This is a genomic window from uncultured Gemmiger sp., assembly GCF_934561205.1.
Lineage (GTDB): Bacteria > Bacillota > Clostridia > Oscillospirales > Ruminococcaceae > Gemmiger.
The window spans coordinates 1-57427 of record NZ_CAKTFU010000008.1 but is presented as its reverse complement, the minus strand read 5'-3'; the positions used below and the strand labels follow the sequence as shown (position 1 = coordinate 57427).

The window sequence follows — 57427 nt, the reverse complement described above, 5'->3', positions numbered from 1 at the left end:
CCTTGACAACGGCACCCTGACCGAGTCCGAGGCACAGGAGCTGATCGACCATCTGGTCATGAAATTCCGCATGGTCAAGTTCGCCCGTATCCCCAGCTACAACCAGCTGTTCAGCGGCGACCCCGTCTGGGCGACCCTCGAAGTCGGCGGCATCGGCATGGACGGTCGCTCCATGGTCACCAAGACCGACTTCCGTTTCCTGCACACGCTGGAAAATATGGGTCCCGCACCCGAGCCGAATATGACCGTGCTGTACTCCAGCGCGCTGCCCAAGACCTTCAAGGATTATGCGTCCAAGATCTCCATCGACACCTCCTCGGTGCAGTATGAGAACGACGACGTTATGAAGCCCGTCTGGGGCGATGACTACTCCATCTGCTGCTGCGTGTCTGCCACCCAGACCGGCAAGGAGATGCAGTTCTTTGGCGCCCGCGCCAACCTCGCCAAGTGCCTGCTGTACGCCATCAACGGCGGCGTGGACGAAAAGCTGGGCGAGCAGGTCGGCCCCGCCTATGCCCCCATCACCGCCGAGTACCTTGACTACAACGAGGTCATGGCCAAGTACGATGTCATGATGGACTGGCTGGCAGGGCTGTATGTCAACATCCTGAACCTGATCCAGTATATGCACGACAAGTACTACTACGAGGCTGCCGAGATGGCGCTGATCGACACCGACGTGCGCCGCACCTTTGCCACCGGTATTGCGGGCTTCAGCCATGTGGTCGACTCCCTGAGCGCCATCAAGTACGCCAAGGTCAAGTGCATCCGCAACGAGCAGGGTCTGGTCACCGACTACGAGATCGAGGGCGATTTCCCCAAGTACGGCAACGATGATGACCGCGCCGACGACATCGCCGTCGAACTGCTGCGCAGCTTCCTGGAGAAGATCAAGCGCCGCCACACCTACCGCAACTCCGAGCCGACGACCTCCATCCTGACCATCACCTCCAACGTCGTGTACGGCAAGGCGACCGGCGCCATGCCCGACGGCCGCAAGGCATACACTCCGTTTGCCCCCGGCGGAAACCCCTCCTACGGTGCCGAAACTCACGGTCTGCTGGCATCGCTGAACTCCGTTGCCAAGCTGCCCTACCACTGGGCGCTGGACGGCATCTCCAACACCCAGACCATCAACCCCGATGCGCTGGGTCACAGCGAGGGCGAGCGCGTCAACAACCTGGTGCAGGTGCTGGACGGCTACTTTGACCAGGGCGCCCACCACCTGAACGTCAACGTCTTTGGCGTGGAAAAGCTGCTGGACGCGATGGAGCATCCCGAAAAAGAGGAGTACGCCAACTTCACCATCCGTGTTTCCGGCTACGCGGTCAAGTTCATCGACCTGACCAAGGAACAGCAGATGGACGTTATCTCCCGTACCTGCCACAAGACGATGTAATATGCCCTGAACGGCGATTCTTACAGAAAAAGGTGCATCTATGTCAGATTCCACAATCGGTTACGTCCATTCGGTCGAAACCTTCGGCCTGGTGGACGGACCGGGCGTGCGGTATGTCCTGTTTTTGCAGGGCTGCGCCATGCGCTGCCAATACTGCCACAACCCCGAAACCTGGGCGTTCACGCGCGACAACGCCAAGACCCCGCAGCAGGCGTTCGATGCCGCGTACCGCTACCGCAACTACTGGCGCAGCAACGGCGGGCTGACCGTCAGCGGCGGCGAACCGCTGCTGCAGCTGGATTTCGTCAGCGAGCTATTCCGCCTGGCCAAGGCCAAGGGCGTACACACGGCGCTGGATACCTCCGGCCAGCCGTTCAACCCCGATGACCCCGCGTGGATGGCACGGTTCGACACCCTTTTGCAGAACACCGACCTGCTGATTCTGGACTTAAAAGAGATCGACCCCGTGCGCCACAGGGCACTGACAGGGCACGATAACGCCAATATTCTGGCGTTGGCACGTTATGCCGCGCAAAAGGGCGTGCCGCTCTGGGTGCGCCATGTGCTGGTGCCGGGGCTGACCGACGACGCCGACGGGCTGCGCGCGCTGGATGCGTTTATCCGCACGCTGCCCACCGTGCGCCGGGTCGAGATCTTGCCCTACCACACGCTGGGGCTGTTCAAGTGGCAGAACCTCGGCATCGACTACCCGCTGCAGGACGCCCGTGTCCCCACGGCCGAGGAGGTCGCCGCCGCCGAAGCGCTGCTGCACGTCAGCGAGTACCCCGACGCCCCGCAAAAGTAACCCGACCCGTATCCGAGCCGCATCGTCCCCAGACGGGGGCGGTGCGGTTTTTGGTTGGTTCGGGCAAAAAAAAGATTGACAAAATGCCGTTTTACGGCTATTATAAAGGTGTTCGCATCTTCTTCGGGGGACAAGGCTATGCAAAAAATCAGTGAGGAACTGCTGGCGCAGGCGCGCAGCGGGGACGAGACCGCCAACGCGGCTGTCATCGCCCACATGATGCCCGCCATACAAAAGGGTGCCTCGCTGTATCAGGCACCGGGTCTTGACCGTGAGGATATCGTGCAGGAAGGGCTGATCGGCCTGTTTTCGGCCGTGCGCAGCTACCGCCCCGCCGCTGGGGTGCCGTTTGCCGCCTTTGCCGCCGCCTGCATCCGCAACGCCCAGCAGGACGCCTGCAAGATGGCCCTGCGCAAAAAGCATGCGCCGCTGAATTTCAGCGTTCCGCTGCCCGACGTTGACGGCACCGATACCCGCCCCGGCCCCGAGGAACAGGCCATCGCCAGCGAGGCCTGCGCCGACGCCCTGCACAAGGTCCACACCGAGCTTTCGGCCACCGAGCGCAAGGTGCTGCTGGCCAGCGTCAACGGGCTTTCGCCCGCGCAGACGGCCAAGACCCTCGGCACAAGCCCCAAAAGCGTTGCGAACGCCTTGGCACGCGCCCGCCGCAAACTGCGCGGTACGCAGAGCTGAGCCTTTCTATTTTGGATTCAGGCGTTTTGCCTGGTCATATACAACCTGCCCCCAGTAGCGCCTAAAATCAGTTCGTTGGTCCATTCCATATGCGTTGGTTTAGATTCTTCCGCGGGCAAATACAAACACAGAGGAGATACCCACTATGTTCGAAGACAAGACTTTGGTATGCAAGGATTGCGGCAAAGAGTTCGTTTGGACCGCCGGCGAGCAGGAGTTCTACGCCAGCCGTGGTTTCGAGAACCAGCCCCAGCGCTGCAAGCCCTGCCGCGATGCCCGCAAGAACGCCACCCGCGGTGAGCGCCAGATGTTCGACGCCGTTTGCGCCAGCTGCGGCAAGACCTGCAAGGTGCCCTTCCAGCCCCGCGAAGATCGCCCCGTTTACTGCAGCGAGTGCTTCGCTAAGATGAAGGAGAACGGCTGATTTACCACGCTTTCGTGATATAAGCTAAACCTTATCTGCCGCGCTTTACGGTTTTTGCCGTAAGGCGCGGTTTTTTGTTGCACTTTTTCCCCGTTTGGGGTATAATAACAATGTATCGCCGTTTGCGGCACATACGCTATAAAAACATCAAGAGAGGATTCTTTTTATGATCGTCACGAAAGATACCATCATTGCCGAAATTCTTCAGAATGACCCCACGCAGGGCTGTGTGCCTATTTTCCTGGCCACCGGTATGCACTGCCTGGGCTGCATGGCCGCCCACGGCGAAACGCTGGAGCAGGCCTGTGCCGTGCACGGCGTGGACGCCGACGCCCTGGCTGCCGAGCTGAACGATTACTTTGGCAACAAGTAATGTGCCGCGGCTGGATGCCCGCCTCGGTGCTGCCTTTGCCTATGTCAGGCCTGGGCACACGGCGGCGGATATCGGCTGCGACCACGGCAAATTAAGCGCCGCACTGGCGGGCAGCGGACGCTGCCCGCTTGTTTTGGCTTGCGATCTGCGCCCCGACCCGCTGCAAAAAGCACGGCTGGCCTGCGCACAGTACGGCGATGCGGTGCAGTTTCGGCTGGGCAGCGGGCTTTCGGTGCTGCAGCCCGGCGAGGCGGACGACATCATCATAGCGGGCATGGGGGCGGAGACCATCATCGAAATTCTGGCGGCAGCGCCGTGGGTGTTCGATGCGCGCTACAACCTGGTGCTGGTGCCCGCCACCAAGCACAGTGTGCTGCGCCGCTGGCTGGCGCAAAACGGCTTTGCCACCCTGGGCGAGACCCTGTGCGAGGCTGCCGGACGGTGGTATACCGTCCTGAATGTACGCTACAACGGTGAAAAACGCGAGCCGACGGGGCTGGAATGTCTGTGCGGCAAAATTCCCGGCCAGCCGGGGGACAGGGCGTACTTTGCCCAGCAAAACGCCAAGCTGAAAAAATACCGTCTGGGCCTTGCCCCCGGCGCCGAGGCCGACGCGGTGGATGCCCTGATACAGCAGATGGAGGAACGGATATGCCCGTAGCCGTGCAGGAAATTTACGATACATTGCAAAAAATCGCCCCGACGGAGCTGGCCTGCAGCTGGGATAACGTGGGGCTTCTGGTCCACGCGGGCACACCCGTGACAGGCATTTTGACCGCGCTGGACATCACGCCCGCCGTGGTGCGGGAGGCAGTCGAGAACGACTGCGAGCTGATCGTCAGCCATCACCCCGTCATTTTTGACCCGCTGCGCCGTCTGGACAAGAACGATGTGCCCGCCATGCTCATGCAAAACGGCATTTCGGCCATCTGTATGCACACCAATCTGGACGCGGCGGCGGGCGGCGTCAACGATATGCTGTCCGACGTGCTGGGAATCCGGCGCGAGGGGCGCGAGTCCTTTGCCGACGGCTGCGGCCGCATCGGCACCACGATGCCCACCACTACGGCGGCGCTGGCACAGTTCTGCGCCAAGACCCTGCACAGCGGCGTAAAATTTGTGGACAGCGCCCGCCCCGTCACTCGTCTGGCGGAGGTCAGCGGCGGGGGCGGCAGCTATCTGCAGGCTGCCATCGATCTGGGCGCGGACTGCTTTGTCACGGGCGAGGCTGCCCACCACATCGCCCTGCTGGCCAAGCAGAAGGGGATAGGGCTGGTGGTGGCAGGGCACTGGGGCACCGAAAACGCCATTGCCGACGTGCTGGCGCAGACCCTGCGCGAGCATTTCCCCGCCCTGGACATCGCCCACGCTGAGAGCGACACCGACCCGTATCGGTATCTGTAAGGGACACAGGGTGCTTGTACTTTCTTTGGACGCCCAAAGAAAGTACCAAAGAAAGGCGCCGCTACTTCCGAGGCGCGGGGCACCGCCGAAAAATTCACCACCCGGTAGGGGCGGGGCATGCCCCGCCCGCAACATAACGGCAACGCGAACATTACGGGTAAGCCTGTATAAAAACGTGTCCGCACGGCGGACACACCAAATTTATTATCTATTATCTATTATCTTTTATCTATAAAAATCTCTCCCACCACGCGAGGAAACACTGTATGTCATTAGATGCCGCAACTCTTGCCCTTGTGGCAGAGGAACTGAAAACCACCCTGCTGGACGCCAAAATCGACAAAATTTTCGAGCCGACCCGCGACGAGGTGCTCATCACCCTGCGCACACGCACCGATACCCACCGCCTGCTGCTCTCGGCACGCAGCGGCTCGGCGCGCGTCTGCCTGACGCGCGAAACCTTTGAAAACCCCATGACGCCCCCCGGCTTTTGTATGCTGCTGCGCAAGCATCTGACCGGCGGGCGGCTGGTCGATTTGCGCCGCGAGGCGGGCGACCGCATTGTGTATTTTGATTTCCGCTGCACCAACGAGATGGGCGATCTTGTCACCAACACCATGGCCGTCGAGCTGATGGGCCGCTACTCCAACCTGGTTCTGGTGCAAAACGGACGCATCATCGACGCTTTGAAACGCGTTGACTTTGAGGACAGCGAGGTGCGCCAGCTTTTGCCGGGCCTTGCCTACACGCTGCCGCCCAAGCCCGCCCGCCCCGACTTTTTGCAGGTGAGCGCCGCCGCCATGGTGGCCGCCGCCTGCGAAAAAGACCTGCCTGTGGCCGCTGCACTGGGCAAATCGGTGGCGGGTGTCGGCCCCGTTGTCATGCGGGAGGCCGTCTGCCGCGCCTTGGGCGAAACGCCCGCGCTGGCGTGTGACTTGACCGCAGCCGAAAAAACAAAGCTCGCCGCCGCGCTGGACGAATTGAAGGCCGAGCACGCCGCCGGCGGCACCCCCACGGCGGTGCGCATCGCCCAGGGGGACGAGCCGCCGCGCCCGGTGGAGTTCAGCTTTTTTGTGCCGCAGCAGTACGGCACCGCCGCGCATCTGACGCAGTACGCGACCTACAGCGAAATGCTGGAGGACTACTACGCCACCAAGGACCGCGCCGAGCGTCTGCGCCAGAAAAGCCGCGAGCTGTATAAGGCGGTGCACAACATGCACGACCGCGCAGTGCGCAAGCAGGCAGCCCGACGCGAGGAGATGGCCCAGTCCGCCAAGGCGGACACCCTGCGCCTGTACGGCGAATTGCTGCAAGCCAACCTGTGGGCGATGCACAAGGGCGACCGTCAGGTCACGGTGCAGAACTACTATACCGGCGAGGATGTGACCATCAAGCTGGACCCGCGGCTTTCGCCCAACGACAACGCCCAGAAATATTTTAAGGACTACAAGAAAAAGCAGACCGCCCACGCCATGCTGCAAAAGCTGCTGGTCGAGGGCGAGGCCGAGATCGAATATCTGGCCACCGTGCTGTATGAGGTCGAGTCCGCCCCCGGCGAGGCCGCACTGAACGAGATTCGCGCCGAGCTGAAAAATCAGGGCTACTTAAAATACTACAAGCAGCGTGACCGCAAGCAGAAGCCTGCGGATTTTCTGCGGTATATGTCGGGCGACGGGTTTGAAATTCTGGTCGGCCGCAACAACCTGCAAAACGACAAGCTGACCCTGCACACCGCGCGCGGCAAGGATCTGTGGTTCCATGTGCAAAAAGCGCCCGGCAGCCACTGCGTGGTGATGAGCCGCGGCCTGGATATCCCCGATTCCACCAAGCAGGAGGCAGCCGAGCTGGCGGTCATCCATTCCAGCCAGAACGGCGGCGTCAAGGTCGCGGTGGACACCACCGAGGTCAAAAATATCTGGAAAGCCAACGGCGCCAAGCCCGGTATGGTTCTGTACGAGGTGTACACCACCGTCTATGTCACGCCCCGCGCCGGTCTGGAAGAACAGCTGAAAAAGTAAACGCCATACAAAAACAGCCGCGCCGCCCCAAAAGGGCGGCGCGGCACGGTTTTACGGCTTTGTTTTGTCGGGCGGGAACTCGCCCTGCGCCTCGGCCTCCAGTCGGCTCAGGCGCGCCTCCAGCTGGCTGATGCGCTGGTTTACGATATCCGGCAGGTCCTGCTGGTCCAGATCGTCCGCGGGGCAGCACTTGATGTTGCCCACCCGCACGACTTCGGCGGGCACGCCCACGGCGGTGGCGTTGGCGGGCAGGTTTTTCAGCACCACGCTGCCCGCGCCCACGCGCACGTTGTCCCCGATGTACACAGGGCCTAACACCTTGGCCCCTGCGCCGATCAGCACGTTGTTGCCCAGGGTCGGGTGGCGCTTGCCGGTATCCTTGCCGGTGCCGCCCAGCGTCACGCCGTGGTAGATGGTGCAGTTGTCGCCGATTTCGGCAGTTTCGCCGAACACGATGCCCATGCCGTGGTCGATAAACAGCTTGCGGCCGATCGTGGCACCGGGGTGGATCTCAATGCCCGTCAGGTGCCGCGCCAGCTGGCTGACCAGCCGCGCCAAGAAAAAACAGCGATGTTTGTACAAAAAATGCGCGATCTTGTGCGTGACCAGCACATGAAAACCGGGGTACAAAATGATGACCTCCGCCACATTGCGGGCGGCGGGGTCCTTGTCCCGAATGTTTTTTGCGTCCTCCCACAGACCCATTACAAATCCCTCTTCCTATAAATCAGCCTCTATACACTACCTTTAATAGTAGCACACTTTTTGCCAAATGGCAACCGTTTGAAAAATTGTCAAAATGTCCAAAAGTTTGGAAAAATTTCTGTAAAATCCCTAACTCGACACGCCCCGACATTCATTGACAGCGTGCCCTGTAACGTGGTACAATATAAAAAACTGTGTACGAGAGGAGCCACACCCTATGTCGTTGTTTACCATCGGTCATAAAATCAACCGTGGGGCGTTCTTTTCTCTGTGCGCTGCACAAGGTATTTCTTTTTGACTTTTCCCGTTTTTGGGAAAAGTCTTTTTTTGTAAAACCCGCAAAAAGGAGTAAACTATGCTGATCCGCAACGCAAAAGACTGTAACGGAAAGCCGCTGGAAGTCTGGGTGAAGGACGGTAAGATCGCCGCCATCGGTCTGGGGCTGCCCCTGCCCGAAGGCGAGGACGTGCTGGACGCCAAGGGCCGCACACTGCTGCCTTCTTTTATTGACACCCACTGCCACTGGCGCACCCCCGGCTTTGAATATAAAGAGGATATCACCACCGGCTCCGCCGCCGCCGCTGCGGGCGGGTACACCTTTGTGAACCTGATGCCCAACACCAAGCCGGTCTGCTCCAGCGCCGAGATCGCCCGCGCCGTTGAGGCCGAGGCCGCCCGCGTCGGCCTGTGCGACGCCAACCAGACGGTGTCCATCACCAAAAACTTTGACGGCGTAAGCATCGACCACCTGCTCACCCTGCCCGAGGACGTCAAATTCATCACCGAGGACGGCAACGGCGTCATGAACAACGCCGTTATGGCGCGGGTCTTTGCCATTGCCACCGACCGCGGCCTGACCGTGATGTCCCACGCCGAGGATCGCGAGATCAGCCCCTGGGATTACCGCCTTGCCGAAAACATCGAAACCGTGCGCAACTGCCACCTGGCCGAATACTACGGCACCCGGCTGCACATGTGCCACGTTTCCACCAAGGAGGCCGTCGATGCCATCCGCATGAGCCGCCTGCGCGGCGCGCGGGTCAGCTGTGAGGTCACCCCGCACCACCTCTGGTTTGACGACAGCCGCCTGCAATACAAGGTCAACCCGCCCATCCGCAAGGCAGACGACGTGACCGCCCTCATTGATGCCATCAAGGACGGAACCGTCACCTGCATCGGCACCGACCACGCCCCCCACACCGCCGAGGAAAAGCAGAACGGCGCAGCCGGTATGGTCGGGCTGGAAACCGCCTTCGGCGTCTGCTACACCAAGCTCTGCCGCGAACAGCGCCTGCCGCTGGAGCTGCTCAGCTTTTTGATGAGCGCCGGTCCCGCCGCCGTGATGGGTCTGGCAGACCGCAAGGGTCTGATCGCCCCCGGCTACGACGCCGACCTGGTGCTGGTCGATCTTGACCATATGTACGAGGTCAGCGCCGACGAGCTGCACAGCAAGAGCAAAAACTGCCCCTACGATGGTGCGCTGCTCTACGGCAAGGTGGTCACCACCATCAAGGGCGGCAAGGTCACCTTTCAGATCGAAGAATAAAGCATTATAAATACGGGAGGATATAAAGATGATTACCAGCATGGACAAACTGTACGAGAGCGTTGCCGCCAACGGCCCTGTCTGCGTGGGTCTGGATACCGAGATCGGCTATCTGCCCGCCACCGATGCCGCCAAGACGGCAGGGGAGAACGTGGTGGACTTCAACCGCGCCCTGATCGACGCCACCAAGGGCGTGGCGGGCTGCTACAAGGTGCAGATCGCCTACTATGAATCCTTAGGTCTGGACGGTATGCGCGCCTATGCCGAAACCCTCAAGCTGGCACGCGCCACCGGGCTGCCCGTCATTGCGGACATCAAGCGCGGCGACATCGCCAAGACTGCCGAAATGTACGCCAAGGCGCACTTTACCGGCGATTTTGAGGCCGACCTCATCACGCTGGCACCCTATATGGGGCTTGACTCCATCAGCCCGTATCTGCCGTACTGCGCCGAGCAGGGCAAGGGCGTGTTTGTGCTGTGCCGCACCTCCAACCCCGGTGCCAAGGACTTTGAGTACAAAAAGCTGGACGACGGACGCCATATCTACGACCTCGTCGGCGACAGCCTGACCGAGCTGGGCAAGGACTATATGGGCGAACACGGCTACTCCAGCGTGGGTCTGGTCATCGGCGGCACCCACACCGAGGAGGCCACCGCCATCCGCAATGCCTACAAGAACACCTTCTTCCTGATTCCCGGCTACGGCGCACAGGGCGGCAAGGCGGCGGACATTGCCCGCTATATGAACGCAGGCAACGGCGGCGTGGTCAACTCCAGCCGCGGCATCCTGCTGGCCTACAAGAAACAACCCGGCGTAGCCTTTGACGAGGCAGCCTACAACGAATGTGTGCGTATGCGGGAGGATATTCAGGGTGAGTGCAGCAAGCTTCTCGGCTAAGGTAGCCGCCAAACAGAACCTCGCGGCGGACATCTGCCGCATTGACGTGGCGCTGAACGGGCAGGACGCCGCCCACCGCCCCCACGCCGGGCAGTTTTATATGCTGCGGTGCTGGGGCGCGGGCGAAACACCGGTGCTTTCCCGCCCCATCAGTGTCCACGCTTACGATAAAAACAGCGATACGCTGACCTTTTTGTTCCAAATCAAGGGCGAAGGCACCCAAAAGCTGGCAGCGCTTGAGCCCGGCAACACGCTGACGGTCACAGGCCCCTGCGGCAACGGCTTTGACGCGGCGGCGCTGGCGGCAGAAAACAAAAAAATCGCCGTCGTGGGCGGCGGCATCGGCACCGCGCCGCTGCTGCAGCTGTGCGCAGAATTGGCCGAAAACGGCGTAAAGCCGCAGCTGTTCGTGGGCTTCCGCGATGCAAGCTACGGGCTGGACGCCTTTGCCCCCTACTGCGAAACCATCGCTGTGGCGACGGATTCCGGCAACGAGGGGCATCACGGCCTGGTCACCGACCTGCTGGACGCAGCCGCGTATGACATTGTGCTGACCTGCGGCCCCATGGTCATGATGCGCGGCGTTGCCAAGCTGTGCGCCGCCGCCGGCACGCCCTGCCTTGCCAGCTTGGAAAAGAAGATGGCGTGTGGTCTGGGTGCCTGCCTGGGCTGCACCTGCCACAGCAAGATCGGCCCGGTCACCGTCTGCAAGGACGGCCCGGTGTTCCCCGCACAGGAGGTGTTTGACTGATGGCAGACCTGCATGTAGACTTTTTGGGCAAGCGTCTGGCCGGCCCTGTGGTGGCCGCGTCCGGCACCTTCGGCTTTGGTCCCGAGTACGCCGATATTGAGGATCTGCGCCTGCTGGGCGGCATTTCCGGCAAGGGGCTGACCCTGCACGGGCAGCCCGGCAACGAGGGCGAGCGCCTGTACGAAACCCCGTCGGGGCTGATGAACTCCATCGGCCTGCAAAACCCCGGTGTGCAGCATTTTATCGACTGCGAGCTGCCCGCCATGCGCCGCTGCGGCACCACCGTGTGGGCAAACCTCGGCGGACATACCATTGAAGAAAATGTCGAAGGTGTGCAGAAACTCTGCGCCGCCGGTGTGGATATTCTGGAGCTGAACATCAGCTGCCCCAACGTCAAGCAGGGCGGCCTTGCCTTCGGCATCCGCGCCAAGGATGCCGAGGAGGTCGTCAGCGCCGTGCGCAAGGTCTGCACGGTGCCGCTGGTCGTCAAGCTCAGCCCGCAGGCGGAAAGCATCCCCGAGATGTGCAAGGCGGTGGAGGCAGCGGGTGCCGACGGCATCAGCCTGTGCAATACCTTCCAGGCCTGCGCGGTGGATCTGGAAAAGCGCCGCCCCGTGTTCAACAACGTCTTTGCGGGGCTGTCCGGCCCGGCGGTGCGCCCCATTGCGCTGCGCATGGTCTGGCAGGCAGTCGGCGCGGTCAATATCCCCGTGGTCGGCTTAGGCGGCATTTTGACCGGGCGCGATGCGCTGGAATTTATTATGGCGGGCGCGGCCTGCGTGCAGGTGGGCACCGCGAACTTCCTTGACCCCAAGGCCTGCACCCGCATCACCGCCGAGATCGGCGACTGGATGGACGCCCACGGCGTCAAGACGCTGGACGAGATCCGCGGCTGCGCCAGAGATTAAAAATACAAAACACTTGCATTTATATGCAAAATATGCTAGTATAAGATGAATAATATACAGGAGGGCTACACTATGGCACGCGAAGCGATTGAAGTATTGAAGGAATGTGAAGCATTTTTGGAGGGGCATTTCCTGCTTTCCTCGGGCCGCCACTCCGGCGCATACTGCCAGATGGCGTTTTTGCAGCAGTACCCCGACAAGTGCGCCGAGGTCATGGCACCCGTTGCCGAAAAGCTGAAGGAGCTGAACATTGACGTCGTCGTCGGCCCCGCCATGGGCGGCATCGTCTACGCCTACGAGCTGGGCCGCCAGATGGGCAAGCGCGCCATCTTTACCGAGCGCGTGGATAACGTTATGACCCTGAAGCGCTTCAAAATTCACCCCGGCGAGCGCTGCGTCATTGCCGAGGACGTTGTCACCACCGGCGTTTCCAGCCTGGAAACCAAGCGTGTTATCGAAGAAAACGGCGGCATCTGCGTGGGCATTGCCTGCGTGGTGGACCGCACCCGCGCCGAGGCACCGTCCCCGATCCCCATCGTGGCAAGCGCCCTCAAGCTGGACCTGCCCAACTACGCCCCCGAGGAGTGCCCCATCTGCAAGGAGGGCAAGCTGCCTTTGGTGCATCTGGGCAGCCGCAAGATGAAGGAAGCGGCCAAGCAGACGCTGTGATACAAGGTTGAGAGTTAAGAGTTAAGAGTTAAGAGTTAAGATGCGGTGTGTGCGCACGCGCACACTTGATCTTGGCATACGGAATGTGTAGGGGCGACCATCGGTCGCCCGGCAATTTGGCGCGGTATCGCGTTTTCCGGGGCGGTTTTCTTGCAAGGCAAACGGGCGCGGGCGAGCAATGCTCGCCCCTACAAACCCGGCGGAAATTCGCAATCGTCCCATTAGGTTTATTGACACTCTGCACTCTAAACTCTTCACTCTAAACACAACAGGTAGGAGATAACTATGCAGTCATATCTGATTTTGGCAAACGGTCAGGTGTTCCGCGGGCAAAGCATCGGCTGCCCCGGTACCACCATCGGTGAGGTCGTGTTTGCCACCGGTATGGTCGGCTTTGAAGAAACGCTGACCGACCCCAGCTATTACGGTCAAATCATCACCCAGACCTACCCGCTGATCGGCAACTACGGTATGAATTCCGAGGACGTCGAAAGCGGCAAGATCTGGGCCAAGGGCTACATTGTGCGCGAGGCGTGCAAGACCCCCTCCAACTTCCGCAGCGAGGAAACGCTGGATGCCTTCTTAAAAAAGAACGGCATCATCGGCATTGAGGGCGTTGACACCCGCAGCCTGACCCGCACCCTGCGCGAAAGCGGCGTTATGAACGGCGCCATCACCACCGAGTTCGACCCCGATGCCGAGCTGGAGAAAAAGGCAGCCCTGATGCCCGCCATCACCGCCTATGCCGTCACCGAGGCTGTGGCAACGGTGACCTGCACTGCACCTAAGACTTTTGAGCCGACCACCAACGTCATCGACGGGCGCGAGGTCGAGACCCCGCTGCACGTCGCGCTGCTGGATCTCGGCTGCAAAAATAACATCGTGCGCTGCCTGCAAAAGCGCGGCTGCCGTGTCACGGTCTTGCCCGGCACCGCCACCGCCGCCGAGCTGGCAGCTCTCAACCCCGATGGGCTGATGCTCTCCAACGGTCCCGGCGACCCGGCGGAAAACGTCGGCATCATCGCCAACATCAAAGAGATGCTGGACACCGGCATCCCCACCTTCGGCATCTGCCTGGGCCATCAGCTCACCGCGCTGGCTGCCGGCGCCAAGACCTGCAAGCTCAAATACGGGCATCGCGGCGCCAATCAGCCCGTCACCAGCCCTGCCAAGCAGCGCACCTTTATCACCAGCCAGAACCACGGCTACGCGGTTATGGCGGACACCCTGCCCGAAACCGTCGGCAAGATGAGTTATTTCAACGCCAACGACGGCACCTGCGAGGGTATGGATTATTTCAAGTGGAACTGCTTTACCGTGCAGTTCCACCCCGAAGCTAACGGCGGCCCCAAGGATACCGAGTTCCTGTTTGACGAGTTCGTCAAGCGTATGCTCGCAGCAAAAGGAGTGATCAACGATGCCTAAAGACCCGCGTATCAAAAAGGTGCTGGTGATCGGTTCCGGCCCCATTATCATCGGCCAGGCGGCGGAGTTTGACTACTCCGGCACACAGGCCTGCCGCGCATTGAAATCCGAGGGTGTGGAAACGGTTCTCGTCAACTCCAACCCCGCTACCATTATGACCGACCCCGATATTGCCGACCATGTCTACATCGAGCCGCTGACGGCCGAGGTCGTCGAGCGCATCATCGAAAAAGAAAAGCCCGATGCCATCCTGCCCAACCTCGGCGGTCAGACGGGTTTGAACCTCTCGATGGAACTGGCCCGCAGCGGCTTTTTGGATCGCAGCGGCGTGCGCCTGCTCGCCTGCAAGCCCGACACCATTGACCGTGCCGAGGATCGCCAGCTGTTCAAGGACACGATGGAAAAGCTGCACCAGCCTATCATCCCCTCCAAGGTCGTGGAAGATCTGGACGATGCGCTGAATTTTGCCGAGGTCATCGGTTACCCCGTCATCGTGCGCCCCGCCTTTACCATGGGCGGCACCGGCGGCGGCATCTGCGAGGACCGCGACAAGCTGCACGAGATCGCCACCAACGGTCTGCGGCTTTCCCCCATCCACCAGATTCTGGTGGAAAAGTGCATCTCCGGCTGGAAGGAAATTGAATACGAGGTCATGCGCGACTCCAAGGGCAACGTCATCACCGTCTGCAATATGGAAAACCTGGACCCCGTCGGCATCCACACCGGCGACTCCATCGTCGTGGCGCCCAGCCAGACCCTGTCCGATAAAGAGTACCAGATGCTGCGCACCGCCGCGCTGGATATCATCACCGAGCTGGGCATCGAGGGCGGCTGCAACTGCCAGTTTGCCTTAAAGCCCGACTCCTTCGAGTACGCGGTCATCGAGGTCAACCCCCGTGTGTCGCGCTCCTCCGCGCTGGCGTCCAAGGCGACGGGCTATCCCATCGCCAAGGTTGCCACAAAGATCGCCCTCGGCTACACGCTGGACGAGATCACCAACGATGTCACCGGCGAAACCTGCGCCTGCTTTGAGCCTGCGCTGGACTACGTCGTCGTAAAATACCCCAAATGGCCGTTTGACAAGTTCGTCTACGCCGACAAGTCGCTGGGCACCCAGATGATGGCGACCGGCGAGGTCATGGCAATCGGCAACAGCTTTGAACACGCCATGATGAAGGCTGTTTCCTCCACCGAGCTGGGTCTGGACACGATGACCCTGCCCGACTTTGAAAAGCTTTCCACCGAGGAGATCATCGAGCATCTGCATGTGCAGGACTCCGAGCGCGCCTTCTGCGTGTACGAAGCCCTCAAGCGCGGCGTGCCGCACGACACCATCTACGACATCACCAAGATCGACTGGTGGTTCCTGGACAAGCTGCAGCACCTCGCCGATATGGAAATAGCGCTGCAAAACGGCGCCCTGACCGAGGAAAAGTACCTCGCCGCCAAAAAGCTGGGCTTTTTGGACAAGACCATCCGGCGCCTGTCCGGCGCCGAAACGCTGCCCGCCCACCCCGGTGCAGCCTTCAAAATGGTCGATACCTGCGCCGCAGAATTTGCCGCTAAGACGCCGTATTTCTACTCCACCTGCGATGCCGACAACGAGGCGGCGCAGTTCATTGCCGAGCGCAGCGACCCCAACAAGAAAAAGGTGCTGGTATTCGGCTCCGGCCCTATCCGCATCGGTCAGGGCATCGAGTTTGACTACTGCTCTGTTCACGCGGTCTGGACGCTGAAAAAGCACGGCTGCGAGGCGGTGCTGGTCAACAACAACCCCGAAACCGTTTCCACCGACTTTGACACCGGCGACCGCCTGTACTTTGACCCGCTGAACCCCGAGAGCGTGGATCAGATCATCGCCACCGAAAAGCCCGACGGCTGCCTGGTGCAGTTCGGCGGTCAGACCGCCATCAAGCTGGCCAAGCATATGGACGACATCGGCCTGCCCATTCTGGGCACCCCGGCCGACGCCATCGACGAGGCCGAGGACCGCGAGCGCTTTGACGAGCTGCTGGAGCGCTGCGGCATTCCCCGCCCCGAGGGCCGCACCGTCTACACGCTGGAGGAAGCCCTGCAGGCGGCGCAGGAGGTCGGCTACCCCGTGCTGATGCGCCCGTCCTACGTTTTGGGCGGCCAGAACATGATCGTGGCGTACAACTCTGCCGACGTCACCGAGTACATGGGCGTTATCACCAAGCATGTTGACATGAGCCACCCCGTGCTGATGGACAAGTACATCCTTGGCACCGAGTGCGAGGTCGACGCCATCTGCGACGGCACCGATTATCTGGTGCCCGGCATCATGCAGCAGGTCGAGCGCACCGGCGTACACTCCGGCGACTCCATCTGCGTTTACCCGCCGTACACCTTCAGCCAGAAGGTCATCGACACGCTGGTCGATTACACCGGACGTTTTGCCCGCGAGCTGAAGGTCGTGGGTCTGGTCAACGTGCAGTACGCGGTGCAGAACGACCGCGTCTATGTCATTGAGGTCAACCCCCGTTCCTCCCGTACCGTGCCCTACATCTCCAAGGTTACCGGCGTACCCATGGTCGATCTGGCCGTGCGCTGCACCCTGGGCGAAAAGCTCAAGGATATGGGCTACGGCACCGGCCTGTGGCGCAACGGGCAAAGCCCCTACACTGCCATCAAGGTGCCTGTGTACAGCTTCCTGAAGCTGCACGGCGTGGACACCATGCTGGGACCCGAGATGAAATCCACCGGCGAGGTACTGGGCATTGCGCCCAACTTCCACGAGGCGATGATGAAGGGCCTTGTGGCTGCCGGTTACCAGTTCAAGACCCCCGGCCCCGGCTCCTGCGTGATCATCTCGGTCAAGGACAGCGACAAGCCCGAGGCTGCCGAGCTGGCCTGGAAGCTGCACGACTACGGCTACAAGATCTACGGCACCCCCGGCACCGCCAAGTTCCTCAACGGCCAGATGGTGCCCTGCAGCGTCGTGCGCCAGATGAGCGAGGCGCGCCCCAACGTGCTGGACCTGCTGGAAAGCGGCCTGGTGGACTACATTATTTCCACCAGCCCGCACGGCCGCGACCCGCACCGTGATTCCGTTAAGTTCCGCCGCAAGGCGACCGAGCTGTCCATCCCGACCATCACGGCCATGGACACCGCCCGCGTGCTGGTAGACGCCTTGCGCGGCGACCATGACATCAGCGAAATGGAGCTGGTGGACGTGGCAGCCCTGCACCGCGACGCCGCTGCCGGCAAATAAACACAGCCATGTGCCCGCGCCCGCAAGGGCGCGGGCTTTTGCGTCAAAAAAGCACGATGTATCGGTTTGAAATATTTCAATCCACCAAGTGACGAATTTTTCAACAAAATTTACCATGTTTTTTATGGCATTTGACGATTTTGTGTGGAATTGGTAAAAAACGCTTGATTCTGCGCACAATTTTCTCTATAATATGGAACGTAACAATTCTGGGCAATATGCCTAAGTGATAGGGAGTTAATGATATTATGACCAGATCTCAGTTGATTACTAAAGTGGCAAACGAAACCAACCTGTCCTGCAATGAAGTAGAAAAGGTTATGGACGGCATCTTCGGCACCATCGGTGATGTGCTGAAGAGCGGCGACAAGGTCACCATCGCCGGCTTTGGCCGCTTCGAGATGCGCGAGCGCCAGACCAAGAACTTCACCAACCCCAAGACCAAGGTCACCAGCAAGCTGGAGCCGACTGCCATCCCCGGCTTCAAAGCCAGCGGCCGCCTGAAGGACAAAGTTGCCAAGTAATCACAAGACCGAAGTTGTTAAGGGCCTTTCCCGAACAGGGAAAGGCCCTTTTAGTTTTGTGCGCAAAAAAAACGGTGCGCCCGCCTGGCGGACACACCGTTTTTGAACTCTGAAATCTGTGCGCTGCACGCGCAGCGCTGACGTAAAATTTTGCTTATACCTGCAGCTGCTGCGGGGGAATGATGGTGCGCCAATCCAAGTCGCCGCGGCCAAGACCCAGCACCAGCATTTCAGCGGTGGCGATGTTGGTGGCAGCAGGCACGTTGTGCACATCACAGACACGCAGCAACTGCATTTCAAACGGCTCGTTGGGCTTTGCACTGATGGGGTCGCGCAAAAACAGCAGCATATCCACCTCGTTGCAGGCGATGCGGGTCATGATCTGCTGGTCGCCGCCCAGGCTGCCGGACATAAACTTCTGCACGGGCAGCCCGGCCTTTTCCTCCACCAGATGCCCGGTCGTGCCGGTTGCAATCAGGGTGTGCTGGGAAAGGATATGCTTATACGCGCGGCAAAAATCCGCCATAAGCTCTTTTTTGGAATCATGCGCAATCAGTGCGATCGTCATAAAAAGCCACCATCCTTGTCGGCCAAACTGCCGTATATTTTAATAAGTAAGCGGGACCCTTTGCCCGCAAAGTCTTTTTGCCATAGCCTGCCCGGCAATCACCGCCGGGTCTGCGGCGGGGGGCACGCTGCCGTTGGCACCCGCCAGCTGCAAGGGCTTGCTTTCGGGTATCACGGCCAAAAGCTGGGCGCCCACGGTGTCAATGCACTCGTCCAAATCGGCCACGGCCGCGCGCTTGCCGAAGCTGTCGCGCGTGACGCGGTTCATGACCAGGCGCACGGCGTCCTGCTCGCGCGTGGAGGCAAGCAGCCGATCCGCCACGATCTTTCCGTCGCGCAGGGCCACGGGGTCGGGTGTCAGAACCAAAAGTGCCTTGTCCGCAATGCGGTCGGCGGCCGTAAACGGCGCACCCATACCGGCGGCGGTGTCCAGCAGGATAAAATCGAAATAGGGGCGCATGGCACTTACCAGTTTGCCCAAGGGCGCGGCAAGAACCTCGCCGCCCTCGTAGGGGGCGCTTATGACCGAAAGCCCCGTGTACAGGGGGCTGGGCACAATGGCCTTGCCGCCCTCGCATCGGCCGCACAGGACGTCCTCTATATCATAGACGGTGCGCCCGTACACGCCGGCAATAATGTCCACACTGCGCAGGCCGGAATCCAGCTCGATCAGCAGTACCTTGCGGCCCAGCCGTGCCAAGCTTGCCCCCAAAAGCACCGAAACTGTGCTTTTGCCGGTGCCGCCCTTGCCGGAACATAACATGATACATTGTGCGTTCACGGCAAGCCCTCCATGTGTCCTTGTAACAAACACTTGTACGACCTTATTCTAACACAAAATCCGGAACATAGCAACAGGTGTGTGCGTAAAAAATCAAGGATATTTTTTGAACAATTTAACGATGCGCCGCCCGAAACCGCAAGGTTGGCACCAAATGCGCAATTTTTGCAAAGCGCAGCGGGGTCTGGCGCGGCGTTATCCGCCGAAGTACAGGTTAAACACGTCCCGCATGATCGGTGCCGCGTTAAATCCGCCGCCGCCGTATTCCAGTACCACGGCCAGCGCAATTTCGGGCGCCTGTGCGGGGGCGTAGCCGATCAGCACCGAGTTGACATAGTGCCCGCCGCCCGCCATTTGCGTCGGCAGCTGGGGGCTGCCGGTCTTGGCCGCGCAGGGGACAACGATCTGCCGCAAAACGCTGCTGCCCTGCGCCATGCGCACCATGCCGTCCCGAATGGGTTCGAACACCGCCTCGCCGCCTGCAGCCTCGACAAATTGCGGCGTATATTGCCAGACGGTTGCCCCGTCGGCGTCCACGGCGTGGTCGGCAAAATGCAGCAGGGGACGCCGCCCGCCGTTGGCCAGCGCCGCCGCGTAGGCCGCCAGCTGCACGGGCGTCAGCGCCGTGTTGCCCTGCCCGATGGCGGCCATCAGGGTCAGCCCGGCCTGGTAATTTTCGTCGCCCGACCAGGTCAGCCGTCCGGCTGCGGCAGGGGTCTCCACGCCGACATCGACGGCCAGCCCCAGCTGCTGCGCCGTTTGGCTGAAAACATCCACCCCCAGCCGCCGCCCGACATCGTAAAAAAAGATGTTGCAGCTGTATTGCAGGGCGGTGCGAAGATCCACCGCGCCGCTGTGGCGGTCCTGCAGGCATCGCGGCTGATAGCCGCTGTAATAGAGGTACCGCCCTGTGCAGTTGACCGTGTCATAGGGCGAAATGCCCTGCTGCAGGGCAGCGGCGGCCACGGCGGGCTTAAAGGCAGAGCCTGGGGCGTACAGCCCCTGGCAGCAGCGGTCCAGCAGCGGGGCGCGGGTGTCGGCGCAAAGGTCGGCGTAGTCGCGGCGGTAGGTGTTCAGATCGTAGTTTGGGTAGTTGGCGGCGGCCAGAATGCCGCCGCTGCGCACGTCCACCAGAACGGCGGCCCCTGCGCAGGCTTTGTGCTGCGCATTGCCCGCGGCGGCGCGCAGGGTTTCGATGCGGTTTGCCAGCGCGTCCTGCAGCGCCTGCTGCAAGGCAGCGTCCACTGTCAAAACCAAATCGGCGCCCGGCTGTGCGGCAGACAAAACCCGCCGTGCGGTCACGGTGCCGCTGCGGTCTACGCTTACGACGGTGCGCCCGCTCTGCCCGCGCAACAGTGTGTCGTAGGCCTGCTCCAACCCGCTTTGGCCCAGGCGCTCGTCCATGGCAAGCCCCTGTGCCTTGGCGCTCTGCCATTGCTCGGCGGTGATGGCCCCGGTAAACCCCAGCGCGTGGGGCAAAAGGCTGCCCTGCGGCCACACCCGCACGCCCCGCGCCGCCAGCCGCACGGCACCGCTTTGCACCAGCCCCGCACGGTACAGCGCCGCAACGGTCTCGGCGTCGGCGTTTTGCAAAACGGGCAGCTCGCCCGCCGATGCGGTACAACAAAAGGCGGCAAGTTGTGTTTCCACATCCTTGCCGCCTGTCAGGGCGCTGAGCTGTTGTACGGTTTGGGGTAGCGATGTCCCGTCGGGGGCGGGCACACGCAAAAGTACGTCAAAGGCGGTGTCGTCCTGCGCCAGGACAACGCCGTTTCGGTCCAGGATACTGCCCCGCGCGGCCTGTTCGGTCACGGTGTACCGCGTGGTGGAAAGTTCTGCGACCTTTTGGGCGTAGTGGTCGGCCATGGCAAACTGCATCCAGGCCAGCCGCGCCAAAAACAGCGCAAACACGGCCGCGCACAGTACTGCCAGCACCACAACACGCCGACCGCGTCGGCGGCGCGGGGAATCGGGCTGTTTCACGCGGAACACACCTTTCTGATAACAAACTACTTATATTGATTATAGAAAAAAATCCGAAAAAAAGCAAGCACTCAGCCGCAGATGAAATAGATTTCATCCCAAAAATCGGCGGTGTCCCGCAGCATGACCTGCCGTGTCAGCCCGGCGGATTCCGGCTGCGGGACGTCAGCGAACACACCCAGCCAAAACCCGTCCGGCGTGGCAGCCACCGTGCCCGCGCCGTCGCGGCAGTGCAGCGGCAGCCCAACCAGCCGCCAGCCATTTTGGGTCTGCAGCAGACCGCCGCAGTCTGCGGCCAGCCCCGCCGTGGGGCAGTGCCCGCTGCCGGCCCACGCCATCACGCAGCGGTCGGTGCCGCTTTGGACAATGCGCCCCGCAAACCGTCCGCAGCTGTCGGTCACGGCGCTTCCGACTTCCCCGCGCCCCGCCAGCACCAGCGACTCCGGCAGCCGCGCCAGCACGCGGGCGGGACGCTGCGAACCCACGGCGCGTGCCGAGCCGGTCAGTGTGCGCAGGGCGGCGTTTTCGGCCTCGGCGTCCGCCAAAAGAGCAAGATGTTCACGCAGCTGCGCGTTTTGCTGCTGCAAAAATTCCAGCCGTGCCGTGTAATGGGGCAGGCAGAAATCCCCCCAGGCGCGTACCGCCCTGCGCGCTGCGGCAGGCAGCAGGGCAAGCACCAGCGGCAGCGCCAGCGCGCCGCCCAACACCCACCACGCCCACGGGCGGGGACGGCGGCGGGCAAACTGTAAACTTTCTCGCATACAAACCCCTTCTTTTTGCAAAAATGTTGCACAAACACGGCGGTTTTTGGTATAATGTTTCTAACATTGCTGTATAGTGTAAGGAGCTTTAGCCATGACCTGTAAACTGTTGCTTTTGGATATCGACGGAACCCTGCGCCCGGAGGGGTGCAGCACCATCCCCGCAGAGAATGTCGCCGCCATCAAGGCTGTGCAAAAACTGGGCGTTAAGGTGGCCATTGCCACGGGCCGCAGCCGCGCGGGGGTGACGCAGCAGATGCTGGCGGGCCTGCGCCCCGACGCGTGGCTTTGCGCGGGCGGTGCCCAACTGGCGGACGCCAAGACCGGCGAGTTCTCGGTGCATCGCCTTACGCCGGAGGAAATGTACGCGCTGGTGGATTTTTTTGAGGATCACGACCTGCCGCTGCGGTTCAGCTTTCACGATGCGAACTACGCCTACATCGGCTATGACGAGTTCAAGCGGGTGGAAAAAGAGCTGAAACTCGACAACCACATTGTGGACGGCGAGGATCAGGAGCAGCATCTGGTCGAAATGCCTTTCGGCGCCTTCGGCATGCTGCCGCAGTCGCTCGAGCCCGCCTTTGCGGAAAAATACGGCTATCTCGATCTGGACATCGTACACTGCCCCCCGGACAGTCCCGCCTGCGATATTCTGCAGGACGGCGTCAACAAGGGTACGGGTCTGCTGGAATTGGCCGAGCATTTCGGCATCGCTCTCAGCGAAACGGTGGCCGTGGGCGACGGCGACAACGACATCCCCATGCTGCAGGCTGCGCGCATCGGCATTGCCATGGGCAGCGGCAGCGAAAACGCCAAGGCGGCGGCGGTCATCGTCGGCCCCGACGCCGCGCCCCACGGCGTGGCGGATATCTGCCGCCAACTCTGGCCGGAGGCCTTTTAAGCCGTGGCGGCCGCATACACCCATGTGGGGCCGGGCTTTGCGCCCATTTGCGGAAACCACGCCAAAGCGTTGATTCTGGGCAGCTTTCCCAGCCCCAAAAGCAGGGAACAGGGCTTTTATTACGGCCACCCGCAAAACCGATTCTGGCCGCTGCTGGCAGCGCTGACGGGAACGCAGACCCCCCAAACCATCACGGAAAAAACCGCGCTGATTTTGCAAAACGACCTGGCGCTGTGGGATACCGTGCAAAGCTGCGATATCTGCGGCGCGTCCGATGCCTCCATGCGCAATGTGCAGCCCAACGATGTGGCCGCCCTGGTGCGAAAATTGGGCGTACAGGCGGTGCTTTGCAACGGGGCGGCTTCGGGGCGCGTTTATGCAAAATATGCGCAGGCGGCCGCCGGTATACCTGCCGTAGTGCTGCCCAGCACCAGCCCCGCCAACGCCGCATGGAGCATGGAACGCCTGCGGCAGGTGTGGGGCAGGGAATTGGGAAAATATATAAACGGCGTTTAGAATCGCAGCGACCCCCGCAGATTTTGCACAAATCGCCTTGCAAGCGGACAAAATTTGTTCTATAATACAGGTAACCGCTTATTATAAAGGAGCACACTATGAGCAAATGGGTAGAAAAACAGAAAAAACCTGTTCTGCCGTTGTATTTTGCAGCGCTGGTGTGGCCGATCGGGGCACTGGTGCTGCCGCCGTACCGCCTGTCCAACCTGCTGATTTTAGCGGGGCTGAGCCTGGCCGCTTACGCGGCGGGCAGCCGCTTTTGCCCCATCCGCGTCATTAAGACCGAGGTTCCCTACGCCACCGGCAGCGAGGACGTGGACGCGATGCTCAACGGCATTGCCGCTGATCTGGACGCGCTGCACGACCTCAACGCGCAAATTCCTGACACGCAGCTTTCCGCCGCCATGACCCGCATGGAAACAGCGGGCCGCAGCATTGCCGCCGTTGTGGCGGATGCCCCCGATAAAGCGCGCGAGATCGACCGTTTTGCCCGCTACTATCTGCCGGAGGTCGTCAAGCTGATGCGCGCTTACGCGGAGCTTGAGAAAAACGGCGTCAAAGGCGAAAACGCCGCGCAGATCCAGCGCGAACTGCGCCAAAACGCCGAAACCACCGCCGCCGCCTTTGAAAACCAGCTGGATGCGCTGTACAGCGCCGCCGCGTTGGATATCAGTACCGATATCGCTGTGTTGGACGGCATCTTAAAAAGTCAAAACTTAACCAAATGATGAGGAAACCAACAATGGAGATGGAAAAGGCTATTCATTTTGGAGTTCGTGTTCAAAGCGCAAAGTATGGTTTAAGACTGACAAGAGAAAAATATGCGATAATCAATCAACGCGCGTCGCTACCGAAGTTTAAGTCCCTCGAAGCAAGGGGAGCGTATACAGATGTGACAGGTAGATTCTATACGCGGGAATGGTGTGAGAGCTATCGAGAGGTTATTCTACAAAATTTCGATTTAAGTATGGAGCATTTTAGTAAGATAGATGCTGAGGAATTCAATGATGCGATTGAACGCTTCCTTAAAAAGAACAAAAAATTTGAGAAAGTCATAGATTTAAAGGAGTGGAATGGTCCGGGATATTATCTTATGGTACTTGATGACTATAAACAAGCATACCTAGGAACGGCGCAAAGTATACGAAGAAGAATTCAACAGCACTGGGCAGCCACGAAAGAGTTTGACCGATTATTATTTCCTATGTATGCGGTAGAAAAATCTATAATGTCAATAGATGTGTTCAGAGCGTTGGATACGACTAGAATTTATGCGTATAGAACGGGGCGAACATATATATCCGAAAATAGGTTTATTAAGGATTTTCCGCCGGATTTTTTGTGTAATCGCATAGGAGGCGGATTGGGAGATAAGAATGCGCCGAGGATTCTCGGCAGTGTAGATAGAGCGTTGGCTGAAAGAGAAAATGTTAGAAATATGAGTCATAATGAATGACATGATAAGGAAAGGATGGTACCCTGCCATGGCTGATCTGAACAACGAACTGGACCTGAACACCCCCGCCGCCCCGACCCTGACCTTCGAGACCGAGGCGCCCACCCTGACGCTGGACCCCGCCGCCGACGAGAAGGTGGTCGAGGAGGCCAAAAAGGCCGCCCCCATCAAGGTGGAGGATACGCCGCTTTCCCCCGAAGAACAGCAGATGGTCAACGACTTTGCCGAGAAAATCGACATCACCAACTCCCAGATGGTGCTGCAATACGGCGCCGCCAGCCAGAAAAAGCTCAGCAGCTTTTCGGAAACCGCGCTGTCCCGTGTAAAAACCAAGGACATGGGCGAGACCGGCCAGCTGATCACCGGCCTGATCGGCGAATTGCAGGGCTTCGACGCCACCGAGCAGTCCAAGGGACTCTTCGGCTTTTTCAAAAAGCCCGCCCAGAGCATCGAAACGCTGAAAACCCGCTACGAGAGTGCCGACAAAAACGTGGAGCGCATCAAGACCCAGCTGGAGGATCACCAGGTCACCCTGATGAAGGACATCACCATGCTGGACAAAATGTACGAGCTGAACCTCGTCTACTTCAAAGAGCTGACGATGTACATCCTCGCCGGCAAGAAAAAACTGGCGTATGTACGCGAAAACGACCTGAAGGCTGCGCAGGAAAAGGCACAGCGCACCCAGCTGCCCGAGGACGCACAGGCCGCCCGCGACCTGGCCGACCTCTGCGACCGCTTTGAGAAAAAGCTGTACGATCTGGAATTGACCCGCAACGTGTCCATTCAGATGGGCCCGCAGATTCGGCTCATCCAGTCCAACGACACGATGATGGCCGAAAAAATCCAGACCACCATCATGAACACCATCCCGCTGTGGAAAAACCAGATGGTGCTGGCGCTGGGCATCGCCCACAGCCAGGAGGCCATGAAGGCAGAGCGCGCCGTGACCGACGCCACCAACGAACTGCTGAAAAAGAACGCTGCCACGCTCAAGCAGGGCACCATCGACATCGCCAAGGAGTCCGAGCGCGGCATTGTGGATATCGAGACCCTGAAGCAGACCAACAAGCAGCTGATCGAAACGCTGGACGAGCTGAACAAGATTCGCGCCGACGGCAAGGCCAAGCGTGCCAACGCCGAGCAGGAGCTGGGCCGCATTGAGGGCGAGCTGCGCGCCAAGCTGATGGAGATCAACCAGTAAAGGAAACCGCTATGCAACTGGAACAACAGGAAAGTTTTACCATCCACGGCCCGCAGCTGGAAATCCTGGGCGAGGCGGAAACCAAGCTGCCCGCCCCCGCGAAAAAGCGGCCCGTGGCGGCGGGCGTGCTGGCGCTGTGTGTGCTGGTGTCGGTGTTCGGCATCGGCGGTAATGCGCTGAAAAGCCAGTACCGCGCCATCTGCGGTACCTACACCGCTACCGACAAATACGGCCACGGCATCCAGCAGGATTTTGACACGCAGGCGGACGCCGCCGCGAACCTGATCCGCCTGTGCGAGCCGGTGTTGGGCAGCGATAACGATGCCGTTTCTACCGCCACCGACACCCTTGGCGCGTGGAATACCTCTGTGCAGGAAAACGGTGCGGAGCCGTCGGTTCAGTACGCCGCCAACAAGCAGCTGTACAGCGCGGTGGACGCCCTGTACGCGGAAGGCAGCGCCAAGGCGGGCAGCGATGTCAAGCGTCAGATGGATAACCAGTACGACGCCTTTGTGTCGGCGCAGGCTACCATAGAGCGCGCCGCCGCAGCCTACAACCAGCAGGCGGACGCCTACAACAAAAAGGCGGCGGCTTTCCCCGCCAATGTTATTTCCGCGCTGTGGGGCGTGGGAGAAGTTCCAAGTTTTTCCAACACAAAATAAGGAAATACAGCCTATGAAATACGCAACCAAGCGCCTTTGGGCGGGGGCTGCGGCGCTGGCTCTGGTCGGTGCGGCGGCTCTGCCCACTTGGGCGGCCCCCAAAATCTCGGTGTCCGAAACCAACGCCGTGGCGGATCACGCGGATATTCTGTCCGCCGAAACCGAGGATTACATCAACAGCGTGTCCACCCGCCTGCAGGAGACCTGCGGCGCACAGATCGGCGTTTACACGCTGGAGGATATGATTGGCAACTCCACCATGGAGGGCGTGGCCTACGAGGTGTTCAACACCTGGGGGCTGGGCGATGCCGAGCAGGACAACGGCGTTTTGCTGCTGCTGGCCCCCTATGAGGCCGACGGCGGTGACTATTACGTCATGCGCGGCGACGGGCTGGAAAGTCAGCTTTCCTACTCGACGCTCAACAGCATTTTGCAGGACGACCTGGAACCCAACTGGGTCAAGGGCGATTACGACACGGGCACGCAGAAGGCGGTCAGCTCCATTGCCAACCGCCTGTGCCGCATCTACGGCGTCAGCCTGAGCGACAGCGCCGACGGTACGTCCGCCGTTTCTTATGACAGGGGAGGTGTTGACCTCGTGAAATGGATTCTGATCCTGTTTGCCGTCATTCTGGTCCTTGCGATGATCACCAACCTGATGCGCCCCGGCGGCGGTTGGGGAGCACCGCGCCGGCGCAGACGCGGCCCCATCTTCTTTGTCACCCCGCCGCGCCGTCCCCGTCGTCCGCCTCCGCCCCCGCCACCCCCGCGCGGCGGCTTCGGCGGTTACGGCGACTATGGCGGCCCGCGTCCGGGTGGCGGCTTTGGCGGCCCCGGCCCCCGTCCCGGCGGGCCAAGACCCGGCTCTCGCCCCGGCGGGTTCAGCGGAGGGTTCGGCGGCGGCTCGCGCCCGTCCGGCGGTTTTGGCGGTTCGCGCCCATCGTCCGGCGGCTTTAAGGCCGGCGGCGGTTCCAGCCGCGGCGGCGGCGTAGGCCGTCATCGCTGATTTACATTGTATCTATGCCCCGGCTTTCCGGGGCAATTTTGGTAAAGAGGAGAAAATACCATGCCTAAATTTGCTGTTATCACGGGTGCCAGCTCGGGTATCGGTGCCGAGTTTGCCCGCCAGCTTTCCGCCCGCGGATACGAGCTGATGCTGGTGGCCCGCCGCGAGGAGCGCCTGCGTCAGCTCGGCGCCGGCCTGACCACCACCTGCGAGATCTTCCCTGCGGATCTTGCCAAAAAAAGCGAGTGCCTGCGTCTTGTCAAGGAGCTGCAGGGTCGCCGTGTTGACCTGTTTATCAACAATGCGGGCTTCGGCGACTGCGGCATGTTCCTGGATACCGACCTGGACAAAGAGCTGGAAATGATCTCCGTCAACGTGCGCGCGCTGCATATTCTGACCAAGCAGGTGGCGCGCATCCTCTGCAGGCAGGGCCACGGTGCGCTGCTGAACGTCGGCTCCTGCGCGGGCCTGATGCCGGCCGGCCCCTACATGGCCACCTACTACGCTACCAAGGCGTATGTGGTCAGCCTGACAAGCGCCGTGGCCGAGGAGCTGCGCCGCAAGAACAGCGCCGTCTATGTCGGCTGCCTGTGCCCCGGCCCCGTCAACACCGAGTTCAACTCGGTTGCCAACGTCAAGTTCGCGCTGCACGGCATTACGCCGGAGTTCTGCGTTCGCTGCGCCCTGCAGGGCATCCGCAAGCACAAGACCATCATTGTGCCGGGCCGCGCCGTGGCTTTGGGCATGACGGCGGGACGTTTCCTGCCGCGGCCGCTGTACATCAAAATTGCCGCCCTGCAGCAGAAAAAGAAGCTGTATAGGTAAAAGGGAAAGATGCGTGGTACTTTCTTTGGACGCCCAAAGAAAGTACCAAAGAAAGGCGCCGCTACTTCCGAGGCGCGGGGCACGGCCAGGGGGACCCGTCCCCCTGGACCCCAAAGATGAAGGTTGCGGACGGGCGGGGCTAAAAAATCGTCAAGACACATTTTTTTGACGCCCCGCCCACCCGCTCCCGTCTTACGGCTCCGCCGAAGAATTTTACGGAAGTTGGTTTTTACCCGTTTAATTCTCTCTTATGGCTGGTTTGTAGGGAGGGGTCTTGACCCCTCCTTGCCGCCTTGCGATTTCCGCGAATTAAAAACCACTACCCCGTAGGGGCGGGGTATGCCCCGCCCGCGATTTTACGGCAATGATAATTTTGCGGGTTGGTTTGTAGGGGCGGCATATATGCCGCCCGTTGCAGCCGTTCCGGCAATGCAACCTAACGGGCAAACCCCACAGGCGAGCAATGCTCGCCCCTACAACCTGCCGGAAATGGGTGCTTTGCGGTTGAAGCAAAAACCAAAACCTGCTGCAAAAATTCGCTGCAAAAATTGCAGGTAAAACTTTGCTGCCCCACTGTTTTTGCCCGAACATTTGTGCTATAATTTACTGTAACGCCAAAAAGGAGGTGACCCGCCGTGCCGCAGGAAAACCGAAATATCTATCGCAAACAACCGATGCAAGGCAGCGCCCCGCGCCGCCCTGCGCCGCCCCCGCAAAATACCGATTGGCAGGGGGAGTGGGTCACCCCGCCGCAGCCGACCCCGCCGCGCCGCCCGACCCCCACGCCGGAACAGCGCCGCGCCGCCGCCCGCCGTGCCCGTGCGCGTCGTCGCCGCCGCCGTCAGCTGATTTTCGTCGGCACGGTGGGGGGCATCCTGCTGGCGTCCGGCGTTATCACCTTGCTTTTGCCCAAGACGGTCAAGGGCATTGACCCCACGGCCATTCCCGCCGCGCCGCAGATCGGTTCCGCCCAGCTGGTGGCACCTGTGCCCTACGGCGGCAACCAGGGCAGCGGCAACGTGCAGGCCATCAACTGGGGCGCGGTCGGCCCTGTGCCCCAAACGGCCGAGACCGGCTACACCTACACCGCCGCGCCGCAAAAATCCGACACAGAGGTGCCGGAATTCGGCCGCGTGACCACCGCGTGGTTTGCGGACGCCGCCTTTTTGGGCGACTCTTTGACCGAGGGCTTCTGCGCAGCCGAGTACGGCATTGACGTGGGCGGTGCGCTGGTTTGCGGTTACAAGAGCATCAGCCCCAACACCATCGTCAACCGCACCACAGTCACCAGCCCCGACCGCGGCGAGGAAGTCGCCATGGACGTGCTCACGGCCGCGCAGCCCGCCAAGCTGTACCTGCTGCTGGGCACCAACGCTTTGGTGCAAACCGGCGGCGAGCAGAGCTTTATCAACTACTACGCCCGTATGCTGGACGAGCTTTCCGCCGCGCTGCCCAACACCCGCTTTTTCGTGCAGTCCATTCTGCCCGCCACGCAGGAGGCTGCCGCCGACAAGCCCGGCCTGACGCCCGACCACCTGCGCCCCATCAACGAGCAGATCCGCGCCCTGTGCGCCGAGCGGGGGATGTACTTTTTGGATCTGAACGCCGAATTCAGCGACGAAAACGGCTACTTGCTTGCCGATTACGCCCAGCCGGACGGCGTGCATCTCAAGGTTTCGGGCTACAACAAGTGGGTCAGTTACCTGTGCACCCACACGCCGTACAGCAAGCAGAACCCCTACCAGCAGGGCAGCACCTACTACCTCAGCGAGGACGTAAAACAACTTTTGAACGATATACCGTAAGCATCGAGGAAACATTATGCCATATCAAGACCCCAACGAACCCGCTAAGCCCCTCTATACCGACCCTGACCAGCCATACAGCGGCAGTGACCCCCGCTACCAGAACCGCTACACGACCCCGGGCGAATACCGCCGCGGCGATGCGCCGTTTCAGTTTCCGTGGTGGGCCATTGTGGGCGCCTTTGTGGTGGGCGCATGGCCGGTGGGGCTGGCGTTTATCGGCGTCAACGCCGCCATAAAAAACGGCAAGCTGGGCGGGTTTGAGCAAAAAGCCCACACAGTCCAGACCAAAATGCACCGCGAGTACACCGCCGTGTACAACCGCCCCACCCGCGCGGCCGTGTATGACCGCCCCGCCAAAACGCCCGTAATCAAGACCGAAGGCGACAAGGCAGGGCTGGCACGGGTGCTTACCATTGTCGGTGTGGCACTGCTGGCGGCTGCGCTGGTGGCACTGCCGGACGGCATTTATTGGCTGCCCGATGCCCTGACCGAGGGCGGCTACTACTGGAGATGGCTCATTCAGGACACCATGCCCGCGCTGGTCTCGCTCAGCGGCGGCGTGGGCTGCCTGCTGGGCGCCAACCATGTGCGCACAACGTCGCGTATGCGCAAAAAAATCAAGAACATCGTGGGCGACGCCCCGTATATGTACATTCAGGACATTGCCGATGCCATTCCCTGCAGCTACGACAAATGCCGCAAGCATCTGGAAAACTGCATCGACAAGGGACTGTTCGGCCCCAACGCCTTTTTGGATATGCGCCGTCGCTGCCTTGTCATCAAGGAGCGCCCGCCGGAAAAAACGGCAAAGCCTAAACCGAAAAAGACGGTGCAGCAGCAAAAAGACCAGTATCAGCAAATTCTGGACGAGCTGCGCGCCGTCAATGACGCCATCCCTGACGAGGTGATGAGCGACAAGATCAGCCGGCTGGAGGCGGTGTCCGCCAAAATTTTTGAGCAGGCCAAGGCCGACCCCGACAAGCTGCCCAAGATGCGTAAATTTATGGATTATTATCTCCCGACCTCGCTCAAGCTGCTGAAAACCTACGCCGAGCTGGACGCGCAGAATGTGGAAGGGGAGAACATCACCGAATCCAAGCACCGCATTGAGCAAACGATGGATATGCTGGTGCATGCCTTTGAGACCCAGCTGGATCAGCTTTTTCAGGACGACGCCATGGATGTCAGCGCCGACATCGACGTGATGCAGAACATGCTGCGCGCCGACGGCCTGACCGACGATACGCCGTTCAAAAAACTGTGAACTCTTGCAAGTCGGCCCCAAATATGCTACAATGTAGGCATCTATAAACCAATAAAGGAGCGTCACACTATGACCGAACAGGAAATTTTGAGCGCGGTACAGGATATCTTCCGCGATAACTTTGACGATGACACGCTGGAAATCAACCGCGCCACCTGCGCTGACGATATCGAGGACTGGGACAGCCTGGAGCAGATCAACCTGCTGACCGCCATCGAGAAAAAGTTTGGCATCAAGTTCAAGCTGGCCGATGTGCGCGGCTTGGAAAATGTCGGTGACCTGCTGGACCTCGTGGCCCGCATGGTGTAATAGCAAAAGGGCGGCCTTGTGCCGCCTTTTTTCAAATTTTACGATAAAGGATGTACCCGTATGAACCACTACACCCTGGCCGAAATGACCCCCGGCCTTACCGAAGAATTTACCGTGACCGTCACCGCCGAGATGATGCAGAAATTCTGCGAGATCACAGGCGATGTTTCGCCCATTCATATGGATGCCGAATACGCGCAGCAGCGCGGGTTTTCGGGGCGCGTTGTCTACGGTATGCTGGGGGCGAGCTTTTTTTCCACGCTGGCGGGCGTCTACCTGCCCGGCGAGCATTGCCTGCTGCACGGGGTCGAGTGCAAGTTTGCCAAGCCGATTTTTATCGGTGATACCCTGACCGTCAAGGGCACGGTGGTCGGCGTCAGTGAAATCGGCAGCGAGGCCGAGATCAAGGCCGTCATCACCAATCAGGACGGCAAGCGCGTCACCCGCGGCATCATCAAGGCGGGTCTTGCAAAATAAGGAGGTTTCCCCATGGCATATACCTATCTCATCACCGGCGCCACCAGCGATGTGGGCCGCGCCCTGATCGAACGTCTGCTGCGCGCCGAGCCGGACAGCCTTGTGCTGGCCCAGGGCTGCGGCGACCTGCCCAAGCTGGACGCGCTGTGTGCTGCGTTTGCGGGCCGCATCAAGACCTATGACGCCGATCTGTCCGACCGCGCCAAGGTGGACGCCTTTGTGCAGCAGCTGCAGGACGCCCCCGCACCCACCCATTTTGTGCATCTGCCCGCGCTGCCGGTCGTAAACACCAAGTTCAAGGCGTTCGACCAGGCGCGTTTTGATCTGGATATGGAGATCGAGATCCACAGCGCCGTGCGCATTTTGCGCGCCATTCTGCCCGCCATGGCCAAGGCAAAGTTCGGCCGTGTGCTGTTTATCCAGACCAGCTACACCATCGGCTGCCCGCCCAAGAATACCGCCGCCTACGTCATGGCCAAAAGCGCCATCGGCGGGCTGGTCAAGAGTTTGGCGGTCGAGTACGCCAAGTTCGGCGTCACCGTCAACTGCGTGGCCCCCAGCATGATGGAAACCAACTTCCTCAAGGATACCCCCGACCTCATCGTGCAGGCCGCCGCCGCCGACAACCCCATGGGCCGCAACGCCCGCCCCGACGACGTCGTGCCCGCCATGGCGTTTTTGCTGTCGCAGGAGGCCGGCTTTATCACCGGCGTAACGCTGCCCATCACAGGAGGCTCTGCCATTGTCTGATGTTGTCTTTCGTCATGCCGCCGCGGGCGAGGAACGCGCGGTCATTGACTTTATCAACCAAAATTTTGATATGCGCCTGCCGCTCATCAACCGCCCGGAGTTTTACCGCCACTACTACGCGGGGCGCGACGGTGTGCCGCAGTTTGTTGTGGCCGAGCAGGATGGCCGCTATCTGAGCGCGGCGGGGTATATCCGCGCCGACGCCGCAGGGCACGATGTGTGGGTCAGCGTCTGGGTGGCCGCCAAGGGTCACAACGGCGTCGGGCTGGAGCTGATGAATGCCCTGCCGCAGCTGACGGGGGCCGAGGTCGTGGCCTGCAACAACATACGCCCCAAGACATGCGCCTTCTACCGCTTTTTGGGCTGGCAGGCCGAGCGTCTGCCGCACTATTATCGGCTGGCCTCCAAGGCCGAGTACAGCCTGGCTGTGCTGCACAGGGCGGATATCCTGCCCGTGCGGCGCGATCTGGGGCTGGAAAAGGTCGAGACCGTCGATGAACTGTTCGCGTTGGGTATGCCGCTCACGCCCTACACCCCCCGCAAAGATACCTGGTATATGCGGCGGCGGTATTTCCATTACCCGCACTTTCAATATGATGTCTGGGCCGCGCGCGAGGACGGCCGTCTGCTGGCCTACGCCGTGACCCGCACGGTAAGCGCACAGGACACAGGCTGCGTGCCCGTGGTACGTCTGGTCGACTTTGTGGGCGAGGACGCCGTGCTGCCCCGCATAGGCGCGGCGCTGGACGCCATTCTGCACCGCGAGAAGGCCGAGTATATGGACTGCTATAATGCGGGCATTCCGGCCGCCGTATGGCGCACTGCGGGCTTTGTGGAGCGCCTGCCCGATGACGGGCAGATCATACCCAACTACCTGACCCCGCCGCTGCGCGAAAATACCGAGTATTACTATTTTACCAACAAGCCGGACAACTTTGTGATGTTCAAGGCGGACGGCGACCAGGATCGACCGAATTTGCCTGCGGAATAACGGCACAGCGTGCAAAACGAAATAACTTTAACTTTTTTCAAAAAAATGCGAAAAAAGTGTTGACAAATGGGCTTTTGGCGGTTATAATATTAAAGCGTTGAGGGCAACACAACAGCCCACAACAAAGCCCAATGGGGATTCGCATAATGGTAGTGCAGCGGACTCTGACTCCGCCTGTGGGAGTTCGATCCTCTCATCCCCAACCACTTCGCAGTAGATAAACTCTGCTGCGATTTTTTATTACGGGGTGTAGCGCAGTTGGTAGCGCGCTTGGTTCGGGACCAAGAGGCCGTGGGTTCGAATCCCGTCACTCCGACCATATGAAAGACCCCACGCAATGTGAACTGCTTGTTGAGACAGCCTGTTGCGTGGGCTTTTTTATATCCGCAAAGCCTTGATGCGATGGGCTTTGCGGATTTTTCTGTCTTACCCGGAAGTGAGACATGAAAAAGTGAAACTGCGAAAATACAGAAGTGAAATTCTGAAATAACGCGATATGAACGGCTATGTCTCATTTGAAAAGTAGATTTTCTCAAATTGGCAGGGAGTGCGGTTCTTTAAAAGCTTATGAGGGCGTTTTTCGTTATAAAATTGTATGTATTCTGCAACGCCCGTTCGAAATGTGTTCTCGGATTTATATTCCTTGCGGTAGAGGTTTTCTCGCTTTAAGGATGCAAAGAAAGATTCAGCCACAGCATTGTCATGCGGATGTCCTGGCGCGGAAACGGATTGCTTTACTCCATATTCTTGTAGGAGCTGCTGGAATGTGTGCGATAGGTACTGAGAGCCGCGATCACTGTGAAAAACGAGGTTGTGGGAACGACCACGCTCGATAGTGGCTTGTTTGAAGGCTGACGTCACAAGACGGGTGCTGTTTTTCTTGGAAATTGTATGGGCGACGACCTTGCGGGAAAATAGGTCGAGAATCACACATATATAGTAATATTTGTCTTTGATTTTAAAGCATGTAACATCACTGACCCAAATCTGGTTGGGAGAATGCGCTGTAAAGCTTTGCCTAATTCTATTCTTCGGAGTTTCTAAAGCATTCAGCCGAAGATAATCGCTTCTCGCAGTGGTCCTGACGCTGGATAGACCGCACTCGTGCATAATGGATGCGATAAATTTGGTGCTTACCTGATGACCGCGTTCTACAAGAACGGCACGAATCTTCTCCGCGCCGAGAATCTGGTGGTACTCGTCAAAGACTTCCTGCACAATATGGCGATATTTCTCATGCCGCTTGGCAAACCAAGCATTCTCGCGTTTGTTTCTGAGGATATGGTTGTAAAAAGTGCCGCGGTCAACATTTAGCGCTTCGCACAATGTGTGAACATCATATTGACCATATAATGACTCTAAAGCAACCAGGCGTTCTCGCAGTGGTGCGGATACGGTACAATTTACAGTTTTGAGGATTGCAATTATATTGTTCAGCTTTACAATGCGATTCTGCATTTGATTGATTTCTCTCGCTGTGAAAGGTATGCCGTTGGCGATGGTATTCGTTTTATGGCTTTTGCACCAGCGATAAAGTGTGCTGCGCGGAATATTGAACTCAGAGCAAAGTGAACGGACGGATTCTCCCTTTTCGCGGCGAGCAACGATGACTTTCTTTTGTTCATCGGTAAATTTCATGAGCGAACTCCTTTCTGAAAAGTGATGATTGTCAGTGTATGATAATAGTAGCAGATGCGGATTGGAAAACACAATGATTCGCGGGAAATTAAGAATCCGGAACGAAACAAAACTTGATAAAATGAACGCTTTATGGTAAGATAAGACCATAAAATAAGAAGTGAACGGTAAGGAGGTGTACACCAATGGGATTGGCTGATACGGTCACAAAAGCCTACGTGAAAGAAAATACTGTGTTTGCAGATGCATTCAACTATCTAATTTACGGCGGTAAGGCAGTTGTTGATCCTGCGCAGCTGCAGGAACTGGACACAACAGAAATAGCGTTGCCGTTTGGCGCGCAGGACGAGAACGGAAACCAGCCGGATGATGCGGTACAGAAATACCGCGATGTGCTGAAATCAGCGGTCATTAAACAGGATGGCGAAGCAGCTTACATCCTTTTGGGTATCGAAAACCAAACGGACATCCACTATGCAATGCCTGTTCGCAATATCATTTATGATGCGCTCCAGTATGGTAAGCAAGTTGCGGATATAGCGGCAAAGCATCGCACTGATGGCTCGAAAGGACACAGCAAGGGCGAGTATCTGTCTGGTTTCTATAAGGATGATAAGATTACACCTGTCATCACGTTGGTGCTGCATTTTGGAGCGAATGAGTGGGATGGCCCGCTGTCTTTGCATGAAATGATGGCAGTCAAGAATGAGAGCCTGCTGAACTTTGTGCAGGATTATCAGATTCACTTGATTGATCCGGCAAAACTGAGCAAAGAGGACTTGGAAAAATTCTCGACAAGTCTCCGAGAGGTAATCGGGTACATCAAGTATTCCAAAGACAAAAAACGATTGACTGAATTTTTGACCGACAACCCGCGTATGCTTATGGAAGCGAACGCGGCGCGAGTAATCAAAGCTGTAACGAACACACCTCTGGACATTCCAGAGGACGCGGAGGTGATTGATGTGTGCAAAGCGGTTGAGGATATGATGAACGAGAGCAAGGCTGAAGGTCGCACCGAAGGTGCAGTGGCAGCTCTTGCAGGTCTTGTTAAGGATGGCTTGCTGAGCATTAAAGATGCTGCACGCCGTGCTAATATGACGGAGAGCGCGTTTGAAGTAGAAGTGAAGAAACTACCATAGTCGTAGTGGAATAACCAAGTGCGCCAATATGCTTCTGCGCCATCATGTGGCGATAAAAAGAAAACGGAATTTTATGTGAGCCTTTGGAAATTGGAGGATGTTACAATGCCAAAAAATCGACGAGCAAATGCCACGTTGTTCGGCTTTGATTTTCAAAGAAATGCAGCTATTGTACTTATGCTGGAAAACATAAAAGAATTGAAATCTGTGCGCCTTGAGGGAAACGAAGAAGATATAGAAATATCTTTGAATGATGGACAGAAAATTCTGGCCCAAGCAAAAGCGGTAGAAGCAAGTAGTAAAGATTTTTCTCACGTTCGCGAAAACCTGAAGAAAGCATTGCTAACCCTTTCGGAAGGAGCTGAAAGGGTATCTGCACGGCAACTGATTTTGATTACGAATTCCACAAATCCTTTTAAAGAACCCGATTCAAGAAATGTATTTGGTGGGTTCCCTTCACGTAGAAAATTTGAAGATTTGCCACAATCTTCTAAGGATTTGGTACAAAATTATCTGAAGCAGATTAAAAGACCGCTTGATTTGTCTAAATTTATAGTACAAACTTTCCCATTTGAAACGGATGACGAGACTGAAAGATATAAATTCGTGATGCAAAAGGTAAATGACTTTATTGGTGCATTAAATGGGAATTTTACATATGGACTGGGTAAGTGGTTGTTTGATGTATGGAATAAAAACGTATTTATTAATGGAACAAAAAAGGATTCGTCTATTCAGCTAACAAAAGAAGATATTATTTGGCCGATTTTAGTACACGAGACAGACATTTCTCGCTGTGATGATGACGAATTCATCGAAGAATTTGATGTGGGGGTTTATGACGAAGTCGCGCGACTTTATGGAAATACAATAAATTCGTGTTGTGAGAGAGTTGAATTCTTTACAAGAGTGTTATATGATTATGCGCAATTTCCATGTAATAAGAAAACAAAGGGAAAATGTCGAGAATTTATCAATGCTACATGGGAAAACTATCAGGAAGACTTTTCTGTAGTGGGTATTGAAAAAGAGACAAAGGAAGCTCTTACAAAAATTGTTCTATACAATGTAATTCACAGAAGAATAACGATTGATAAGGTTAAGCAGGGGGTGAGTTTGTGATTTTCAAATCGGTTCGTATAAAAGAAGGCTTTACAGAACGAAAATTCGAATTCACAGATGGCGCAAATCTTATATTTAGCAAGAAAAACAGCTGCGGGAAAACAACACTACTTCGGTTTATGTTATATTCTCTCGGCTACAATATCCCGAATACACGAAAAATCAACTTTGAACGGTGCGAGGTGGGAAGTAAAATTTTCTGTGATGCGCTGGGAGATGTGACACTCTTGCGTTATGCGGACGATTTCATTGAGACTACCATTAATGGTGAAAAGAAAACATATATTTTGCCGCATCAACTACATGAACTTCATGCAAAACTTTTTGGTACAGAGAATGTCGATGTTTTAGACAATATACTTGGTGCAATTTATGTGGATCAAGAAAAAGGATGGACACTTCTAAATCGTGGTACTGTAATAGGAAGCATAAGATTTAATATCGAAGAATTAATTCGAGGACTCTCAGGATGTGACTGTAACGCTTTGATTGCTAAAGAAGCGCAGCTTTCGAAAGAACTTTCTAAGTATCGTCAAATGGCCAGCGTGGCAAAATATCGCGAGGAAGTTATTGCTGAAAGCGGAACGCTCGTATCGGATTCGTACAGCGTTGAATCAGATGCAGCCATAGCGCAATTACTAATTCAACAAAAGAATCTGCAAAGCGAGTTGAGAAGGATTGATCAAAGCCTTTCCAATAATAAGCGTACCCGTCAATATATAGCTGAAATGAAACTTGTGATTCAGTTACCAGATGGGACAATGTTTCCGGTGAAAGCGGACTCTATTGTAGGACTTGCAGATACGATCAGTTTTTTAGGAACTAAACGAAAAATAGTGTCGGCGGAACTCAAATCTGTCATGAATCAATTGGCAGGCGTCCGAAAGGAGCAAAATGCGGAAGAAGAACAACTGGCTTTTTTCCAGTCGGAAAGCATGATCGACATTTTTGACAAAAAAATTGCAGCGGTTCCTATTGATGCAAGAGGAATAGAAAAGGAAACAAAACGTTTAGAAAAAACATTAAGAGAAGTTCGTGCCGAGATATCCAAAAAAACAAAGTCAGATGCAAAAGTCGTGACATCCCTTTACACAAACATGGTGAAATATGCAGAGGAACTGGGAGTAGGAAACAGTGAAACAATAAGCCAAGCGTATTTGTTTACGTCTAACTTGAAAGAACTTTCTGGTGCAATGCTGCATAAAATGGTCTTTGCGTTTCGATTGGCATATATCATAGAAATTGAGAAATATTTGGGAATAAAGCTTCCGATTATTTTAGACTCCCCCAGTGGTAAAGAAGTTGATCCGTCTAACGTTGAACGAATGATAAATATATTAAAAAGAGACTTTTCGGGAAATCAGATTATTATAGCATCAATTTTCAACTATAACTTTGAAACTGTCAATATAATTGAACTTTCCAACAGGTTAATTGATGGATAATTCTGTTAAGGAAAGAATCTTGTGAAAATAAGGATGTACCTAACAGAAAACCGACAATGCGGTCACAAGAAAAGGGTATCTTTTTTATCACACTCAGACAAAAAGCCGTTTGTACCGTATCCCGGTACAAACGGCTTTTTTGTCTTGGAGTGCCGAGGATTCGAACAGCCCGTCCCCGCCGCAGACTGTCAATAAACCTCAGTCAGCGTAATGCGGCGATTGCTACATTATAGAAACGGGGGCCGCTGCACATTGCAGCGGCCCCCGTCGGTGTTCTATGTGGTTTTACAGCTTTTCGACAACTTCCTTGGTGTCGCGGGCAATCATCAATTCCTCGTTGGTTTCGATGATCAGCGTGCGCACACGGGCGCCCCAGGCGGTCACTTCGACAACGTCGGTGCTCTGCTTGTGGGCGTCGCGGTTCTTGTCGGTGTCGATGCGGATGCCCAGCCAGTCCATGTGATGGCAGATCTTGGCGCGGGAGTCGGCGTCATGCTCGCCGATGCCGCCCGTAAAGACGATGGCGTCCACGCCGCCCATGGCGGCAATGTAGCTGCCGATGGTCTTTTTGATCTGGTAGTTCAGCATGTCGCTGGCCAGCTGTGCGCGCACGTTGCCGTGCTCGGCGGCTTCCTCGACGTCGCGCTTATCGCTGGACACGCCGGAAACACCCAGCAGACCGGACTTCTTGTTCAAAATCTCGTCCAGCTCATGGCCGGTGATCTCCAGGTTGTACTTCAGGTAGTTGACCACGCTGGGGTCCAGGTCGCCGCAGCGGGTACCCATCATCAGGCCAGCCAGCGGGGTCATGCCCATGGAGGTGTCGATGACCTTGCCCTGGTCGACAGCGGCGATGGAGGAACCGTTGCCCAGGTGGCAGGTGATGAGCTTCAGGCGCTCAATAGGCTCCTCCAGGAACTCGGCGGCGCGGTGGCTGACATACTTGTGGCTGGTGCCGTGGAAGCCGTAGCGGCGCACGCCGTACTTCTCGTAGTACTCGTAGGGGATGGCGTACATGTAGGCCTTCGGGGGCATGGTGGAGTGGAAGGCGGTGTCAAACACAGCAATGTTGGGCTTGTCGGCACCGAAAACCTTGTAGGAGGCCTGAATACCCAGAATGGCGGCGGGGTTGTGCAGGGGCGCCAAGGGGCTGAGGTCGTGGATGGCGGTGACGACCTCAGGGGTGATCAGGCAGCTTTCCTTGAACTTTTCGCCGCCGTGGACCACGCGGTGGCCGATAGCGTCGATCTCGGAAACATTGTCGATGACCTTGCCCTGACCGGAGGTCATCTTCTTGACAACCTCGGCGAAAGCCTCGGTGTGGGTGGGGAAGATGGCGGGCGTGGTGGCCTTTACGCCGTTGGCATCATGGGTGATCATGCTGCTTTCCATGCCGATGCGCTCGCACAGACCCTTGCACAGTACCTTCTCGCCGTCCATGTCGATGAGCTGATACTTCAGGCTGGACGAACCGCAGTTGATAACCAGAATCTTCATTGCTGGAGTCCTCCTTGTTTTCTTGGGGCGTACCCCTTTTCCAATCGTCGATTTTATTATATAATGGAAAGAGATAATTTTCAAGCGCTGCTTTTCTTTACAGCGCACATTTTTTGCGCATCCGAGGAGGAACCCTATGTTTGTGGGCATTATTGCCGAGTATAACCCCTTTCACAACGGTCATGCGGCGCAGCTGGCGGCGGCGCGCGCCGCCGGGGCGGACTGCATTGCCGTGGCGATGAGTGCAGGGGCCGTGCAGCGGGGCGAGGTACCCATTCTGCCCGAATCGGTGCGGGTGCGCGCGGCGCTGGCAAGCGGGGCGGACCTGGTCGCGGCGCTGCCCGCCCCGTATGCCTGCGCCGGGGCGGAAGCGTTTGCCGCCGCAGGGGTGCGGCTGCTGGCAGCTCTGGGCTGTGACACGCTGGCCTTTGGGGCGGAAACCCCGAACGCCGCGCTGCTGATGAAGGCCGCCCGAATCCTGCTAAGTGAAAAAATTAACGATGAATTGCACAAAAATCTGGACGCGGGGCAAACCTTTGCCGCCGCCCGCGCTGTCGCTGCCGAGGCTGCCTGCCCCGGCATGGGGGCGCTGCTGCGGGAGCCGAACAACATCCTGGGCATCGAATACTGCAAGGCAATTTTGACCCAAAAGGCAGCCATGACCCCGCTGCCGCTGCCGCGCCTGGGCACGGGGCACGGCGGCACCACGGGACAGCACGGAGGTGTGGCCATGGCCAGTGCCGGCTACCTGCGTACGCTGCCCGTTGCCGATTGGGCACCCTTTGTGCCCGCCGAAGCACAGACGCTGTATTTACAGGCGAGGGCGGACGGACTTTTGCGCAGCAGCGTTAAATTTGACACGGCGCTGCTGGCTTTGCTGCGCACACAGACCGCCGCGGATTTCGCCGGAGTGCGCTCGGTCAATGAGGGACTGGAAAACCGCCTGGCCGCCGCCGTGCGCACGGCCGCCGACCGAGAGGAGCTGTACGCCCTGCTAAAAACCAAGCGTTACCCCCACGCGCGGCTGCGCCGCCTCGCGCTGGACGCGGCGCTGCATATCCCGCCCGATTTGCCGCCGCTGCCGTATATCCAGGTGCTGGGCGCGCGGAAATCTGCCTTGCCGCGCTTGAAAAATGCGGCGCTGCCGGCGGGCACGGCGCTGGCCGATTTGCAGCGCAGCGGGGCGCAGGCAGTGCAAATTGGCAACCTGCACAGTAAAATGGTTGATTTTTCGGCATTGTGCCGAGAGAAAACCGGCCCGATGGGACTTGCCTTTACCATGAAACCGGTGGTATTATGATTCTATCAGGACAAAATCCGTTCTCTTTCACATGAAAAGGAGTTTACTATGGCATTGCACGTTATGGATGAAGCCAACCAGTGTCTGGGCTGCAAGGTGCCCCGCTGCCAGCAGGGGTGCCCCATCCACACCAACATCCCGGAAGTCATCCGTCTGCTCAAGGCCAACAAGCTGGACGAGGCCGGCCGTATGCTGTTTGAAAACAACCCGCTGACCACCGTCTGCTCGCTGGTGTGCAACCACGAAAACCAGTGCGAGGGCCACTGTGTGCGCGGCATCAAGGGTACGCCGGTGCACTTCTCGGTCATCGAGAACTACATATCCTCCACCTACGCCAGCAAGATGGTGCAAGGCCCTGCGCCCGCCAACGGCAAGCGGGTGGCCATCATCGGTTCGGGCCCCGCGGGCCTGACCATTGCGGTCATTCTGGCGCGCTACGGCTACGATGTCACCATCTTTGAAAGCCACGATAAGATCGGCGGCGTGCTGCGCTACGGCATCCCCGAATTTCGTCTGCCCAAGTCGGTGCTGGACGACTTCGAGTACCGCCACCTGCGCTTAAAGGGCATCAAGGTGCGCCCCAACACCGACGTGGGCAAGGCGCTCAAGCTGGATGACCTTTTCCGCGACGGCTACAAGGCTATCTTCATCGGCACCGGCGTCTGGCGTCCCAACACGCTGCACATCAAGGGCGAAAGCCTGGGCAACGTACACTATGCCATCAACTACCTGCAAAACCCCGATGTCTACCATCTGGGCAGCCGCGTCATCGTCATCGGCGCGGGCAATGCCGCCATGGACGTCGCCCGCACGGCGCTGCGCCACGGCACCCGCCATGTCGAGTGCTTCTCTCTGACGCAGAAGATCACCGCCAGCGAGTACGAGGCCAGCTATGCCAAGCTGGAGGGTGTGGACTTCTTCTACAACAAAAAGCCGGTGGAGATCACCGACAAGGGCGTTGTTTTCCGTGACGTACAGGAGAGCGAGGACGGCACCCTGACCGACCTGCCCGGCAGCGAAAAGCTCTACCCGGCGGACAGCGTCATTGTGTCCATCAGCCAAGGCCCCTGCACCACCATCACCGAGAGCAACCACGACCTGAAAACCACCCCGCGCGGCCTGTTCGAAACCGACGAGGTGGGCCGCACCAGCGTGCCCGGCATCTTCGCCAGCGGCGACGCCGTCAAGGGCGCGCGCACCGTGGTCGAGGCGGTGGCGTACAGCAAGACGGTGGCCGAGGCCATGCACGAGTATATGCAGACCCTGCCGCCCGATTTGCCTGACGAGTACGCCAACGTCCCGGCGGTAGAATATGACGACGGCAACTAAGCCGGGAACGCAGCTGCCCTTTGTCGGGGCGGGGAATTTCCGCGACTTGGGCGGCTACCCCACGGCCGACGGCCGCCGTGTGCGTCGGGGGCTGCTGTTCCGCGGCGGAAGTCTGGACGCCCTGCAGGGCGAGGCCGACCAGGCCCTGCTGCAAAGCCTGCACCTGCGCGAAATTCTGGACCTGCGCAGCGCGGGTGAGGCCGCCGCCCACCCCGACCCGCCGCTGCCCGGCGCACACTACCGCCGCGTCTGCGGCATGTGCTACCCCGATGGGGCAGAGATGGATTATTCGCCCAGAGGAATCGAGCGCCTGAACGCCGAGAAAGCAGCCTTTGAGCGCGAGGTCGGGCACACGGTGCACGATTTTGACTGGTTTAGTGCGCTGTACAGGGAGATGCCGTTCGGCAATGCGGCGTATAAGGAACTGTTCTCACTGCTGGAAAACCACCGTGTACCGCTGCTTTTTCACTGCACCTGCGGCAAGGACCGCACCGGCATTGCCGCCATGCTGATCTTGCTGGCGCTGGGGGTGTCCCGCCGCGACGCCGTGACGGATTACCTTTTGACCAACGTCTACCGCCGCCCCGTCATCGAAGGCTTTTTGCACAATAAGCCCAAAGCCGAGTGGCCGCTGCTGCTGCCCGTGGAGGGTGTCAGCCGCAAAATGGGCGAGGGAGCCATCGACGCTATCCTGGAAAAATACCCCGACTACGACAGCTATTTTGCCGCCGAGTTCGGCCTGACAGCGGATAAACTGGCCGCATTGCGGGCGTTTTATCTGGAAAATTGAAGCAAGCAAGCGGAGATGCGCCGCCCCGAAAGGCGGCGCATCTCCGCTTGCAAAAAAGGATCGGCACCCCTTGCGGAGTGCCGAACCTTTTTATTTCTGGATTCTCTTGTCGCACTTGACGGCCAGCTTGGTGCCGACGGTCTGCAGGACCTGCACCAGCACGACCAGCAGTGCCGTGGCCACAAATTCCAACACCACGTTGAAACGGTAGTAGCCGTAGTTGATGGCCACCTTGCCTAAGCCCCCGCCGCCGATGATGCCCGCCATGGCGCCGTAGCCCATGATGGTCGTAGCGGCGATCGTGATGTTCGCCACAAGGCTGGGCATACTTTCGGGGATCATCACCTTCATAATAATTTGCAGGGGCGATGCACCCATGCTCTGTGCGGCCTCAATGACACCGGCGTCCACCTCGCGCATGCTGGTCTCGACCAGACGCGACACAAACGGGAAGGACGCGATCACCAGCGGCACAATGGACGCCACCGTGCCGATGGAGGTGCCCACGATCAAACGGGACAGCGGAATGACGATGATCATCAAAATCAAAAACGGCACGCTGCGCAGCAGGTTGATAAGGCCGTTCAGCAGCGCCATCAGCCAGCGGGGTAGGGGGCGCACGCCGTCCTTCTCGCCGGTGACAAGGCATACGCCCAGCGGCAAGCCGATGACCAGCGCCAGCAGCGTGGCCAAACAGGTGGACCAGATGGTTTCCCACGTTTCAAACGGCAGGGTGGGCAGCACCTGCATAAAGGTCGTCCATTGCTTGTCTGCAAAAAATTCTGCCATCAGCCGTTCACCTCCTCATAGGTAATACCCGGATAGTTTTTGATGTAATCCAGCGCTTTTTCGCGGTTTTCGTCGTTGGGCAGCGCCAGCAGCATACTGCCGAGGGTCTGCCCGTTGACAATGCGGGTGTCGGCCGCCAGAATCGACACCAGCGCATTGCACTCGATGGCAAGGCTTGCGACCAGCGGCTTGTCGGTGGTGTGGGTGCCGTTAAAGGCCACGCGCACGGTGGTGCAGCCGTCCATCGTTTCGGTGCGGGGCGCACCGGCGGGATAGACCAGACGGCGGGCGGCGGCGGATTTCGGATGGCTGAAAATCTCCTGCACATCGCCTTCCTCCACCACAGTGCCCTGATCCAGGATCGCCACGCGGTTGCAGATCTCCTCCACGACGCTCATCTGGTGGGTGATGACCACCACGGTGATGCCCAGCTCACGGTTGATCTTGCGGATCAGCTCCAAAATGGCGTGGGTGGTGTTGGGGTCCAGCGCGCTGGTGGCCTCGTCGCACAGCAGCACCTTGGGGTCGGTGGCCAGCGCACGGGCAATGGCAATGCGCTGCTTCTGTCCGCCGGAAAGCTGGGCCGGGTAGGCATCGGCTTTATCGGGCAGGCCGACCAGCGCCAGCAGCTCACGGGCGCGGGCCTCGGCCTTGTCCTTGGGCACCTTGGCCAGCTCCATCGGGAACATGATATTGCGCAGGCAGGTGCGCTGCATCAGCAGGTTGAACTGCTGAAAAATCATCGTGATCTCCCGCCGCGCGGCGCGCAGCCCGGCGGGAGTCAGGGTCTCCATGCGGTGCTCGTTGACGGTGACGCTGCCCTCATCGGGGCGCTCCAGCATGTTGATGCAGCGTACCAGCGTGGATTTACCCGCGCCGGACATGCCGATGATGCCGTACACATCGCCGTCCCGAATGGTCAGGTTGATATCGTTCAGCGCTACGACCGTGCCGCCTTGGGTGGTAAAGCGCTTGGTCAGGTGTTGCAGTTCGATCATTGGGAATCTTCCTCACTTACAAAGATAGCGAATGGGCCGCAAAGACCCACTCGCTATTGATTTTACCTTATATTTCGCCCGGATGCAAGCCTTTTCTCGGATTTTCCCGATTTGAGTGCCGTTGTAGACTAAACTTATCAGCTAACCGAGCTGATTTAAAAACGAAAGGGGCATGAATCAGCCCCCTACAAGTAAAAAGTGAGGTCTATAAAATGAAGTACAATGTACTGGCAACTGAACACCGTGAAGGCTCTTTTACCGTTAAAACCGGAAAGGATGCCGGGCAAACCAAGAGTTACAATTTCTTTCGTCTGCATTGCTTGAAAAAGAACCGCGAGAACGTCGGCGGCGTTGAAGTGTTGCAGGTTCGTGCCACTCCCGATATGTACGCCCAGCTTGTTGCCGAGTGCGGCGGCAAGGAAACCGACATCTTGAACCGCAAGTTGGATTTTGAGGTTCAGAAAGTCTACGAGAACTACATTCTCAAGGATTTTGAAGTCGTGGAGTAAGAGGTGCAGCCCTATGGAGAAGCAACCGCCACCACCACGACCGCCGCCATAATTGCCGAACTGTTCTAGTTAGTTTGGCTCTCCACGGGGCTACGTCCGTGGAGAGCCAAAAGCCAAGCCAAAAACATAACAGAGGTGGTTAAGGTGGCAGATTCCCCAAAATCTTATCAGTTTGTTTTTACGCTGTACCCAGAAAGTCAGCAGAACGCCATTGATTATGTAAAGACGCATTGGCCGTGTGCGTGGGCTTTGCATGATAAAGATACTTATGATGCAGAGGATTTGAAGTCATACGCCAAGGAACATAGCGGCGAATGTCCCACTTGGAACGTGGGTGATTTGAAAAAGCCCCATGTTCATTTTGTGGTACGCTTTAAAAACCAACGTTACGCCAGTGGTGTAGCAAAGGAACTTCGGAACAAAGCTCTATCAAATGTAAACAATTCCGCCATTTGCAGATGCTTTAACCTTTACAAGTCTTACGTTTACCTTTGGCACGAAAACGAACAAGATAAATACAAGTATGACCCCGAGATAGTTGGTTTACACGATTTTGAACCGCCTGCGCAGAATGAGGGCGTAAGCGAGGAAGAACAAGTTGCAACTATGTTCGATATGCCTAAATGCCATTCTGTGAAGGAATTGGCACGTTGGGCATACGATAATGGCTGTTGGTCAACCTTCCGCAAGAACTATAACCTTTGGAAGGACATTTGGCAGGAAACAGTGAAAGGTCGTGCAGATTGTGCCGATATGGATTGATTCTTGCCATCAGCCAACAGAGGTTATTGACGGCGTTACCTGTGTTCGACCCTGCCCGTGCTATTACTGCAATTCCTGCCCAGATGCAACTTTAGATTGCAAGATGGGCAATCAGTATTGCGTGTACGACAGCTATAAAAAGAAGAACGTTCCTACGCCATTTCGTTTTGAACTTTTGGACACTGTGCATTATCTGCACATACCTAAAGTTTATACACGTTGCGCGGCGTGTTATTACCGTTTACAACATCCTCATTATAACATCCTAGAGGTTCGCCCCTTTGATGAAATTGTAGAGGATTTGCCATTTTGAGGTGTATTATGCGTATCACCCAGAAAACGCTGATTGATTACAACCAGATTGACAGCGTGATTCGGATTCAAAGTTTTGTCGGCGACAAGGATTATGCAAGACGCCTTTTAAGCGTCAAACAAGATATTGCGCGCGTTTACGGGCGTATGTCGCCGAACTATTCCGTTCTTGCAACTGTCTATGATGACAAAATCACTACCGTTGAGGTCGTACCCCATAATTACAAGTTGTAACGCAACCCCCAAATTTGCGATTACATATAATTCTTGAAGAAAGGAGATGCAACTTTATGAACACTGTTTATCTCGCTGGTGACGGTGTTGAGGTTGCAAAGACTGCTGTGGACGCTGTTATCACTGCTATGAGTGATGTGTTTACCCTGTCCGGCAACATCATCACCCAGATTACTGGTCAGCCTATCCTGCTGTTCTGTCTGGCGGCAAGTCTGGTGCCTGTCGGCATCGGCATTTTCCGTTCCCTGATGAACGTGGCTCGCGGCTGATCGGTAGCCCTGCGGGACGGCTTGCCGCCCCGCATCTTATGCCAGAGTAACTCAACGGTAGAGTTTGCCAACTTTTGAAACTGACCTGTGGCGGGTTACAGTTAGTTGTGGGTTCAAATCCCACCTCTGGTATCACAACCCTACGGGGCGGGATTTCCCGCTCCGCATTTTTTGTATAACTAAAAATGCCGCCATTGCTGGCGGCGTATGAGGTGTTTTTATGAATTCATTTCTTTCTATGTTTCTTGCTGCCTTTTTGGGGCAGGGGTTTGTACTTGTTGTTCGTTTCTTGATAGAGGCGATAGTGGATTATCGCAATTTCAGAAAGGCAGAATCCGCCGATTCCACCAGAGATGAAACGTAATACAAAAGGTATTTCAGCCAATACTTGCACGATGAAACTTATGTACAAAAACAGCAGTGATATGTAAAATTTTACGTTTTCCTTGTGTGGGTTTGTTGCTTTTCTTGCCGTTTTCTTTTGCTTTAATTTCTCATACAGAAATTTGCATAAAGCAATTAGTCCGGCAGATACAACATTTACTATTATATCTTTTAGCATACGTTACCTTTCTAAAAATGCCGCCTTTACTGGCGGCGGGTTTTGATGGTGTATATGGTTGCCGCAATAATCGCGGTTAGTATGGCCATGCCGCTTTTCGCGTCCTTGCCTCCTATGAATAGAAAAACAAATACATTATAGATTAAGTCAACGATATAAAATCCAAAGTATCCTAAAACGGCTACGCCGATAATAGTTGCAATTCTTTTGAAGTTCATCTTTATCACCTCGATTTCATTATAACAGGAAGTGATTTTTTGGTCAAGAAAATATTCTCCGTACTTATGGCACTTATTGTCTTTACAAGTGCTGTTGCTCCCGCTGCTTTTGCTGACGATGTTTTAGAAGTATGTCCTAAATGCGGTGAACGAACATATACCACAAGACAAGATTTTTCTATGAGTACCGCTGATTATAGTATGCCGATTTCTATAAAAAAGCGGTATTGCACGTCATGCAATTATACCTACTATGATTGGAATTGCTTGGGTATTACTGGTTATAAGGATTTTGATAATGGTGGATATAATTTCATTGTGGATTATCTTAATGATTGGAAAGATAAAACCTTCGGCAAAAACGCCACGGCCAGCGAATGGCAAGCCGGAGGCGGCTCGGCGTCACCCGGTGGCGTAGGCCGTAACCCTGCCGGTTACGCTGGTGAAGGCGTACCTAACTACAATAACAATGGCACGCTTCAGGTTGCGCTTTATCCTGATGTTTCAATATATTCATCTACACCGTATTATTCTTTTCCGTATTCATTTAACTATACTGATTCATCTTCTCGTTTTTATGTTTCCGGTAATAACAATACTATTTTATATAATTGGATAGCTTCGTCTAACGGTAAGCGTTTGACTACCCAATTACGATACTATTTGGATTGCAAAGTTACTGGTTTGTATTACAACGACGTCAAGCTTTTAGCTATGTCTAATATTTATAACTATGATAGCAAAGCTTTCGTTTCATCATACATTCCTGAAAACACTATTAGTAAAAAAGTTTCCTCTGGCTCTCGTGAAGCTTTATATACATACACTGTTGGCACTACAATCAAGGCAGACGCTTCTGGCTATAATAAGTACACTGCTTTAGTTCATCCGATTATACTTTCTTGCATTCCTGATACAAATACTGTCACCAATCAAACCAACATCACCATCAACAACAACACTTGGAACGGCAATATCTACACCGATAACAGCACCAATCTTACCTACATCTACCCCCAGTACACCACCATCAACGAAAACAACGAAACGGTTACCAACATATCCAACAACCCCATCATTTATAATAATGAAACCAAACAGTACTACACTTACGATAGTGTGACCAATAACTACTACTACATAACTTATAACGCGCCTACGCCGACACCCACACCGACACCCGACCCCACGCCTAGCACATCTCCTGTTCCCACATGGCAACCTGGCGGTGGTGCTACTCATGGCGGCGGTGTAGGCCGTCACCCGTATGATGCAGATAAATCGGATTGGACGCTGCATTACTACATCTTGAATAATCGCCGCTACGATGCCTACTATGCCCTTAAAAAAACAGAGGTTGATGCGCAGACAAAATTACCGTGGGTAGACAATAAAAAATATATATCCACAACCCAGATACCTATTGCGAACGGACAGTACACGGTAACTGTACCAGAGGGCGTTTATTGGCGTGTATGGCAATGGGACGAAACAAGTCAAACACTAACTGGCCTGAACAGCTCCAACTGGCATAGCAGTATGAATTACTTCTTGTTTAACGCCACGGGTGAATATATCTTTGAGTTCTGCAAGGCCGATGGTTTAGACTTCAATTCTGCTAAGGATGTAATTCTAAAGTTGAAAAATGATAGAATCACGGACTATGAAGATGGCGGCACAGAAATTGAAAATAAACCCATTGTTCCCGATACGCAAAACCTCATCATTCCCAAAATGAATGCCAACTCCTTTACAGATGAACACGGCACTTGGGTTGCTTCTGGTTCTTCAAAGTATAGTGATGTGTTCGATTTCTTCTATGCTTTTGACCGTTCAACCGCCAATTTTTGGGAAACAAATGTAAGTCCGTCTTACTTACAAATTGAAATTCCCGACCCCGAAAGCTACTACATTGACGGCTACATTATGCGAATATCCAAGTTCAACAATCGATATTCCAAGGATTGGACGCTGCAAGGCTCTGATGATGGCGAAACATGGGACGACCTGGATAAGCAAACAGGCCAAAATCTTTCGGACATGGAAGAACACAAGTATACTCTCACTTTGCGCAAGGCATATAAATACTGCCGCTTGAATATGTCGAATTACGCAAGCTCTATGTGCTCTCTTAGCCACTTCAACCTGCTTGGCTACGCTGCAAAAGATGTAACGTTCCCCACGCCTGACCCTGGCGGCTCTACCCCTGACCCCGACAAGCCTACTCCCACACCTACCCCGGGCGGCTCTGATAGCTCCGGTGACGGCTCTGACAGTAACCCCTTTAAGTGGTTCGGTGAGTTGTTCAAGGATATTCTTGACGGCATCATTAAAGGCTTGTGGAAAATTATAACGTCCATTTTCGGGTTTATTCTCTGGTTGCTCTCTCTTTTGTTCAAACTGTTCCCTTGGATGCCGAACAGCGCATTAGTTGCCTTGTGTGGCGGTGTAGTTGTCGTTACCATTATCCGCATAATTAAATTCATTACAGGAAGGTGATGTTTTGAAAAGACTTGTTGTTTTGTTTTCGTTGGTCTGCTGTATGGTTTTTACTGCCGTTCCGGTCTTTGCATCTGATACATCCGAAACCACATCCAGCAGTACCTCAACAGATGATGATTCGCAATCTGCATCGGATATGAAAGATGCCTTCGATGAATACGGCGGTAAATTGTCCGATGTTATTGATGAGGTGAAGCAAGGTTGGGACGATGTTTTTTCCGGTTTAGAAGGTGTTCTAAAATTTCTCGCCGATACCGTAGGCGGTATTTTCGGCGTGTTACCCGCAAGCTATACCGTGTATGTCGTAATGCTTTGTTTGTGTATCGCTGTTTCTGCCGTTATTAAAGTTCTTACGGAGTAATGCCTATGTTTTTGGAATTTATGCAAAAAATTGCTGAATTGCTCACCGTCAAAATCAACTTTTATGGTGCATCCTTTAGTGTTTTTGATTTTGCAATTTGGTATCTTTTCGCAAGCCTGATTATTTGGGTTGTGAAACAACTTCTTTTTTGAGGTGCAATATGTTAAAGGATAATTTTAATAAAATATGTTTGGTGGCTATCGCCTTTTTGGTACTTGTTTCTCTGTGTTTCACGCTGAAAGTGAACGCCGAGGAATTTGATGCTCCCGCCGATGCCGCCGAGAGTGTGCCCAGTGTGCAAGTTTATGACCCCGATTTATATGCAAAACTGGATTCATTGCAAGAATCCGTCAATGCTCTGTCTGAGGTCATTGCGGCAGATACGCAAAATACAGCGCCTGATTATACCGAACAGCTTTCCGGCATTTCCGACCAGTTGCAAATTTTGGCTGAACAGGCTGAACCCGAAACAGATACTACCAGCGCCTTTGACAAATCTTTTTCAGAGTATTCTCTTGTTGAGAATTTACTCCTGATTTTATCTGTTATTTTAGGCTTTAATGTGTTTTCGCTTATTATAAAGAATTTTATTTTATGATCGTGAGGTGATCCTATGGCATCCTTGTTCTATGACCTTTTAACTTTTTTCGGAATTACCGCAACTGCCCCGCAAAATCTCAGTGAACTGTTCCCGTGGCTTTTCTCTATCCTTGTTGCGCTTACGCTGTTCTTGTTTGTCTTTGGGATGATTAAGGACTTTGTACATACTTTCGGGCGAGGTAAATTCTAATGGTTTATTTGTGTTTGTTCGCCTTTGCTGTTGCGCTTGCGGTATCTCGCATTTTTCGGTGCGTTGTGTTTCATCCCTTCAAAAACGCCTACTTTTGTATCAAAGATTTGTACTGGTATATCCGTCATAAGGGATGGAACAAATGCCCTGTAGGTGCCTTAGACATTTATTGCGGTTATTTCGGAAGCGGTAAAACGCTTTCCCTTGTTCATAAGGTGCTTAGTCTTTACAGCCGTTATAATGATAAACTGGTATGGTGCGACCGCCGCAAGAAGTTTGTAACGCAGAAAATCAAGGTGCTGTCGAATGTTGACCTTGCTATACCTTATGAACATTTGGATAGCCTTGCGCAGGTCGTCAATGCGGCCAAGGTCAACCGTAGTATAGATGATGCAAATGATACGCTTACAATTACCATTGTGGCAATGGACGAGTTAAGCGTTCAAATGAACAGCCGGAGTTTTAAAGACAACTTTAATGCATACTTCTTGAATACTTTGTTGACGTGCCGGCATAGCTATATTAGCATTTATGGCTCTGCCCAGCGTTTTCAACACGTAGACAAATTGATGCGTGACGTTACTCATACGGTTATTCAATGTCATAAGGTTTGGCGTTTCCAGCTGTGGAGTTCCTACGATGCCTGGGAAATGGAAAACGCTACGAATGCGGAAATGATTCGTCCGCTCCGGCGCGGTTTGTGGTTTGTTCACGATAAAGATTATTGTGCGTATGACACATTGGCAATCGTGGATAACCTCAAGAAAAAATTTGAGGAAGGTGACATTCTTTCCGATGCTGAAATTATAACGAATCAAGCCCCTTCCGGTCCTCTTGGCTTGGAAGTCACTACAAATCCTACAGCAAAAGCAAAGCGGCGTATGCAATCTACGGGCAAGAAATAAAAAGCGGCAAGCGCGCAATGGGGGCGCGGGGCTATGCCCCCGCCCCTGCGCGCTGCCGCACACTTTTTTAATAATTCAGAGGTAAAAAGTACGATAGAACGTATGGTTTCCGACTTTTTAAGATCCTGGCTTTTTTCGGCGGATTTCCTATCCCCCTCCGTGGGGTTCACCTCCTTTTAGTCCCACCTGATATCTATTTCCTCTGTGTTGCCGACTTTTATGTACACCGTTTGCACACTGATTTTCTGGACGTGGTGACCTTCGTATTTCTTTATTTGCAGAACCCCCGCCCGTCGGAGACAAGTAGCGGCTACAAGCGGGGGTGACCGTCTGCGCGTGCCCAGTTTATAAAGTGCGCGCAGATGGTGGAGTCCCCGCGCAGGGATGCCGCGTTTCACTGGTTGTTGTTTCCGGGTTGAATCCCTTTATATGCTTCTTAGCGCCGTGCTTGCACGGCGCTTTTTTGGTGTAAAAGTCAAGGGAAGGGGTGGAGATTTTGTCGTGGAGAAAATACGACCCTTCCGCGCTGATCCGAAGTGCCGCGTAGCAAACGAGGCTCGGCGCGGATGGGTGGAGATTTTCGGAACGGCAAAATACTACCCCGACCTTTACTTTTATACCAAAAAAAATAAAATGTCAGTAGAACCATTTGGAAGGAGAAACAAGGGATGCTGATAGAACCACGACCAAAAGGAAAGCATTTTACAAAGGATGATAGAGTAAGAATAGAAGCGCTCTATAAGGCAGGACACACACAACGGGAAATTGCGCAGGAATTGGGATGCACACAGCCCGCTATCTGCTATGAGTTGAAAAAAGGAATAATAGACCAACTGGACGGCGAAACATGGATAATGTATAAAACCTATGATGCCTACGCCGCCCAGCAGTATGCAGAATACCAGTATACTGCACACGGTAACGGTCTGAAAATTGGTAGCAATCACGACTATGTAAAAGCAATAGGCGAGTGCATATCAATGGGATATAGCCCCTATGCCGCAATTGAAAAAGTGGGCAATGCTTACGGTGTAAAAGTATCTAAGCAAACCATGTATCGCTATATTGCCGAGGGTCTTATACCAGATACCACCTATAAAAACCTACCTGTCGGGCATCGCAAAAAACGCAAAAAGAAAGTAGAATCAACTATGCGTTCCCAGTGCGTAACCCACCGCAGTATTGAACGCCGCTCAAAAATCATAATGATGCGTGACACCTTTGGACATTGGGAAATAGATAGCATTATAGGCACATCCGAGGGAAAAAACGAATCCTGTCTAGTGATGACAGAACGCTATACCCGCGAGGAAATAGTAATTAAAGTAGAGAATAAGACCGCCGATGCCACTACAAAAGCAATGCAGGAACTAAAACAAAAATTTGGTGATGACTTCAATAAAATTTTCTTTACCATCACCCTAGATAATGGTTCGGAATTTGCAAATCAAAACGCCTTTGATGCTCTGGGCGTTCCTGCGTTCTATTGCCATCCCGGGCATCCCTATGAACGTGGAAGCAACGAAAACAATAACAAACTGCTTCGGCGGCATTTTCCGAAAGGTCAGAGTATGAAGCACAAAACGCAGTACCACGCCACACAAGCGCAACATTTCATAAACGGCTACCCGAGGGAAATGTTCAACGGCAGATGCAGTAATGACTTGTTCAAGGAACAGCTTGACCAAATCGACCTATATAATAAGCAAAATATTCTGGATTTTTTTAACATAAACTAATGCAAAAATTTATCATAGCAGATTTGTAGGCTGATAGACCCTTTTCAGATTAGGGCTTTATCGGTCTATTCGTGTTGTGCATTTTTCACATTTTTATCAGTAAGATCCTTATGCATTATGCCGAATATAAAATTAGGGCTTGACTTTAGGGATTTTCCCGATTTGCCGCAGTTTTTCGGCAGAAATCAGAAGATGGGCACAACGGCGCCGTCATAGGTTTCGTTGATGTAGTCGCGCACCTTGTCGCTCTGCAAAGCGGCCAGCAGGGCCTGAATGGCGGGGTCGTTCTCGTTGCCCTCTTTTACGACCAGCACGTTGGCGTAGGTCTGGGCAGCTTCAGAGGAAGCGTCCTCGGTGGCAAGGGCGTCCTTGCCGACGGAGAAGCCTGCCTCGATGGCGTAGTTGCCGTTGATGACGGCAAAGTCAACGTCCTGTACGGTACGGGGCAGCTGGGCGGCCTCGATCTCCTGGATCTTGACGTTGTGGGGGTTCTCCTCAATGTCGTTGACGGTGGCGGTCAGGCCGGCACCGTCGCGCACGGTGATGATGCCCTGTGCGGCCAGCAGCTGCAGGGCGCGGGCCTCGTTGGTGGTGTCGTTGGGAACGGCGATGGTGGCACCGTCGGCAATGTTGGTCAGGTCGTTGCTCTTGCCCGGGTAGATGCCGAACGGCTCGTAGTGGATGGCGCCTACGCTGACCAGATGGGTGCCGTTTTCGGCGTTGAAGCTGTCCAGATAGGGGGTGTGCTGGAAGTAGTTGGCGTCCACCTCGCCGTTTTCGGTGACGAGGTTGGGCTGGACGTAGTCACTGAATTCTTTGATGTCCAGCGTGATGCCCTGCTCGGCCAGGATCTCCTTGGCGACGCCCAGGATCTCGGCGTGGGGTGTGGGGGAGGCGGCAACCACCAGCTTGGTGCCGGCGAGGTCGTTGGTGCTCTCGGCGGCGGAAGAAGCAGCCTCGGAAGAAACGGCCTCGGAAGATGCGGAGGCAGCCTCAGAAGAAGCGGGGGCGGAGGATGCGGCAGAACCGCAGGCGGCCAGGCTCAGGGTCAGGGATGCGGCAAGGGCGGCAGAAAGTAACTTTTTCATAATAAAAAACTCCTTACAGTATATCATGTTGTGTTTTGTACATTTCGGTGTGTTGGCGGCGGGGGTCCCTCCTACCCACGACACATTCGCACACCGGGCTGTTTGTAGATGGTTCCTCTTTCCATTACAAGTTCCTCCCCTTAAAATCAAACGCAATCAGCAAAAAAGCGGGGCACCGGCTGCCCGGCACCCCGCTGCAAATCCTGTTTACGCGCGTTTTGCGCACAGGAAAGTAAGCACAGGCTGCCGAGGCACACTGCACATGCACATCATCATCATAGAGCTGCTGCGGATCATAGGTCTGTACTCCTTTCCTCAAGAATGTGTTGCTGTTTGGTTTCTATGTGGGTAGTATAGACCCATTTGCCGCCGTTGTCAACACCCAAAACGGTAAAACCGTGAATTTTGCCGTTTTGTACAAACTCGGTGGAAAAGACGCGCAGGGGGTTGCATTTTCCTACAAACATGGTATGATAAATGTATTACCACTGTGAGGAGAACGACCCGCTATGAAATTTTCGACCCGTGACCGCTATGCCCTGCGCCTTATGGTAGAGCTGGCCAACCACCCCAAGGACCTTGTGCCGTTAAAAGAAATCAGCGATGCCCAGGGCATCAGCTTAAAGTATCTGGAACAAATCGTCACGCCGCTGAGCAAGGCCGGCCTTTTGGGCAGTGTGCGCGGGGCACAGGGCGGCTACCGTCTGCTGCGCCCGGCCGAGGATATCACCGCCGGGGAGATCCTGCGCGCGGTCGAGGGCGAGCTGACGGCCATACCCTGCCTGGGGACGGGGGTGGACTGCCCGCGCCGCTGCCAATGCTATACGCTGGATTTCTGGGCCGGCCTGAACGAGACCATCAACCGCTATGTGGACGGTGTCACGCTGGCACAGCTGTGCGTCTTGGAGGGTCAGCCCGACGCCTGACGCAAAAAATACAGAAAATGAAAAAAATCTGTTGACAAAACCATCCAACATTGTTATAATAATTAAGCTGTCATTGAGACAGCAGATGTTGCCCCATAGCTCAGTTGGTTAGAGCACCTGACTGTTAATCAGGGTGTCGTCCGTTCAAGTCGGACTGGGGCAGCC

General features: G+C 56.1%; 58 protein-coding genes, 3 tRNA genes and 1 pseudogene (1 of these 62 cut by a window edge). 50 read left to right on the top strand and 12 right to left on the bottom strand.

Features of this window, described 5'->3' with window-relative positions; all coding sequences use genetic code 11:
* The 8 genes from pflB to Q0I19_RS06820 form a co-directional block, all read left to right on the top strand.
* Positions 1-1399 carry the 3' portion of a formate C-acetyltransferase gene (gene pflB, locus Q0I19_RS06855; RefSeq protein ID WP_294759794.1) on the top strand. It extends 854 nt beyond the left edge of the window, so only the last 1399 of its 2253 coding nucleotides appear in the window; its start codon lies off the left edge, out of view; its stop codon occupies positions 1397-1399.
* A 40-nt stretch (positions 1400-1439) separates the two neighbouring features.
* A complete protein-coding gene (pflA, locus tag Q0I19_RS06850) occupies positions 1440-2204 on the top strand; it encodes a pyruvate formate-lyase-activating protein (protein ID WP_294759792.1) in 765 nt (254 codons plus the stop codon).
* A gap of 138 nt (positions 2205-2342) precedes the next feature.
* Positions 2343-2897 carry a sigma-70 family RNA polymerase sigma factor gene (locus tag Q0I19_RS06845; protein WP_294759790.1) on the top strand — a complete coding sequence of 185 codons (555 nt, stop codon included), beginning with the start codon at positions 2343-2345 and terminating at the stop codon, positions 2895-2897.
* A 145-nt stretch (positions 2898-3042) separates the two neighbouring features.
* Entirely contained in the window at positions 3043-3321 is a 279-nt protein-coding gene (locus Q0I19_RS06840; RefSeq protein WP_294759789.1) for a zinc-ribbon domain containing protein, read from the top strand.
* Positions 3322-3487: 166 nt separating this feature from the next.
* The gene (locus tag Q0I19_RS06835) at positions 3488-3694 is read left to right on the top strand and encodes a DUF1858 domain-containing protein (protein WP_294759787.1); all 207 of its coding nucleotides are present in this window, start codon (positions 3488-3490) and stop codon (positions 3692-3694) included.
* Positions 3681-4355, top strand: coding sequence for a class I SAM-dependent methyltransferase (locus Q0I19_RS06830; protein WP_294759785.1), 675 nt, complete (start codon positions 3681-3683; stop codon positions 4353-4355). The genes Q0I19_RS06835 and Q0I19_RS06830 overlap by 14 nt, the downstream gene beginning before the upstream one ends.
* Entirely contained in the window at positions 4346-5098 is a 753-nt protein-coding gene (locus Q0I19_RS06825) for a Nif3-like dinuclear metal center hexameric protein (protein WP_294759783.1), read from the top strand. Before Q0I19_RS06830 ends, Q0I19_RS06825 begins: the two co-directional genes overlap by 10 nt.
* Before the next feature lie 266 nt (positions 5099-5364).
* Positions 5365-7116, top strand: coding sequence for an NFACT RNA binding domain-containing protein (locus tag Q0I19_RS06820; protein ID WP_294759782.1), 1752 nt, complete (start codon positions 5365-5367; stop codon positions 7114-7116).
* A 51-nt stretch (positions 7117-7167) separates the two neighbouring features.
* On the opposite strand, the gene epsC is transcribed toward Q0I19_RS06820, so the two are convergent.
* A complete protein-coding gene (gene epsC / locus Q0I19_RS06815; RefSeq protein ID WP_294759780.1) occupies positions 7168-7821 on the bottom strand; it encodes a serine O-acetyltransferase EpsC in 654 nt (217 codons plus the stop codon).
* A gap of 355 nt (positions 7822-8176) precedes the next feature.
* Between epsC and Q0I19_RS06810 the strand changes: the two genes are divergently transcribed.
* The 8 genes from Q0I19_RS06810 (at position 8177) to Q0I19_RS06775 (ending at position 17774) form a co-directional block, all read left to right on the top strand.
* Positions 8177-9367, top strand: coding sequence for a dihydroorotase (locus Q0I19_RS06810; RefSeq protein WP_294759778.1), 1191 nt, complete (start codon positions 8177-8179; stop codon positions 9365-9367).
* A gap of 31 nt (positions 9368-9398) precedes the next feature.
* Positions 9399-10265 carry an orotidine-5'-phosphate decarboxylase gene (gene pyrF / locus Q0I19_RS06805; protein WP_294759868.1) on the top strand — a complete coding sequence of 289 codons (867 nt, stop codon included), beginning with the start codon at positions 9399-9401 and terminating at the stop codon, positions 10263-10265.
* Complete coding sequence (locus Q0I19_RS06800; protein ID WP_294759776.1) at positions 10240-11016, top strand: dihydroorotate dehydrogenase electron transfer subunit; 777 nt, start codon at positions 10240-10242, stop codon at positions 11014-11016. The genes pyrF and Q0I19_RS06800 overlap by 26 nt, the downstream gene beginning before the upstream one ends.
* Complete coding sequence (locus tag Q0I19_RS06795) at positions 11016-11924, top strand: dihydroorotate dehydrogenase (protein WP_294759774.1); 909 nt, start codon at positions 11016-11018, stop codon at positions 11922-11924. The genes Q0I19_RS06800 and Q0I19_RS06795 overlap by 1 nt, the downstream gene beginning before the upstream one ends.
* A gap of 72 nt (positions 11925-11996) precedes the next feature.
* Positions 11997-12593, top strand: a complete 597-nt coding sequence (gene pyrE / locus Q0I19_RS06790; RefSeq protein ID WP_294759772.1) for an orotate phosphoribosyltransferase — start codon at positions 11997-11999, stop codon at positions 12591-12593.
* A gap of 285 nt (positions 12594-12878) precedes the next feature.
* On the top strand, positions 12879-14018 hold the full coding sequence (locus Q0I19_RS06785; RefSeq protein WP_294759770.1) for a carbamoyl phosphate synthase small subunit: 1140 nt from the start codon (positions 12879-12881) through the stop codon (positions 14016-14018).
* The gene (gene carB, locus Q0I19_RS06780; RefSeq protein WP_294759768.1) at positions 14011-17250 is read left to right on the top strand and encodes a carbamoyl-phosphate synthase large subunit; all 3240 of its coding nucleotides are present in this window, start codon (positions 14011-14013) and stop codon (positions 17248-17250) included. The genes Q0I19_RS06785 and carB overlap by 8 nt, the downstream gene beginning before the upstream one ends.
* A 248-nt stretch (positions 17251-17498) precedes the next feature.
* Positions 17499-17774, top strand: coding sequence for an HU family DNA-binding protein (locus tag Q0I19_RS06775; RefSeq protein ID WP_294759766.1), 276 nt, complete (start codon positions 17499-17501; stop codon positions 17772-17774).
* A 154-nt stretch (positions 17775-17928) separates the two neighbouring features.
* Here Q0I19_RS06775 and mgsA read toward each other — a convergent pair whose 3' ends face one another.
* The 4 genes from mgsA to Q0I19_RS06755 form a co-directional block, all read right to left on the bottom strand.
* Positions 17929-18342, bottom strand: a complete 414-nt coding sequence (gene mgsA / locus Q0I19_RS06770; RefSeq protein WP_294759764.1) for a methylglyoxal synthase — start codon at positions 18340-18342, stop codon at positions 17929-17931.
* A 39-nt stretch (positions 18343-18381) separates the two neighbouring features.
* Entirely contained in the window at positions 18382-19122 is a 741-nt protein-coding gene (locus Q0I19_RS06765) for an AAA family ATPase (protein ID WP_294759763.1), read from the bottom strand.
* A gap of 195 nt (positions 19123-19317) precedes the next feature.
* A complete protein-coding gene (locus tag Q0I19_RS06760) occupies positions 19318-21105 on the bottom strand; it encodes a penicillin-binding transpeptidase domain-containing protein (RefSeq protein WP_294759761.1) in 1788 nt (595 codons plus the stop codon).
* Between the two features lie 71 nt (positions 21106-21176).
* Entirely contained in the window at positions 21177-21866 is a 690-nt protein-coding gene (locus tag Q0I19_RS06755; protein ID WP_294759759.1) for a hypothetical protein, read from the bottom strand.
* A 94-nt stretch (positions 21867-21960) separates the two neighbouring features.
* Here Q0I19_RS06755 and Q0I19_RS06750 point away from each other — a divergent pair, with 94 nt between their 5' ends.
* From Q0I19_RS06750 to Q0I19_RS06675, 16 genes are all read left to right on the top strand, one after another.
* Positions 21961-22767, top strand: a complete 807-nt coding sequence (locus tag Q0I19_RS06750) for an HAD family hydrolase (RefSeq protein ID WP_294759757.1) — start codon at positions 21961-21963, stop codon at positions 22765-22767.
* Between the two features lie 3 nt (positions 22768-22770).
* On the top strand, positions 22771-23283 hold the full coding sequence (locus tag Q0I19_RS06745; protein ID WP_294759755.1) for a DNA-deoxyinosine glycosylase: 513 nt from the start codon (positions 22771-22773) through the stop codon (positions 23281-23283).
* A gap of 98 nt (positions 23284-23381) precedes the next feature.
* Positions 23382-24011, top strand: coding sequence for a 5-bromo-4-chloroindolyl phosphate hydrolysis family protein (locus tag Q0I19_RS06740; RefSeq protein WP_294759753.1), 630 nt, complete (start codon positions 23382-23384; stop codon positions 24009-24011).
* A gap of 14 nt (positions 24012-24025) precedes the next feature.
* Positions 24026-24739, top strand: coding sequence for a hypothetical protein (locus Q0I19_RS06735; RefSeq protein WP_294759751.1), 714 nt, complete (start codon positions 24026-24028; stop codon positions 24737-24739).
* A gap of 28 nt (positions 24740-24767) precedes the next feature.
* Complete coding sequence (locus Q0I19_RS06730; protein WP_294759749.1) at positions 24768-25943, top strand: toxic anion resistance protein; 1176 nt, start codon at positions 24768-24770, stop codon at positions 25941-25943.
* 11 nt (positions 25944-25954) lie between these two features.
* On the top strand, positions 25955-26605 hold the full coding sequence (locus Q0I19_RS06725) for a hypothetical protein (RefSeq protein WP_294759747.1): 651 nt from the start codon (positions 25955-25957) through the stop codon (positions 26603-26605).
* A 13-nt stretch (positions 26606-26618) separates the two neighbouring features.
* A complete protein-coding gene (locus Q0I19_RS06720) occupies positions 26619-27611 on the top strand; it encodes a TPM domain-containing protein (RefSeq protein ID WP_294759745.1) in 993 nt (330 codons plus the stop codon).
* Positions 27612-27671: 60 nt separating this feature from the next.
* The gene (locus Q0I19_RS06715) at positions 27672-28436 is read left to right on the top strand and encodes an SDR family oxidoreductase (protein WP_294759743.1); all 765 of its coding nucleotides are present in this window, start codon (positions 27672-27674) and stop codon (positions 28434-28436) included.
* 635 nt (positions 28437-29071) lie between these two features.
* Positions 29072-30241: a GDSL-type esterase/lipase family protein gene (locus tag Q0I19_RS06710; RefSeq protein ID WP_294759740.1), complete on the top strand. Its 1170-nt coding sequence runs from the start codon at positions 29072-29074 to the stop codon at positions 30239-30241.
* Positions 30242-30257: 16 nt separating this feature from the next.
* A complete protein-coding gene (locus Q0I19_RS06705; RefSeq protein ID WP_294759738.1) occupies positions 30258-31508 on the top strand; it encodes a 5-bromo-4-chloroindolyl phosphate hydrolysis family protein in 1251 nt (416 codons plus the stop codon).
* 69 nt (positions 31509-31577) lie between these two features.
* Positions 31578-31817, top strand: a complete 240-nt coding sequence (locus Q0I19_RS06700) for an acyl carrier protein (protein WP_294759736.1) — start codon at positions 31578-31580, stop codon at positions 31815-31817.
* A gap of 60 nt (positions 31818-31877) precedes the next feature.
* On the top strand, positions 31878-32294 hold the full coding sequence (locus Q0I19_RS06695) for a MaoC family dehydratase (RefSeq protein WP_294759734.1): 417 nt from the start codon (positions 31878-31880) through the stop codon (positions 32292-32294).
* Positions 32295-32306: 12 nt separating this feature from the next.
* A complete protein-coding gene (locus tag Q0I19_RS06690) occupies positions 32307-33044 on the top strand; it encodes an SDR family oxidoreductase (protein WP_294759732.1) in 738 nt (245 codons plus the stop codon).
* Positions 33037-34035, top strand: coding sequence for a hypothetical protein (locus Q0I19_RS06685; protein ID WP_294759730.1), 999 nt, complete (start codon positions 33037-33039; stop codon positions 34033-34035). The genes Q0I19_RS06690 and Q0I19_RS06685 overlap by 8 nt, the downstream gene beginning before the upstream one ends.
* Before the next feature lie 132 nt (positions 34036-34167).
* A tRNA-Gln gene (locus Q0I19_RS06680) sits at positions 34168-34241 on the top strand.
* A gap of 37 nt (positions 34242-34278) precedes the next feature.
* Positions 34279-34354: transfer RNA gene (locus Q0I19_RS06675), tRNA-Pro, on the top strand.
* 185 nt (positions 34355-34539) lie between these two features.
* Here the strand turns inward: Q0I19_RS06675 and Q0I19_RS06670 are convergent.
* Complete coding sequence (locus Q0I19_RS06670) at positions 34540-35673, bottom strand: IS3 family transposase (RefSeq protein WP_294759728.1); 1134 nt, start codon at positions 35671-35673, stop codon at positions 34540-34542.
* A gap of 185 nt (positions 35674-35858) precedes the next feature.
* Between Q0I19_RS06670 and Q0I19_RS06665 the strand changes: the two genes are divergently transcribed.
* The 3 genes from Q0I19_RS06665 to Q0I19_RS06655 all read left to right on the top strand — a co-directional run bounded on the left by Q0I19_RS06665 (position 35859) and on the right by Q0I19_RS06655 (position 39382).
* Entirely contained in the window at positions 35859-36815 is a 957-nt protein-coding gene (locus Q0I19_RS06665; RefSeq protein WP_294759727.1) for an Rpn family recombination-promoting nuclease/putative transposase, read from the top strand.
* A gap of 105 nt (positions 36816-36920) precedes the next feature.
* Positions 36921-37937, top strand: a complete 1017-nt coding sequence (locus Q0I19_RS06660; protein ID WP_296023455.1) for a hypothetical protein — start codon at positions 36921-36923, stop codon at positions 37935-37937.
* The gene (locus tag Q0I19_RS06655) at positions 37934-39382 is read left to right on the top strand and encodes an AAA family ATPase (protein ID WP_294759723.1); all 1449 of its coding nucleotides are present in this window, start codon (positions 37934-37936) and stop codon (positions 39380-39382) included. Before Q0I19_RS06660 ends, Q0I19_RS06655 begins: the two co-directional genes overlap by 4 nt.
* A gap of 285 nt (positions 39383-39667) precedes the next feature.
* On the opposite strand, the gene Q0I19_RS06650 is transcribed toward Q0I19_RS06655, so the two are convergent.
* Complete coding sequence (locus tag Q0I19_RS06650; RefSeq protein ID WP_294759721.1) at positions 39668-40879, bottom strand: acetate kinase; 1212 nt, start codon at positions 40877-40879, stop codon at positions 39668-39670.
* Positions 40880-41015: 136 nt separating this feature from the next.
* Here Q0I19_RS06650 and Q0I19_RS06645 point away from each other — a divergent pair, with 136 nt between their 5' ends.
* Genes Q0I19_RS06645 through Q0I19_RS06635 form a run of 3 tightly spaced genes read left to right on the top strand, consistent with a single transcriptional unit; the run spans position 41016 to position 44298 of the window.
* Positions 41016-42179: a nucleotidyltransferase family protein gene (locus Q0I19_RS06645; protein WP_294759720.1), complete on the top strand. Its 1164-nt coding sequence runs from the start codon at positions 41016-41018 to the stop codon at positions 42177-42179.
* Between the two features lie 48 nt (positions 42180-42227).
* The gene (locus tag Q0I19_RS06640) at positions 42228-43508 is read left to right on the top strand and encodes an NAD(P)-dependent oxidoreductase (protein ID WP_294759718.1); all 1281 of its coding nucleotides are present in this window, start codon (positions 42228-42230) and stop codon (positions 43506-43508) included.
* Positions 43492-44298, top strand: coding sequence for a tyrosine-protein phosphatase (locus Q0I19_RS06635; RefSeq protein ID WP_294759717.1), 807 nt, complete (start codon positions 43492-43494; stop codon positions 44296-44298). The genes Q0I19_RS06640 and Q0I19_RS06635 overlap by 17 nt, the downstream gene beginning before the upstream one ends.
* A 90-nt stretch (positions 44299-44388) precedes the next feature.
* Here the strand turns inward: Q0I19_RS06635 and Q0I19_RS06630 are convergent, their stop codons facing one another.
* Both Q0I19_RS06630 and Q0I19_RS06625 read right to left on the bottom strand, forming a co-directional pair.
* The gene (locus Q0I19_RS06630) at positions 44389-45048 is read right to left on the bottom strand and encodes a methionine ABC transporter permease (RefSeq protein ID WP_294759866.1); all 660 of its coding nucleotides are present in this window, start codon (positions 45046-45048) and stop codon (positions 44389-44391) included.
* 38 nt (positions 45049-45086) lie between these two features.
* Positions 45087-46085, bottom strand: coding sequence for a methionine ABC transporter ATP-binding protein (locus Q0I19_RS06625; RefSeq protein ID WP_294759715.1), 999 nt, complete (start codon positions 46083-46085; stop codon positions 45087-45089).
* A gap of 212 nt (positions 46086-46297) precedes the next feature.
* Between Q0I19_RS06625 and Q0I19_RS06620 the strand changes: the two genes are divergently transcribed.
* The 5 genes and pseudogenes from Q0I19_RS06620 (at position 46298) to Q0I19_RS06600 (ending at position 48303) form a co-directional block, all read left to right on the top strand.
* Positions 46298-46594, top strand: a complete 297-nt coding sequence (locus tag Q0I19_RS06620) for a hypothetical protein (protein WP_294759713.1) — start codon at positions 46298-46300, stop codon at positions 46592-46594.
* Between the two features lie 144 nt (positions 46595-46738).
* Positions 46739-47356: a Rep family protein gene (locus Q0I19_RS06615; protein WP_294759711.1), complete on the top strand. Its 618-nt coding sequence runs from the start codon at positions 46739-46741 to the stop codon at positions 47354-47356.
* A 321-nt stretch (positions 47357-47677) separates the two neighbouring features.
* Positions 47678-47902, top strand: a complete 225-nt coding sequence (locus Q0I19_RS06610) for a hypothetical protein (RefSeq protein ID WP_294759709.1) — start codon at positions 47678-47680, stop codon at positions 47900-47902.
* A gap of 56 nt (positions 47903-47958) precedes the next feature.
* Entirely contained in the window at positions 47959-48171 is a 213-nt protein-coding gene (locus Q0I19_RS06605; protein ID WP_294759707.1) for a hypothetical protein, read from the top strand.
* Between the two features lie 40 nt (positions 48172-48211).
* Positions 48212-48303: pseudogene (locus tag Q0I19_RS06600) on the top strand.
* A 94-nt stretch (positions 48304-48397) separates the two neighbouring features.
* On the opposite strand, the gene Q0I19_RS06595 reads toward Q0I19_RS06600, so the two are convergent.
* Together Q0I19_RS06595 and Q0I19_RS06590 are read right to left on the bottom strand one after the other, a co-directional pair.
* Positions 48398-48733 (bottom strand): hypothetical protein, encoded by a 336-nt coding sequence (locus Q0I19_RS06595; RefSeq protein ID WP_294759705.1) that lies wholly within the window; start codon positions 48731-48733, stop codon positions 48398-48400.
* A 26-nt stretch (positions 48734-48759) separates the two neighbouring features.
* On the bottom strand, positions 48760-48951 hold the full coding sequence (locus Q0I19_RS06590) for a hypothetical protein (protein ID WP_294759704.1): 192 nt from the start codon (positions 48949-48951) through the stop codon (positions 48760-48762).
* A 39-nt stretch (positions 48952-48990) separates the two neighbouring features.
* Here Q0I19_RS06590 and Q0I19_RS06585 point away from each other — a divergent pair, with 39 nt between their 5' ends.
* The 5 genes from Q0I19_RS06585 (at position 48991) to Q0I19_RS06565 (ending at position 55248) form a co-directional block, all read left to right on the top strand.
* Entirely contained in the window at positions 48991-51450 is a 2460-nt protein-coding gene (locus Q0I19_RS06585; RefSeq protein ID WP_294759703.1) for a hypothetical protein, read from the top strand.
* A 4-nt stretch (positions 51451-51454) separates the two neighbouring features.
* The gene (locus tag Q0I19_RS06580) at positions 51455-51814 is read left to right on the top strand and encodes a hypothetical protein (protein ID WP_294759701.1); all 360 of its coding nucleotides are present in this window, start codon (positions 51455-51457) and stop codon (positions 51812-51814) included.
* 160 nt (positions 51815-51974) lie between these two features.
* Positions 51975-52412 carry a hypothetical protein gene (locus tag Q0I19_RS06575; protein ID WP_294759698.1) on the top strand — a complete coding sequence of 146 codons (438 nt, stop codon included), beginning with the start codon at positions 51975-51977 and terminating at the stop codon, positions 52410-52412.
* A gap of 191 nt (positions 52413-52603) precedes the next feature.
* Entirely contained in the window at positions 52604-53509 is a 906-nt protein-coding gene (locus Q0I19_RS06570) for a hypothetical protein (RefSeq protein ID WP_294759696.1), read from the top strand.
* Positions 53510-54177: 668 nt separating this feature from the next.
* Entirely contained in the window at positions 54178-55248 is a 1071-nt protein-coding gene (locus Q0I19_RS06565) for an IS30 family transposase (protein WP_294759695.1), read from the top strand.
* A gap of 185 nt (positions 55249-55433) precedes the next feature.
* On the opposite strand, the gene Q0I19_RS06560 is transcribed toward Q0I19_RS06565, so the two are convergent.
* On the bottom strand, positions 55434-56336 hold the full coding sequence (locus Q0I19_RS06560; RefSeq protein ID WP_294759694.1) for a MetQ/NlpA family ABC transporter substrate-binding protein: 903 nt from the start codon (positions 56334-56336) through the stop codon (positions 55434-55436).
* 509 nt (positions 56337-56845) lie between these two features.
* Between Q0I19_RS06560 and Q0I19_RS06555 the strand changes: the two genes are divergently transcribed.
* Positions 56846-57262: an Rrf2 family transcriptional regulator gene (locus tag Q0I19_RS06555; RefSeq protein ID WP_294759692.1), complete on the top strand. Its 417-nt coding sequence runs from the start codon at positions 56846-56848 to the stop codon at positions 57260-57262.
* A gap of 89 nt (positions 57263-57351) precedes the next feature.
* Positions 57352-57425 (top strand) — tRNA-Asn (locus Q0I19_RS06550).
* Positions 57426-57427: the final 2 nt, after the last annotated feature.

Bases quoted from the DNA above. Each gene is read 5' to 3' on its own strand.
- pflA (WP_294759792.1), top strand. From the start codon at position 1,440: ATGTCAGATTCCACAATCGGTTACGTCCATTCGGTCGAAACCTTCGGC.
- Q0I19_RS06845 (WP_294759790.1), top strand. From the start codon at position 2,343: ATGCAAAAAATCAGTGAGGAACTGCTGGCGCAGGCGCGCAGCGGGGAC.
- Q0I19_RS06840 (WP_294759789.1), top strand. From the start codon at position 3,043: ATGTTCGAAGACAAGACTTTGGTATGCAAGGATTGCGGCAAAGAGTTC.
- Q0I19_RS06835 (WP_294759787.1), top strand. From the start codon at position 3,488: ATGATCGTCACGAAAGATACCATCATTGCCGAAATTCTTCAGAATGAC.
- Q0I19_RS06825 (WP_294759783.1), top strand. From the start codon at position 4,346: ATGCCCGTAGCCGTGCAGGAAATTTACGATACATTGCAAAAAATCGCC.
- Q0I19_RS06820 (WP_294759782.1), top strand. From the start codon at position 5,365: ATGTCATTAGATGCCGCAACTCTTGCCCTTGTGGCAGAGGAACTGAAA.
- epsC (WP_294759780.1), bottom strand. From the start codon at position 7,821: ATGGGTCTGTGGGAGGACGCAAAAAACATTCGGGACAAGGACCCCGCC.
- Q0I19_RS06810 (WP_294759778.1), top strand. From the start codon at position 8,177: ATGCTGATCCGCAACGCAAAAGACTGTAACGGAAAGCCGCTGGAAGTC.
- Q0I19_RS06795 (WP_294759774.1), top strand. From the start codon at position 11,016: ATGGCAGACCTGCATGTAGACTTTTTGGGCAAGCGTCTGGCCGGCCCT.
- pyrE (WP_294759772.1), top strand. From the start codon at position 11,997: ATGGCACGCGAAGCGATTGAAGTATTGAAGGAATGTGAAGCATTTTTG.
- Q0I19_RS06785 (WP_294759770.1), top strand. From the start codon at position 12,879: ATGCAGTCATATCTGATTTTGGCAAACGGTCAGGTGTTCCGCGGGCAA.
- carB (WP_294759768.1), top strand. From the start codon at position 14,011: ATGCCTAAAGACCCGCGTATCAAAAAGGTGCTGGTGATCGGTTCCGGC.
- Q0I19_RS06775 (WP_294759766.1), top strand. From the start codon at position 17,499: ATGACCAGATCTCAGTTGATTACTAAAGTGGCAAACGAAACCAACCTG.
- mgsA (WP_294759764.1), bottom strand. From the start codon at position 18,342: ATGACGATCGCACTGATTGCGCATGATTCCAAAAAAGAGCTTATGGCG.
- Q0I19_RS06755 (WP_294759759.1), bottom strand. From the start codon at position 21,866: ATGCGAGAAAGTTTACAGTTTGCCCGCCGCCGTCCCCGCCCGTGGGCG.
- Q0I19_RS06750 (WP_294759757.1), top strand. From the start codon at position 21,961: ATGACCTGTAAACTGTTGCTTTTGGATATCGACGGAACCCTGCGCCCG.
- Q0I19_RS06740 (WP_294759753.1), top strand. From the start codon at position 23,382: ATGAGCAAATGGGTAGAAAAACAGAAAAAACCTGTTCTGCCGTTGTAT.
- Q0I19_RS06735 (WP_294759751.1), top strand. From the start codon at position 24,026: ATGGAGATGGAAAAGGCTATTCATTTTGGAGTTCGTGTTCAAAGCGCA.
- Q0I19_RS06730 (WP_294759749.1), top strand. From the start codon at position 24,768: ATGGCTGATCTGAACAACGAACTGGACCTGAACACCCCCGCCGCCCCG.
- Q0I19_RS06725 (WP_294759747.1), top strand. From the start codon at position 25,955: ATGCAACTGGAACAACAGGAAAGTTTTACCATCCACGGCCCGCAGCTG.
- Q0I19_RS06720 (WP_294759745.1), top strand. From the start codon at position 26,619: ATGAAATACGCAACCAAGCGCCTTTGGGCGGGGGCTGCGGCGCTGGCT.
- Q0I19_RS06715 (WP_294759743.1), top strand. From the start codon at position 27,672: ATGCCTAAATTTGCTGTTATCACGGGTGCCAGCTCGGGTATCGGTGCC.
- Q0I19_RS06705 (WP_294759738.1), top strand. From the start codon at position 30,258: ATGCCATATCAAGACCCCAACGAACCCGCTAAGCCCCTCTATACCGAC.
- Q0I19_RS06700 (WP_294759736.1), top strand. From the start codon at position 31,578: ATGACCGAACAGGAAATTTTGAGCGCGGTACAGGATATCTTCCGCGAT.
- Q0I19_RS06695 (WP_294759734.1), top strand. From the start codon at position 31,878: ATGAACCACTACACCCTGGCCGAAATGACCCCCGGCCTTACCGAAGAA.
- Q0I19_RS06690 (WP_294759732.1), top strand. From the start codon at position 32,307: ATGGCATATACCTATCTCATCACCGGCGCCACCAGCGATGTGGGCCGC.
- Q0I19_RS06670 (WP_294759728.1), bottom strand. From the start codon at position 35,673: ATGAAATTTACCGATGAACAAAAGAAAGTCATCGTTGCTCGCCGCGAA.
- Q0I19_RS06665 (WP_294759727.1), top strand. From the start codon at position 35,859: ATGGGATTGGCTGATACGGTCACAAAAGCCTACGTGAAAGAAAATACT.
- Q0I19_RS06660 (WP_296023455.1), top strand. From the start codon at position 36,921: ATGCCAAAAAATCGACGAGCAAATGCCACGTTGTTCGGCTTTGATTTT.
- Q0I19_RS06650 (WP_294759721.1), bottom strand. From the start codon at position 40,879: ATGAAGATTCTGGTTATCAACTGCGGTTCGTCCAGCCTGAAGTATCAG.
- Q0I19_RS06645 (WP_294759720.1), top strand. From the start codon at position 41,016: ATGTTTGTGGGCATTATTGCCGAGTATAACCCCTTTCACAACGGTCAT.
- Q0I19_RS06640 (WP_294759718.1), top strand. From the start codon at position 42,228: ATGGCATTGCACGTTATGGATGAAGCCAACCAGTGTCTGGGCTGCAAG.
- Q0I19_RS06635 (WP_294759717.1), top strand. From the start codon at position 43,492: ATGACGACGGCAACTAAGCCGGGAACGCAGCTGCCCTTTGTCGGGGCG.
- Q0I19_RS06630 (WP_294759866.1), bottom strand. From the start codon at position 45,048: ATGCAGGTGCTGCCCACCCTGCCGTTTGAAACGTGGGAAACCATCTGG.
- Q0I19_RS06625 (WP_294759715.1), bottom strand. From the start codon at position 46,085: ATGATCGAACTGCAACACCTGACCAAGCGCTTTACCACCCAAGGCGGC.
- Q0I19_RS06620 (WP_294759713.1), top strand. From the start codon at position 46,298: ATGAAGTACAATGTACTGGCAACTGAACACCGTGAAGGCTCTTTTACC.
- Q0I19_RS06610 (WP_294759709.1), top strand. From the start codon at position 47,678: ATGCGTATCACCCAGAAAACGCTGATTGATTACAACCAGATTGACAGC.
- Q0I19_RS06605 (WP_294759707.1), top strand. From the start codon at position 47,959: ATGAACACTGTTTATCTCGCTGGTGACGGTGTTGAGGTTGCAAAGACT.
- Q0I19_RS06595 (WP_294759705.1), bottom strand. From the start codon at position 48,733: ATGCTAAAAGATATAATAGTAAATGTTGTATCTGCCGGACTAATTGCT.
- Q0I19_RS06590 (WP_294759704.1), bottom strand. From the start codon at position 48,951: ATGAACTTCAAAAGAATTGCAACTATTATCGGCGTAGCCGTTTTAGGA.
- Q0I19_RS06575 (WP_294759698.1), top strand. From the start codon at position 51,975: ATGTTAAAGGATAATTTTAATAAAATATGTTTGGTGGCTATCGCCTTT.
- Q0I19_RS06570 (WP_294759696.1), top strand. From the start codon at position 52,604: ATGGTTTATTTGTGTTTGTTCGCCTTTGCTGTTGCGCTTGCGGTATCT.
- Q0I19_RS06565 (WP_294759695.1), top strand. From the start codon at position 54,178: ATGCTGATAGAACCACGACCAAAAGGAAAGCATTTTACAAAGGATGAT.
- Q0I19_RS06560 (WP_294759694.1), bottom strand. From the start codon at position 56,336: ATGAAAAAGTTACTTTCTGCCGCCCTTGCCGCATCCCTGACCCTGAGC.
- Q0I19_RS06555 (WP_294759692.1), top strand. From the start codon at position 56,846: ATGAAATTTTCGACCCGTGACCGCTATGCCCTGCGCCTTATGGTAGAG.